Annotated in this window: 50 protein-coding genes, 1 tRNA gene and 4 pseudogenes (1 of these 55 only partly in view); 25 read left to right on the forward strand and 30 right to left on the reverse strand. The window is 64.1% G+C overall.

From position 1 onward, the window contains the following. The 3 genes and pseudogenes from DK847_RS19105 to DK847_RS19115 all read right to left on the reverse strand — a co-directional run. Positions 1 to 465 (reverse strand): annotated as a pseudogene (locus tag DK847_RS19105) (hypothetical protein); the annotation flags it as partial. Between the two features lie 15 nt (positions 466 to 480). Beyond that, positions 481 to 2,214, reverse strand: a complete 1,734-nt coding sequence (argS, locus tag DK847_RS19110) for an arginine--tRNA ligase (protein ID WP_111200152.1) — start codon at positions 2,212 to 2,214, stop codon at positions 481 to 483. Positions 2,215 to 2,253: 39 nt separating this feature from the next. Next, positions 2,254 to 3,426: a deoxyguanosinetriphosphate triphosphohydrolase gene (locus tag DK847_RS19115; RefSeq protein WP_111200153.1), complete on the reverse strand. Its 1,173-nt coding sequence runs from the start codon at positions 3,424 to 3,426 to the stop codon at positions 2,254 to 2,256. A gap of 46 nt (positions 3,427 to 3,472) precedes the next feature. On the opposite strand from DK847_RS19115, the gene erpA reads away from it, so the two are divergent. The 4 genes from erpA to DK847_RS20740 all read left to right on the forward strand — a co-directional run bounded on the left by erpA (position 3,473) and on the right by DK847_RS20740 (position 6,771). Further along, a complete protein-coding gene (erpA, locus tag DK847_RS19120) occupies positions 3,473 to 3,802 on the forward strand; it encodes an iron-sulfur cluster insertion protein ErpA (protein ID WP_111200154.1) in 330 nt (109 codons plus the stop codon). A gap of 37 nt (positions 3,803 to 3,839) precedes the next feature. Further along, complete coding sequence (xth, locus tag DK847_RS19125) at positions 3,840 to 4,625, forward strand: exodeoxyribonuclease III (RefSeq protein WP_111200201.1); 786 nt, start codon at positions 3,840 to 3,842, stop codon at positions 4,623 to 4,625. A gap of 128 nt (positions 4,626 to 4,753) precedes the next feature. Further along, entirely contained in the window at positions 4,754 to 6,532 is a 1,779-nt protein-coding gene (locus tag DK847_RS19130; protein WP_111200155.1) for a uracil-xanthine permease family protein, read from the forward strand. 80 nt (positions 6,533 to 6,612) lie between these two features. Then, positions 6,613 to 6,771, forward strand: a complete 159-nt coding sequence (locus tag DK847_RS20740) for a hypothetical protein (protein WP_161957386.1) — start codon at positions 6,613 to 6,615, stop codon at positions 6,769 to 6,771. Positions 6,772 to 6,852: 81 nt separating this feature from the next. On the opposite strand, the gene DK847_RS19135 is transcribed toward DK847_RS20740, so the two are convergent. Continuing rightward, on the reverse strand, positions 6,853 to 7,197 hold the full coding sequence (locus tag DK847_RS19135) for a phasin family protein (RefSeq protein ID WP_111200156.1): 345 nt from the start codon (positions 7,195 to 7,197) through the stop codon (positions 6,853 to 6,855). A gap of 308 nt (positions 7,198 to 7,505) precedes the next feature. Here DK847_RS19135 and DK847_RS19140 point away from each other — a divergent pair, with 308 nt between their 5' ends. Then, positions 7,506 to 8,972, forward strand: a complete 1,467-nt coding sequence (locus DK847_RS19140; protein WP_161957387.1) for a D-alanyl-D-alanine carboxypeptidase family protein — start codon at positions 7,506 to 7,508, stop codon at positions 8,970 to 8,972. Between the two features lie 3 nt (positions 8,973 to 8,975). On the opposite strand, the gene DK847_RS19145 is transcribed toward DK847_RS19140, so the two are convergent. From DK847_RS19145 to DK847_RS19155, 3 genes are read right to left on the reverse strand one after another with little or no spacing between them, the layout of a single operon-like run. After that, positions 8,976 to 9,674, reverse strand: coding sequence for a J domain-containing protein (locus DK847_RS19145; RefSeq protein WP_111200158.1), 699 nt, complete (start codon positions 9,672 to 9,674; stop codon positions 8,976 to 8,978). Positions 9,675 to 9,684: 10 nt separating this feature from the next. Beyond that, entirely contained in the window at positions 9,685 to 10,386 is a 702-nt protein-coding gene (locus DK847_RS19150; RefSeq protein WP_111200159.1) for a VWA domain-containing protein, read from the reverse strand. 5 nt (positions 10,387 to 10,391) lie between these two features. Continuing rightward, positions 10,392 to 11,201 (reverse strand): EipB family protein, encoded by an 810-nt coding sequence (locus tag DK847_RS19155; protein ID WP_161957388.1) that lies wholly within the window; start codon positions 11,199 to 11,201, stop codon positions 10,392 to 10,394. A gap of 79 nt (positions 11,202 to 11,280) precedes the next feature. On the opposite strand from DK847_RS19155, the gene DK847_RS19160 reads away from it, so the two are divergent. The 9 genes from DK847_RS19160 (at position 11,281) to DK847_RS19200 (ending at position 20,002) form a co-directional block, all read left to right on the forward strand. Then, positions 11,281 to 12,264, forward strand: coding sequence for a 2-hydroxyacid dehydrogenase (locus DK847_RS19160; protein ID WP_111200161.1), 984 nt, complete (start codon positions 11,281 to 11,283; stop codon positions 12,262 to 12,264). Between the two features lie 159 nt (positions 12,265 to 12,423). Then, positions 12,424 to 14,667: a sulfatase-like hydrolase/transferase gene (locus tag DK847_RS19165; protein ID WP_161957389.1), complete on the forward strand. Its 2,244-nt coding sequence runs from the start codon at positions 12,424 to 12,426 to the stop codon at positions 14,665 to 14,667. Between the two features lie 133 nt (positions 14,668 to 14,800). After that, positions 14,801 to 15,265, forward strand: coding sequence for a RidA family protein (locus DK847_RS19170; RefSeq protein WP_111200163.1), 465 nt, complete (start codon positions 14,801 to 14,803; stop codon positions 15,263 to 15,265). Positions 15,266 to 15,267: 2 nt separating this feature from the next. After that, the gene (locus DK847_RS19175) at positions 15,268 to 16,023 is read left to right on the forward strand and encodes a glycerophosphodiester phosphodiesterase family protein (RefSeq protein WP_111200164.1); all 756 of its coding nucleotides are present in this window, start codon (positions 15,268 to 15,270) and stop codon (positions 16,021 to 16,023) included. A 1-nt stretch (position 16,024) separates the two neighbouring features. Continuing rightward, positions 16,025 to 17,167: a GNAT family N-acetyltransferase gene (locus DK847_RS19180; protein ID WP_111200165.1), complete on the forward strand. Its 1,143-nt coding sequence runs from the start codon at positions 16,025 to 16,027 to the stop codon at positions 17,165 to 17,167. A gap of 13 nt (positions 17,168 to 17,180) precedes the next feature. Next, entirely contained in the window at positions 17,181 to 17,603 is a 423-nt protein-coding gene (locus DK847_RS19185) for an HIT family protein (protein ID WP_111200166.1), read from the forward strand. A 77-nt stretch (positions 17,604 to 17,680) separates the two neighbouring features. Then, the gene (locus DK847_RS19190) at positions 17,681 to 19,066 is read left to right on the forward strand and encodes an amidohydrolase family protein (protein WP_204508408.1); all 1,386 of its coding nucleotides are present in this window, start codon (positions 17,681 to 17,683) and stop codon (positions 19,064 to 19,066) included. Between the two features lie 78 nt (positions 19,067 to 19,144). Further along, on the forward strand, positions 19,145 to 19,411 hold the full coding sequence (locus DK847_RS19195) for a hypothetical protein (RefSeq protein ID WP_111200167.1): 267 nt from the start codon (positions 19,145 to 19,147) through the stop codon (positions 19,409 to 19,411). 150 nt (positions 19,412 to 19,561) lie between these two features. After that, entirely contained in the window at positions 19,562 to 20,002 is a 441-nt protein-coding gene (locus DK847_RS19200) for a hypothetical protein (protein WP_111200168.1), read from the forward strand. Positions 20,003 to 20,082: 80 nt separating this feature from the next. On the opposite strand, the gene fabZ is transcribed toward DK847_RS19200, so the two are convergent. The 7 genes from fabZ to pyrH form a co-directional block, all read right to left on the reverse strand. Further along, complete coding sequence (gene fabZ / locus DK847_RS19205) at positions 20,083 to 20,559, reverse strand: 3-hydroxyacyl-ACP dehydratase FabZ (RefSeq protein ID WP_111200169.1); 477 nt, start codon at positions 20,557 to 20,559, stop codon at positions 20,083 to 20,085. Between the two features lie 79 nt (positions 20,560 to 20,638). Continuing rightward, positions 20,639 to 22,984, reverse strand: coding sequence for an outer membrane protein assembly factor BamA (gene bamA, locus DK847_RS19210; RefSeq protein WP_161957390.1), 2,346 nt, complete (start codon positions 22,982 to 22,984; stop codon positions 20,639 to 20,641). A 133-nt stretch (positions 22,985 to 23,117) separates the two neighbouring features. Next, positions 23,118 to 24,266, reverse strand: a complete 1,149-nt coding sequence (gene rseP / locus DK847_RS19215; protein ID WP_111200171.1) for an RIP metalloprotease RseP — start codon at positions 24,264 to 24,266, stop codon at positions 23,118 to 23,120. A 107-nt stretch (positions 24,267 to 24,373) separates the two neighbouring features. Beyond that, complete coding sequence (locus tag DK847_RS19220; protein ID WP_111200172.1) at positions 24,374 to 25,222, reverse strand: phosphatidate cytidylyltransferase; 849 nt, start codon at positions 25,220 to 25,222, stop codon at positions 24,374 to 24,376. After that, positions 25,222 to 25,929: an isoprenyl transferase gene (locus DK847_RS19225; RefSeq protein WP_245414681.1), complete on the reverse strand. Its 708-nt coding sequence runs from the start codon at positions 25,927 to 25,929 to the stop codon at positions 25,222 to 25,224. The genes DK847_RS19220 and DK847_RS19225 overlap by 1 nt, the downstream gene beginning before the upstream one ends. Positions 25,930 to 25,972: 43 nt before the next feature. After that, on the reverse strand, positions 25,973 to 26,539 hold the full coding sequence (gene frr, locus DK847_RS19230; protein WP_111200174.1) for a ribosome recycling factor: 567 nt from the start codon (positions 26,537 to 26,539) through the stop codon (positions 25,973 to 25,975). Positions 26,540 to 26,543: 4 nt separating this feature from the next. Next, on the reverse strand, positions 26,544 to 27,263 hold the full coding sequence (pyrH, locus tag DK847_RS19235) for a UMP kinase (RefSeq protein WP_111200175.1): 720 nt from the start codon (positions 27,261 to 27,263) through the stop codon (positions 26,544 to 26,546). 241 nt (positions 27,264 to 27,504) lie between these two features. On the opposite strand from pyrH, the gene DK847_RS19240 reads away from it, so the two are divergent. Next, the gene (locus DK847_RS19240; RefSeq protein WP_161957391.1) at positions 27,505 to 28,533 is read left to right on the forward strand and encodes an AraC family transcriptional regulator; all 1,029 of its coding nucleotides are present in this window, start codon (positions 27,505 to 27,507) and stop codon (positions 28,531 to 28,533) included. Positions 28,534 to 28,698: 165 nt separating this feature from the next. After that, positions 28,699 to 29,190, forward strand: a complete 492-nt coding sequence (locus tag DK847_RS19245; RefSeq protein WP_111200177.1) for a hypothetical protein — start codon at positions 28,699 to 28,701, stop codon at positions 29,188 to 29,190. A gap of 46 nt (positions 29,191 to 29,236) precedes the next feature. Here DK847_RS19245 and DK847_RS19250 read toward each other — a convergent pair whose 3' ends face one another. The 5 genes and pseudogenes from DK847_RS19250 to DK847_RS19270 all read right to left on the reverse strand — a co-directional run bounded on the left by DK847_RS19250 (position 29,237) and on the right by DK847_RS19270 (position 35,795). Continuing rightward, positions 29,237 to 30,283 (reverse strand): linear amide C-N hydrolase, encoded by a 1,047-nt coding sequence (locus tag DK847_RS19250; RefSeq protein WP_111200178.1) that lies wholly within the window; start codon positions 30,281 to 30,283, stop codon positions 29,237 to 29,239. 149 nt (positions 30,284 to 30,432) lie between these two features. Continuing rightward, positions 30,433 to 31,353, reverse strand: a complete 921-nt coding sequence (gene tsf / locus DK847_RS19255; RefSeq protein WP_111200179.1) for a translation elongation factor Ts — start codon at positions 31,351 to 31,353, stop codon at positions 30,433 to 30,435. A 96-nt stretch (positions 31,354 to 31,449) separates the two neighbouring features. Continuing rightward, positions 31,450 to 32,199: pseudogene (gene rpsB / locus DK847_RS19260) on the reverse strand (30S ribosomal protein S2); the annotation flags it as partial. A 292-nt stretch (positions 32,200 to 32,491) separates the two neighbouring features. Beyond that, complete coding sequence (locus DK847_RS19265) at positions 32,492 to 33,151, reverse strand: class I SAM-dependent methyltransferase (protein WP_111200181.1); 660 nt, start codon at positions 33,149 to 33,151, stop codon at positions 32,492 to 32,494. Between the two features lie 4 nt (positions 33,152 to 33,155). After that, positions 33,156 to 35,795 carry a DUF2339 domain-containing protein gene (locus tag DK847_RS19270; RefSeq protein WP_111200182.1) on the reverse strand — a complete coding sequence of 880 codons (2,640 nt, stop codon included), beginning with the start codon at positions 35,793 to 35,795 and terminating at the stop codon, positions 33,156 to 33,158. Between the two features lie 66 nt (positions 35,796 to 35,861). Between DK847_RS19270 and lipB the strand changes: the two genes are divergently transcribed. Beyond that, the gene (gene lipB / locus DK847_RS19275) at positions 35,862 to 36,527 is read left to right on the forward strand and encodes a lipoyl(octanoyl) transferase LipB (protein ID WP_111200183.1); all 666 of its coding nucleotides are present in this window, start codon (positions 35,862 to 35,864) and stop codon (positions 36,525 to 36,527) included. Here the strand turns inward: lipB and DK847_RS19280 are convergent, their stop codons facing one another. Next, a complete protein-coding gene (locus DK847_RS19280; protein ID WP_111200184.1) occupies positions 36,528 to 36,974 on the reverse strand; it encodes a hypothetical protein in 447 nt (148 codons plus the stop codon). A gap of 125 nt (positions 36,975 to 37,099) precedes the next feature. On the opposite strand from DK847_RS19280, the gene gstA reads away from it, so the two are divergent. Next, positions 37,100 to 37,705: a glutathione transferase GstA gene (gene gstA / locus DK847_RS19285; protein ID WP_111200185.1), complete on the forward strand. Its 606-nt coding sequence runs from the start codon at positions 37,100 to 37,102 to the stop codon at positions 37,703 to 37,705. Between the two features lie 134 nt (positions 37,706 to 37,839). Here gstA and DK847_RS19290 read toward each other — a convergent pair whose 3' ends face one another. After that, positions 37,840 to 38,121 (reverse strand): acylphosphatase, encoded by a 282-nt coding sequence (locus DK847_RS19290; protein WP_111200186.1) that lies wholly within the window; start codon positions 38,119 to 38,121, stop codon positions 37,840 to 37,842. After that, complete coding sequence (locus DK847_RS19295) at positions 38,118 to 40,088, reverse strand: acetyl-CoA carboxylase biotin carboxylase subunit (protein WP_111200187.1); 1,971 nt, start codon at positions 40,086 to 40,088, stop codon at positions 38,118 to 38,120. Before DK847_RS19295 ends, DK847_RS19290 begins: the two co-directional genes overlap by 4 nt. A 130-nt stretch (positions 40,089 to 40,218) precedes the next feature. On the opposite strand from DK847_RS19295, the gene rlmB reads away from it, so the two are divergent. From rlmB to DK847_RS19310, 3 genes are all read left to right on the forward strand, one after another. Beyond that, positions 40,219 to 40,923: a 23S rRNA (guanosine(2251)-2'-O)-methyltransferase RlmB gene (gene rlmB, locus DK847_RS19300; protein ID WP_111200188.1), complete on the forward strand. Its 705-nt coding sequence runs from the start codon at positions 40,219 to 40,221 to the stop codon at positions 40,921 to 40,923. Between the two features lie 57 nt (positions 40,924 to 40,980). Then, positions 40,981 to 42,354 carry an APC family permease gene (locus DK847_RS19305; protein WP_161957392.1) on the forward strand — a complete coding sequence of 458 codons (1,374 nt, stop codon included), beginning with the start codon at positions 40,981 to 40,983 and terminating at the stop codon, positions 42,352 to 42,354. A 69-nt stretch (positions 42,355 to 42,423) separates the two neighbouring features. After that, a tRNA-Thr gene (locus DK847_RS19310) sits at positions 42,424 to 42,499 on the forward strand. Positions 42,500 to 42,682: 183 nt separating this feature from the next. Here DK847_RS19310 and DK847_RS19315 read toward each other — a convergent pair. The 8 genes and pseudogenes from DK847_RS19315 to DK847_RS19360 all read right to left on the reverse strand — a co-directional run. Then, positions 42,683 to 43,006: pseudogene (locus DK847_RS19315) on the reverse strand (transposase); the annotation flags it as partial. 126 nt (positions 43,007 to 43,132) lie between these two features. After that, positions 43,133 to 45,406: an NHL repeat-containing protein gene (locus DK847_RS20970; protein WP_245414682.1), complete on the reverse strand. Its 2,274-nt coding sequence runs from the start codon at positions 45,404 to 45,406 to the stop codon at positions 43,133 to 43,135. Positions 45,407 to 46,627: 1,221 nt separating this feature from the next. After that, positions 46,628 to 48,037: pseudogene (locus DK847_RS21165) on the reverse strand (Ig-like domain repeat protein); the annotation flags it as partial. Between the two features lie 402 nt (positions 48,038 to 48,439). After that, on the reverse strand, positions 48,440 to 49,051 hold the full coding sequence (locus DK847_RS19340) for a hypothetical protein (RefSeq protein ID WP_146256196.1): 612 nt from the start codon (positions 49,049 to 49,051) through the stop codon (positions 48,440 to 48,442). Between the two features lie 144 nt (positions 49,052 to 49,195). Next, on the reverse strand, positions 49,196 to 50,734 hold the full coding sequence (locus DK847_RS19345; protein WP_111200192.1) for a YfjI family protein: 1,539 nt from the start codon (positions 50,732 to 50,734) through the stop codon (positions 49,196 to 49,198). Further along, positions 50,731 to 51,342 carry a hypothetical protein gene (locus DK847_RS19350; RefSeq protein ID WP_111200193.1) on the reverse strand — a complete coding sequence of 204 codons (612 nt, stop codon included), beginning with the start codon at positions 51,340 to 51,342 and terminating at the stop codon, positions 50,731 to 50,733. The genes DK847_RS19345 and DK847_RS19350 overlap by 4 nt, the downstream gene beginning before the upstream one ends. Positions 51,343 to 51,507: 165 nt before the next feature. Next, positions 51,508 to 51,744 (reverse strand): helix-turn-helix domain-containing protein, encoded by a 237-nt coding sequence (locus DK847_RS19355; RefSeq protein ID WP_342634767.1) that lies wholly within the window; start codon positions 51,742 to 51,744, stop codon positions 51,508 to 51,510. A gap of 27 nt (positions 51,745 to 51,771) precedes the next feature. Beyond that, positions 51,772 to 52,047: a hypothetical protein gene (locus DK847_RS19360; RefSeq protein WP_146256197.1), complete on the reverse strand. Its 276-nt coding sequence runs from the start codon at positions 52,045 to 52,047 to the stop codon at positions 51,772 to 51,774. 284 nt (positions 52,048 to 52,331) lie between these two features. Between DK847_RS19360 and DK847_RS19365 the strand changes: the two genes are divergently transcribed. The 4 genes in view from DK847_RS19365 to DK847_RS19380 are tightly spaced (each overlapping or abutting the next) and all read left to right on the forward strand, a layout consistent with a single transcriptional unit that may run on beyond the window. Beyond that, entirely contained in the window at positions 52,332 to 53,522 is a 1,191-nt protein-coding gene (locus DK847_RS19365; protein WP_111200195.1) for a Coenzyme F420 hydrogenase/dehydrogenase, beta subunit C-terminal domain, read from the forward strand. Beyond that, the gene (locus DK847_RS19370; RefSeq protein ID WP_111200196.1) at positions 53,519 to 54,853 is read left to right on the forward strand and encodes an O-antigen ligase family protein; all 1,335 of its coding nucleotides are present in this window, start codon (positions 53,519 to 53,521) and stop codon (positions 54,851 to 54,853) included. Before DK847_RS19365 ends, DK847_RS19370 begins: the two co-directional genes overlap by 4 nt. Then, a complete protein-coding gene (locus DK847_RS19375; protein WP_111200197.1) occupies positions 54,840 to 55,799 on the forward strand; it encodes a glycosyltransferase family 2 protein in 960 nt (319 codons plus the stop codon). The genes DK847_RS19370 and DK847_RS19375 overlap by 14 nt, the downstream gene beginning before the upstream one ends. Further along, positions 55,778 to 56,901 carry the 5' portion of a glycosyltransferase family 4 protein gene (locus DK847_RS19380; RefSeq protein ID WP_111200198.1) on the forward strand. Its footprint extends 136 nt past the window's final position, so only the first 1,124 of its 1,260 coding nucleotides appear in the window; the start codon lies at positions 55,778 to 55,780; its stop codon lies off the right edge, out of view. The genes DK847_RS19375 and DK847_RS19380 overlap by 22 nt, the downstream gene beginning before the upstream one ends.

Raw genomic sequence — 56,901 nt, forward strand, 5'->3', positions numbered from 1 at the left:
CGCAGCGCGCGGTGGCGGGCTTGCCGGACGGGCGGGCGGCGGGGGCGGCGGCGGTTCGGGCTTCTTGGTCTCCGCCCTGTTGCGGGCGGCCTGCACCCGCTGCTCGGCCAGGCGTTCGGCCGCGGCGCGCTGGGCCCGCAGCTTTTCGGCCAGCGCGTCCTGCGCGGCATTGTCGGGAACCTTCGGTGTGGCGCGCGACAGGGCCGGCGGAACTGCCGGGGCAGCGGCAGGCGCTTCGGCGGCAGGCTGGGCAGGCCTGGGTGCGACCCGCGGCGCCATCGGCGCCGGCTTGGTCACGGGGGCGCGCGGCGCAGGCTTGGCCGTGCCGGCCGGCGGCGGAGCAATCTGCGGCTCGTCGCGGAACTCATCCGAAAGCTTCGGAAGCTCCTTCGCGCCAATGCCGAGACGCTCGCGCCAGTTCCGCTTGTCCGGCCCAGCGCCGCCGTTGCTCGAATCTTGATCCATATGACCCTTACGCCTCTACATCTCTTCGGCGGGTCTCACCCCGAGGATCCGAAGGCCATTTGCCAAAACATATCGAATCGCCATGAGGAAGGCGAGACGTGTTTGGGTGAGTTTCACATCTTCTTTCAAAATAAATCTTAAATGCGGCGAGTCTTTGCCCTTGTTCCAAAGAGCATGGAAATCGCCAGCGAGATCAAACAGATAAAAGGCGATGCGATGAGGCTCGTGAGCCTGTGCCGCAGCCTCGACGAGGCGTGGGAATTCGGCCATCCGGCGCACCAGTCCGAGCTCCGCTTCATCCGTGAGCAGATCGAATCTGGGTGTTTCTGCGGGGGCGAGCCCCTCCTCCGCCGCATTGCGCAGGACGGAACAGGTCCGGGCATGCGCGTACTGCACGTAGAATACCGGATTGTCCTTGGACTGCTCCGTCACCTTGGCGAAGTCGAAGTCGAGCGGCGCCTCGTTCTTGCGGAACAGCATCATGAAGCGGACCACGTCCGGGCCGACCTCGTCCACCACGTCGCGCAGCGTCACGAATTCGCCCGCCCGCTTCGACATGCGCACCGGCTCGCCGGCGCGATAGAGCTTGACCAGCTGGCACAACCTGACGATGACGTCGACGTTGCGGTTGCCCTGGAGCGCCGCGCCCAGCGCCTCGAGGCGCTTGACGTAGCCGCCATGGTCGGCGCCGAGGATGTAGATCAGCTCGTCGAAACCGCGCTGGATCTTGTTGCGGCTGTAGGCCACGTCGGAGGCGAAATAGGTGTAGGAGCCATCGGACTTGAGCAGCGGCCGGTCGATGTCATCGCCAAAGCCGGTGGTGCGGAACAGCGTCTGCTCGCGGTCCTCCCAGTCCTCCGGCACCTCGCCCTTGGGCGGCGGCAGGGTTCCCTGGTAGACGAGGCCCCGCTGCCGCAACTCGGCGATGGTCTCCTTCACCTGTCCGGACTCATGCAGTGCCTTCTCGGAGGCGAAGACCTCCTGCCGGATGTTGAGCGCGGCGAGGTCTTCGCGGATCAGGTCCATCATCATCGCGATGGCTCGGGCGCGCACGATGGGAAGCCATTCCGCCTCGTCCATGGCCTTGAGCGCCGGGCCATGCTCCTGCGCCAGCGCCTGCCCCACCGGCTTCAGGTAGTCGCCCGGATAAAGGCCTGCAGGGATCTCGCCGATCGTCTCGCCCAGCGCCTCGAGGTAGCGGAGGTAGGCGGAGCGGGCCAGCACGTCAACCTGGGCACCGGCGTCATTGATGTAGTATTCGCGGGTAACCTCGTAGCCCGAGGCCTTGAGGAGTTCGGCCAGCGCGTCGCCGAACACCGCACCCCGGACGTGGCCCACGTGGAGAGGCCCGGTCGGGTTGGCGGAGACGTATTCGACATTGGCCTTCTTGCCACTACCCAAGGTCGAATTGCCGTAACGCTCGCCTTCTGCGAGCACGGCTTCGAGGACGCGGGGCCACTCGGAAGCAACGAGCCTGACGTTGATGAAACCGGGACCTGCAATGTCGACGGCGGCAACGTTTTTGTGCTCCGACAGCAACGCGGAAAGCAACTGCGCCAAGGCTTTCGGCGGCATGCCGAAGGTCTTGTTGAGCACCATTGCGGCGTTGGTGGAGATGTCGCCGTGGGCGGGGTCGCGCGGCGGTTCGGCCGTGACCCGGGACAGGTCCGGCACGTCCTTGCCCTGCTGGGCCGCGACCGTGGAGACGGCCTCGGCGACCACCTGCAGAAACTCAGCAAACAGGTTCATGTCTACTTTTAAACTGTTGAATCAACGCCCTGCTGGCCCCTAGCGGAAAAGCGGATCGAGGTCAAACAGTCGCTTGTGCTGGTCGAGTGCGTAGCGGTCGGTCATGCCGGCGATGAAATCGCAGACCTGGCGGGGCTGGGCGTCCTGCCAGCCGGGCGGGAGGAGCTTCGGATCGTTCATGTAGGCGGTGAAGAGATCATGCACCACGCGGCGGGCGCGGGCCATGATTTCCTCAACCCTATCATGACGATACATGCGTTCGTTGAGAAACGACTGCAAGGCCCTGTTGCGTGCATCCATCGCCGTGCTGAAGGCCACGAAGGGCCGGCCAAGCCGACGCACGCCGGCAACGTTGCGGAAGTTGTTTTCGGCGTTGTTTTTGTTGCACTGGGTGATGATGTCGTTGACCATGGACGACATCACGCGGCGCACCGTTTCATGCACGATCCGGTCATGCTCAAGGTTGGGATAGAGCTTCAGGACCTGCGCCAGCGCCTCCCCCGCCAGCGGCACGTCACCGAGGTCGATGAGCCCGAACAGCCCGGCCCGCAGGCCGTCGTCAATGTCATGGGCGTTGTAGGCGATGTCGTCCGAGATCGCCGCCACCTGCGCCTCCGCCGAGGCATAGGAGGCGAGCTCGAGGTCGTGGCCGGCGGCATATTCGACGATCGCCTCCGGCAGGCCATGCTCGCGGTAGCGTCCGACCGGGTCGCCCTCGGCGTTCACCAGCGGGCCATTGTGCTTGACCAGCCCCTCCAGCGTCTCCCAGGTGAGGTTGAGCCCGTCGAAGCGGGCGTAGCGCTTCTCGAGCTTGGTGAGGATGCGCAGCGACTGGGCGTTGTGATCAAAGCCGCCCCAGGGCTTCATGAGCTTGTCCAGCTCGCGCTCGCCGGCATGGCCGAAGGGGGTGTGGCCGAGGTCGTGGCCCAGCGCCAGGGCCTCCGTCAGGTCCTCGTCGAGGCCCAGCGCACGGGCGATGGAACGAGCGACCTGGGCCACCTCGATGGTGTGGGTCAACCTGGTCCGGTAGTGGTCACCCTCGTGATAGACGAAGACCTGGGTCTTGTGCTTCAGCCGCCGGAAGGCCTGGGAGTGGATGATGCGGTCGCGGTCGCGGGCGAAGGCCGAGCGGAAATCCAGCCCCTCCTCCGGATGCACCCGTCCGCGGGTCTCCTCGGGAAGCGAGGAATAGGGCGCCGTGAACCGCTGCATGGGAGAATCCGTTGACAAGACTGGAACAGGACCCAACATACACGACATGACCGCAACGATCACCCTCACCGAGGCCGCAGCCTCGCGCATCCGAGACATCCTGGCCAGGGAGCCGGGCAAGGCGGCACTCCGCATCGCGGTGAATGGCGGGGGCTGCTCCGGCTTCCAGTATGACTTCCAGCTGGCCGACGCCGCGGCGGACGACGACCTCGTGATCGAGCGCGCCGGTGTCAAGGCGCTGGTCGACCCGGTGAGCCAGGAATTCCTCGACGGAGCGGAGATCGACTTCGTCGACGACCTGATGGGCCAGTCCTTCCGCATCAGGAACCCCAACGCCACGTCCTCCTGCGGCTGCGGCACGTCGTTCTCGATCTGACTTGCGGCGCACCAGCGCCCCCGCCATCATGGCGGACATGAAGATCGCCACCTGGAACGTCAACTCCATCAAGGCCCGCCTCGACAACGCGCTCGCGTGGCTGCGCCAGGCCAACCCGGACATCGTCTGCCTGCAGGAACTGAAATGCGAGGGCCACGCCTTCCCCGCACAGGCCTTCGAGGAACTGGGCTACAACGTGCTGGTCCACGGCCAGAAGACCTATAACGGCGTCGCCATCCTCTCGAAGTTCACGCCCGAGGACGTGACGCGCGGGCTTGCCGGCGAGGAGGACGACACCCAGGCGCGCTACCTCGAGGCCGTGTTCGCGCGCAAGTCGGGCGTGGTGCGCGTCGCCTCGATCTACCTTCCCAACGGGAATCCTCTGGGTACGGAGAAATTCGACTACAAGCTGCGCTGGATGGACCGCCTGCGCGCGCATGCCAAGGCGCTGCTGAAGCTCGAGGAGCCGCTGGTGCTGGCGGGCGACTACAACGTGATCCCCACCCCGCTCGACGCGAGGCACCCGGAGAACTGGGTGAACGATGCGCTGTTCCAGCCTCAGTCGCGCGCCAGGTTCCGCACCCTGCTCAACCTCGGCCTCACCGACGCGATCCGCCAGGTGCATGGCGACACGCCGGGGCTTTATACCTTCTGGGATTACCAGGCCGGCGCGTGGCAACGGAACAACGGCATTCGAATTGACCACCTGCTGTTGTCGCCGCAGGCGGCGGACCTGCTGACATCCGCGCAGATCGAGCGCGAGGTGCGCACGCAGGAAAAACCTTCCGACCATGTGCCGGTGGTGATTGAACTGAAGGCCTAGACTCTGCTACGCGCCCGGGGCGCCGGCGGGATGCCGGGGCAGGCCTGACTCACGCAAGGCAGGCCGGAATGGGAGAGTGCAGTCTTGACGTGTGACGCGAAGCCGGACGCCGGCATGGACCTGTTGCAATGAAGCGCCCGCGCAACCTCGTCTATGCGGTGAATGAACGGCCGCCCACGGCCTCCATGCTGGTGCTGGGCCTGCAGCATGCCGCCCTCTCCATCGTGTTCCTGGTCTATGCCGCGATGGTGGCGAAGGGTGCGGGGTTCACCCTCGCACAGCAGCAGGGCATGGTGGTGGGCACGCTTCTCGCCTGCGGCATCGGCGCCATCGTGCAGGGCGGCAGCCGGCGCTTCTCCTCGGGGCTGCTGCTCATTCCATTGTCCTCGCCGATGTTCGTGATCTTCGCCATTCCGGCCGGACAGGCCGCGGGGCCTGACGGCGTCGCGGCGCTGACGCTGGTGGGAGGCCTCGTGCAGATCATCGTGGGCCTCACCTTCCGGCGGCTGCGCGCCTTCTTCCCGCCGGAGGTTTGCGGCGTGGTGGTGCTGATGCTCGGCGTCTCCATGGTGCCGCATGCCTTCGAGCGCATCGTCGATGCACCGGACGCCGGATCGCTGTTTACCGTACCCGAGGCGATCTCGCTGGGGATTGCAATGGTGCCGCATGCCTTCGACAACATGGCGGCAGTGGCACCTGGCGGAATCTACTATCCCTCGGTCATCACCGGCCTCACCACGCTGGCGGTGATCATCGCCTCCACCATCTGGCTCAAAGGCAGCAAGCGCTTCTTCGCCATGCTCATCGGCTGTGCGGCGGGATATGCCACGGCCGCGCTGCAGGGCCAGCTTGGCAGCTTTTCGAGTGCCGTCGAGAATGCCTCGCTGGTGGCGCTGCCGCATCTCGGGTTGCCGAGCTTCTCGCTCGCCCCCGGGTTCCTGGCCGGCTACGCCGTGGTCGCCATGATCGCGGCGGTGGACAACATGGGCGTGATCATCAGCACCGACCGGCTGGACGATGCCGAATGGAGCAAGCCCGACGTGGGCCAGGTGTCGCGCGGGCTTTCCTCGCTGGGGGCCACCACAATCCTGTCCTCGCTCCTCGGCGGCACGCATCTCGGCCTGTCGTCCACCAACATAGGGCTCGCCTTCGCCACGGGCGTGACGGCGCGCGTGGTGGGCATCACGGCGGGGCTGATCATGGCGGGCATCGCCTTCTTCCCCGCCGCCCTTGCCGTGGTGATCGCCATGCCGGATGCCGTGCTGGGCGGCATCCTGGCTTTCGCGGCCAGCTATTTCATCGTGGCCGGCGCGCAGCTGTCGCTGTCGCGCATGATGTCGCCGCGGCGCATGCTGGTGGTGGGCCTGCCCATCGCCACCGGCATCGCGGTGCTCACCACCGAGCGGTTGGGCGTCGGGCTGACCGGGGTGGCGGCGATTCTCATCCATTCGCCGCTGATGTCAGCGTCGATCGTGGCGATCATCCTCAACGCCGTGATGCGCATCGGCATCGCGCAGAAGGCCTCCGTCACGCTGGTGACGGGCGCAGGACGCCATGACCAGGTGGAAGAGCTGCTGACCGAGTGGGGCGAGATGTGGGGCCTGAAGCCGGCGACGGCGCTGCAGGCCAGTTCGGCGGTGAACCAGCTTCTGGAGGCGGTGAGCGACCTCGCCGAGGGCGACATCCGGCTGGAGGCCCGCCATGACGACGTGCGGCTGGACATTTCAGTGGTCTATGCCGGGCAGCCAATGGTGTTCCCCGACCGGGCGCCGACGGCGGATGAGCTGCTGAACGACGATGACGCGATGGGCCGCATGGCCGGCTGGCTGGTGCGCAACCTCGCGGACCGCGCCTCGGTCTTCACCCGCGGCGACCTGCAGGGCGTGCTGCTGCGCTTCGAGGGGTGATACCGACTGCGCAGTTCTACGCACCGGCTGCGGGCCGATACGAGTAGGCGAATCACGGGCGGGCGATCCTTACTTGGCGGATGCTGAAAGCCATCATCGAAGTGGCCATGGGGATCTTCATCATCGTCGGAACGGTCGGCGTTCTGACCATCGCCTATGTCGGCGTCAACGGCGCGGTCTACGATCCGTCGGTGCCGCATGGCTGGCTCTGGCAGGCATTCTTCAGTCCCGACCGATAGTCTTTCCGAGCACCCTCAAGGCAAATGAAAACCCGCGCGCCTTGCGGCGCGCGGGCTTCAAAACCGAAACCGGCGAAGTGATTACTTCGGGGCCTTGACGCCGAAGGCGGCCATCGAGGCTTCGAAGGGCTTGTAAGCTTCCTTCGCGGTGGCGATGTACATCTCGTTCATCTTGGTCACCTGGGCGACCAGCGCCTCATAGTGCTCCTTGGCGAGGGCCTGCTGCACCTCGAGAGCCTTGTCGAGCGACTTGGAGGCCGACAGCTTCTCGAAAGCGGCGGTGCCCTTCTCGAAGGACTTGCGCGAATAATCGGCAGCTTCCTGGGCGATGGCCTGGAAGCCCTTGGTCAGGGCGTTGGAGGCCGCAACATAGGCCTCGAAACCGTCTTTGCCGAAGGACTGGAACTCTTCAAAGGACTTCATCATGGGGCGTCTCCGTTTGCCGTAGCGTGAATGTGCCTAATATGTGCACTGCAACATGAATGTCAACAGGCATTTTGCGCTGCAACAGAGATTTCTGTGTAGATTTACCGAGCCCATTGATTTACCTGCCGGTAACGACAATTGAACCAAAAGCGGCGAAACGCCCGACCGGGCGGGACGACCGGGCCGGCGGGGTGGCTGGAACGGTGCCGATGTGTTAAGGGACTGCCTTGGACCGGGCAGCCTGCTGAGGTGGAGTTGGCATGCGATTTCTTGGGCTCCGCAGCAATATGAGTGCGCTGCGGAATAAAATGGCTTTCCTGCGCGTTGTGAGTCTGGTGGTTGTGGCGGCCCTTGCGGCGGGCCTGCAGCCGATGATGGCGCATGCGGCGGAGAAATTCGCGGCGATGACCGTTGACGCGCGCAACGGCAAGGTTCTGTACGCCGAGAATGCGGACGCCATCCGCCACCCTGCCTCGCTGACCAAGATGATGACGCTCTACCTGGTGTTCCAGGACCTGGCAGCAGGCAAGATCACGCTCGATACGCCGATCAGGATGTCGGCGCGCGCCACCGGCATGGCGCCCTCGAAGCTGGGCGTGAAGGCCGGCAACAGCATCACCGTCGAGACCGCCATCCGGGCGCTGGTGGTGAAGTCTGCCAACGACGTTGCCGCCGCCGTTGCCGAAAACCTCGGCGGATCCGAATCGGCTTTCGCCCAGCGCATGACGCGCACGGCGCGCAACATCGGCATGTCGCGCACCACCTTCCTCAATGCCTCCGGCCTGCCCAACCCGGGCCAGGTGACCACGGCGCGCGACATGGCCACGCTGGGCCTGCGCCTGATGCGCGACTATCCGCAGTACTACCCCTATTTCCGCACCCGCAGCTTCGTGTTCCAGGGCAAGACCATCAAGGGCCATAACCGGCTTCTCGGCAGCTATGAGGGCACCGACGGCATCAAGACCGGCTATATCGCGGCCTCGGGCTTCAACCTCGTGTCCTCGGTGCGGCGTGGCGACAAGCGTCTCGTGGGCGTGGTGCTGGGCGGCAAGACCGGCGCCTCGCGCGATGCCTACATGAAGCAGATGCTGAGCAAGTATTTCGACGATGCCACGGGCGGCCGCACCATTGCCGCCTATGCCGGATCCGCCAAGGGCGCCAAGGCGACCGAGGAAACCGCGACCGCCGCCGCTGAAGAAGCCGCCCCCGCCGCCAAGCCCGCCCGCAAGGAAGCCGCCGCCAAGCGACTGCCGGCCAAGAAGACCAAGGCCAGCGAGGAACAGGTTGCCGCCGCCACGCCGGTTGAGCCCAGCGAACAGGGCGACACGGAAGACGGCGTCGACAGCATGGCAAGCCTTGCCGCACAGGCGGCGGCTCCGGCGACGACCGGCACCACCACCACTGCCACGACCACGACCGAACAGCCTGCCCAGCAGGTGGAAACCGTGCCGCAGCCGATGGCCGAGCAGGATGCCACCCAGCAGCCCGCCGACCAGGCGCAGATGGCCTCCATCGCCGCCGGGACCGATGCCGGCTGGACGATCAGCCTCGGCGACTACGCCACCAAGTCCGATGCCCAGGCGGTGCTGCAGATGACGCGCAAGCGCACGCCGGACGTGATCGCCGGCAAGACCGCGCAGACCGTGATGGTGGAGAAGAAGGGCCAGATCACCTATCGCGCCCGCTTCACCGGCTTCGACGAGAGCACCGCCGCGGTGGCCTGCAAGGCCATCAAGAAGAAGAAGACGCCCTGCCAGCCGCAGGGCCCGTCATAAGCCTCAGGCGCCCTGCAGCAGGAATTCCTTGGCTTCGTTGATCTTGGCCGCGAGGTAGTCCGACCCGCCGAGATCGGGATGCGCCGTCTTCATCAGGCGGCGGTGGGCGGCGCGGATGTCATCGCCCGAGGCCCCTTCCTTCAGACCCAGGATCGCCAGCGCTTCGGCGCGCGTCATCTTCGGTGACGCGGTGGCGGGCGTTCGCCCTGCCCCGCTGTTCCACTGCTGGCGCCATTCCGGGTGGGTGCGCTCGATCCAGGCCTCGAACAGGGCGCGGCTCTGGTCCGCCGTGGCGGCGCACTGGGCATGGAACGCCTGCGCCTCGGCCAGGGTGAGGCTCGACAGCTTGCGGCCCTTGAGCGGGCCTGCCAGCACGTCGCCCTCCATGCGGCCCGTGTCATGGTCAAGCTGCATCGCGATGAGACTGGTCGCAACCTTCGAGGCCTGGCCCGGCGTCTTGCGCTGCCACGGCATGCCATTGGGGAACATGGCCTGCTGGCCCATCAGTCCCAGGCCCAGCATGAACAGCGGAATGGCGATGTTGATCTCGCCGCGCAGCGTGAGCAGCCCGGCAAAGATGATGACTCCGATGCCGCCGAGCTTGCGGATCAATCCGCGCACCTGGGCCGGCTGGGCGTTGGCGAAGGCCCGGATGAGGTACCAGCCGCCCACCACGATGACGAGGCCGAGAATGAAATTCATGGGGTGTGCGTCACTTCATCTGGTTGAGCAGCAGCGTTGCAGCGCCGCCGCGCTGGGCGGAATGGTTTTCGAGCGCCGCGAAACCGCCCGCCGCGTAGACGGCGACGGCGGCCAGAAGCTCGCGCAGGATTCCTGCCGCATTGCTGCCGAAGCGGAAATAGGCGCCGCGGGTGAGCCGTGCGATTTCGCGGAAGCCCATCTCGGCCGTCTTGTCATGGCCTTCCTGGAACATGAAGACGGGAATGCCGAGAAGCCCGATCTCGCCCGCGACCTGCGCGAGGCCGTCGATCGGCTCCTCCAGCGCGTCGCCGATGTAGATGCAGGCGCTGACCTTGCCGCGCGCCGCCTCGGCCTTGAGGTGCTTCAGCACGCGGCCGATCTGGGTGCGGCCGCCCTGGCAGCGGATGCCGGACATCAGCCGCGCCAGCCCGTCGGTATCTGGTGTCCATTTCGAGGCGCGGCACTCGTCGAAACCGCGGAAATAGACGAGCTGCACATCGAGCCCGCCGACGCGGCCGGCCTCGGCGAACATGCTGCCCTGGATCGACAGGGCCATGTCCCAGCCGGGTTGGCGGCTCATCGTGGCATCCATCGCCAGCACCAGCCGGCCGCGGCCGCCGGACGCAGCGGGAGCAGGCATTTCACGGACGCGGGCGAGGAAGGCCTCGACGTCGCCTTCACCCGCGCCGTCATGGCGCTTGATGTTCGACATGGCTCTCAGGGGCAGCTCGGCTTGTCCAGCAGCTTCAGGTCGGTGAGCTTGCCGGACAGCGCGAAGTCGCCGTAGTCGAGCACCAGGCCGGTGGCAACGCCATTGTCATACATGTCGAAGCTCACCTGGTATTCGGGCGTCTCGCTGTCGCCGTCCAGCGCGTAGTAGCTCACCGTCATCGGCCAGGCGACATCGCCCTTGAGCGCCGCGGCGGCCGGGTTGGCGGCATCGCGCGCCACGCTGCCGGGCGGCTTCGGGCGGCCGACGAAGGAAATGGCGCGGAAGGCCTTGGCCCCGTCCGAGCCGTCGAACACGATGCTCGAATCGCGCCCGCCGCCGGCCTCGCCCAGCGCCATCAGCTTCAGCTGGTGCTGCATCGGCAGGGCCGCGCCGGCGGGCACCGTGAAGGTCTCGTCGGGCTTGCTCTTCATCTCGCCCGTGCCTTCGGCATCGGGCGTCTTGCGGTTGAAGCTGATGCGGTCGGTGTCGCGGACCTTGCCGTTGACGCTTTCCTTCAGCTGGTGGCGGAGTTCGGTGGCGCCGGCATTCTCGAAGGTGGTGGTGAGCGTGTCGATCAGCGCGGCGCTGCCGTCGTCCTGGCGGTACTTGGTGGCCATGCGGAAGTTGACGGTGAAGCCGTCGCAGCTCGATCCGTCGATCTCGAAGGCCAGCTTGCCCGAGGCCGACTGCAGCGAGGCGCCCTCATTGGCGCGCAGCAGGGTCAGGTCGTAGATCGCCCGGTGCGGCACGATGGTCGCGGCGCCAGCGCCGCTCGCCAGCGCCACGAGGAACAAGGCGGACAGGACGGTTTTCAATTGCTTCTCCTCCGGCGGGATGGTGCTATGCCGCCTCCCGCATCAGACCAAGATAATCATCGGACAACAAGAGGCAAAGATGGCGTCAGCAGGGCCGGACAAACCGCGCATTCTGGTCACCCGGAAGATGATGCCCGACGTCGAACGGCGGATCGCCGGGGCCTTCGCCGCCACCCTCAACCCCGATGACCGCAAGATGGGGCGGGACGAGATCCTCGACAAGGCCCGGCAGCATGACGGACTCCTCCTCACCTCCTTCGACAAGCTGGGGCCGGACTTCATCCCTGCCCTGCCCGCCTCGATCCGCATCATCGCCACCCATTCGGTGGGATACGACCACCTTTCCATCCCGCAGGCGGAGGCGAAGGGCATCGCCGTCACCAACACGCCCGGCGTGCTGACCGATGCCACGGCGGACGTCGCCCTCCTCCTCATGCTGGGGGCGGCGCGCGGCGCCTCCTGGGGCGACCGCATGGTGCGCGAAAACCGCTGGGGCGAGACGACGCTGATCTCGCCGATGGGGCATGACGTCAGCGGCCAGCGCCTGGGCATTCTCGGCATGGGGCGGATCGGCCAGGCGGTGGCGAGGCGGGCCCGCGGCTTCGGCATGGCGATCCACTATCACGCGCGGCGGCCAGTGCCGGCGGAGGAGGCGCTGGGCGCCACCTTCCACGCCCGCTTCGCGGACATGCTGCCGCACTGCGATGTCCTGTCGGTCAACTGCGCCTCGACGCCGGAAACCCGCGGCATGGTGAACGCCGCCGCGCTGGCGCTCCTGCCGCAAGGCGCCATCGTCGTCAACACGGCGCGGGGCGACATCGTGGACGACGATGCACTGATCGCCGCCCTGTCATCGGGCCGGCTGGCGGCGGCGGGGCTCGACGTGTTCAGGGGCGAACCCGACATCGACCCGCGCTACCGCGGCCTCGACAACGTGTTCCTGCTGCCTCACATCGGCAGCGCCACGCCCCGCACCCGCAGCGCCATGGGGCACAAGTGCATCGACAACCTCAACGCCTTCTTCGCCGGTGACCGCCCGCCCGACCTGCTGACCCGCCGCTGAGCCCCGCAATCTGCACGTGCCGCGCGTTAAGCACGTCTGCAAACTGGTAGAACCACCAATTTCAATTTTCACCCCCGCTTCATAAAACTGCTTTCATTATGCCATTGGCACGCGAGTCCCTCGCGTTGATTTGCAATGGTTTGCAGAAGGATGACGGCGATGACGCACCTGTGGAAGACGCTGGCGATGACCGCCCTGCTGGCAGGAGGCGCCGCGCTTGCCGCCGCACCTGCCCCGGCCCTGGCCGACGCCAATCCGGCGGCCGTGGCAGAGGCCAAGGGCGGCCCCAAGAAGCCGAAGAAGCCCAACGTGCTGCTGGTGCTCACCGACGACATCGGCATGGATCAGCAACGCCTCTATGGCTACAACAGCGTGCCGCCGGCACCGCAGATCCCCAATGTCGAGGCGCTGCAGAACGCCGGCCTCACCTTCCGCAATGCCTGGACGATGCCCGCCTGCTCGACGGCGCGCGGCGTGCTCTATACCGGGCGCTATCCCTTCCGCACCGAACTGGAAGCGGCCCTCGGACCGTCCGACCTCGCCAATTCGATGATTTCGCCCTACGAGAAGACCATTCCGAAGCTCCTCTCGAAGGCCGGCTACGCCACGGCGCTGTTCGGCAAGTTCCACGTCGGGCTGCAGGGCAACAACCCCTATGGCATCGGCATGGTGCAGGCGCTGGGCTGGGACTATTTCAACGGCTGGCTGGACGAGACGGGTGACCCCTCCTCGATCGACACCACGGCGGGCGGCGTCGGCGACACCGGCGATTATCCCAACGGCTATGTGCCGGGCTCCGCCAACGGCGGCTCGGACAGCGGCGCCTGCTACAATGCCACGGGCCTGTGCAAGTACCTGCAGACCGCGGCGGGGGCCAAGAACCCGGCCGGCCGCATGTGCCGCGACGATGGCGGCATCTTCGTGCCCGACGAGGCCTGCACCTCGCCCATGCCGGGCAACCTGAACTTCGAGACACTGTCGGCACACTACGTGTCGCCGCTGGTGATCAACGAGAACGGCCGCGCCTATTCGGTGCCGCCCACCGACAAGCGCTCGCGCACCTTCCGCAACGTGGAACAGACCGACGCGGCGATCGCCTGGATCAAGAAGCAGCAGTCGAAGGGCAAGCCGTGGTTTGCCACCGTCTCCACGGCCACGGTGCACACGCCGATGCAGGTGCCTCCCGTCGACACGCTGCCGCCCGACGCGCCGGACGGCAATGGCGTCGACCTCGAGACCACGGAAGGCAAGATCCTGGCCGCCAACCAGATGATCCAGGCCATGGACCATGAACTGGGCCGTCTGCTGCTCGCCACCGGGCTTGCGACCGAAGTGGGCAACCAGCTGGTGCTGACCGCCGCATCGTCGAACACGATGGTCATCTACGTCAACGACAACGGCTCGCTGGGCTCGCAGGTGCGCCTGCCCTTCGACCCGACCCGCGCCAAGGGCACCGCCTACCAGACCGGCGTGTGGACGCCGATGGTGATCGCCGGCGCCAGGGTCAACCCGCTGAACAGCGGCAAGAACGTCGAGGCGCTGGTGAACATCGCCGACCTCTATGAGCTGATCGGCAACGTGGCCGGCATCGACGTGCGCAAGAACAACCCGCGCATCGTCGACTCGGTGCCCATGCTGCCCTACCTCGCCAACAACGAGGCGCCGAGCCTGCGCAACTTCGACTTCAACCTGGTTGGTCCCAACATCCAGGCCAATGGCGGCATCAACGGCCCCTGCCAGTTCCCCGGCTCCAACCCGCCCTCCTGCTCGCAGATCCCCGTCACCAAGGGCGTGTGCGAGGACAATGGCGGAACCTGGTTCGGCCCCGGCGCCACCGGCAGCTATCCCACCGGCAACACCTCGACGCCGATCCCCAGCGAGGGCTTTACCTATTGCTGCCAGGTGCAGCAGTGGATTGCCCAGAACGGCGGCACGCCCGGCACCGTGATCCCCACCACCAGCCTCGCGGTGCGCGACAAGCTGGGCTACAAGCTGGTGCGCAACCAGTGGAACAACTACGATCCCAGCAGCGAGACCGGTTGCCAGCAGACCACCGAGGATGAGCTCTACATCGTGGGAGAGAAGAACCCGATCGACCCGGACGCCCCGTTGCTCGACACGGCCAACCGCCTGATCCCCACGCCCTACAACCAGCTGCAGCAGGCGAAGTACAACGAACTCTCGACCTACATGAACGACACGCTGGCCTCCGAGCCCGATTGCCTTGCCAAGGGTGACGGCAACGACGACGGCGTGGTCGACCGCGAGGACCTGCGCAACTACCGCAAGATGGTGCGCATGACGATCAAGTCGAGCTGGTATGACGTCAACACCGACGGCAAGACCAATTCGGAGGATGAGAAGATCATCATCCAGAACCTCGGGACGAGCTGCAAGAACTAGCCGCCTTCCCACCCGCATCCAAACTTCGCGCCCATGCCTCACCCGCATGGGCGCGCTTGATTCCGGCCGCCCGAGCGGCCAATCTCCCGGCCATTCGCGGGGGCACCCGCCATTTCAGTGACAGGAGACGACCATGGGACAGATCGACAAGCGGCTGGCGGAACTCGGCATCACGCTGCCGGTGGCGGCAAAGCCGGTGGCCAACTACGTGCCATGGGTACGCACCGGCAACCTGGTGTTCATCTCGGGCCAGGGCCCGGTTGAGGATGGCAAGGTGGTGTGGCCCGGCTGCCTCGGAGTCGACGTCTCGCTCGAAGACGGTGCCAAGTCCGCCCGGCTCTGCGGCATCAACGTGCTGGCGCAGCTGAAGGATGCCTGTGGCGGCGACCTCGACCGAGTGAAGCGCGTCGTCAAGCTCGTCGGCTTCGTCAATGCCGCGCCCTCCTTCAAGGACCACCCCAAGGTCATCAACGGCGCCTCCGACCTGATGGTCGAGGTGTTCGGCGACAAGGGCCGCCATGCGCGTTCCGCCGTTGCGTCTCCGTCACTTCCGATGGGCATCTCGACCGAGGTCGAGGCCATCATCGAAGTGGAGTGAGCATGAGCGGGACGGCGACACGCGCGGTGGACTTCCTCACCGCGCGCCCCATTGCACACCGCGGCCTGCACGATTTCGCCAAGGGCGTGGTGGAGAACACCGCCTCGGCCTTCGCGGCGGCCATCGCCCAGGGCTATGCCATCGAGTGCGACCTGCAGCTGACGCGTGACGGCGAGGCCGTGGTGTTCCACGACGACCACCTGGAGCGCCTCACCGAGGGCCGGGGCCTGGTCAAGGACCACAGCGCGGCGGAGATGCAGCAGGTGGCGATCCGCAACTCGACCGACAGGGTGCAGACGCTGAAGGAGCTGCTCGCCCAGGTGCGGGGCCAGGTGCCCCTCGTCATCGAGCTCAAATCGCACTGGGATGGCGACGAGCGGCTGGCCAAGCGCGCGGTGGAGGAACTCAAGGGCTATGCGGGTCCCTTCTGCCTGATGTCCTTCGACCCGGACGTGATCGCGGCGCTGCGGCGCATGGCGCCCCACATCATCCGCGGCATCGTGGCGGAGCGGGCGACCGATTCCTATTACAGCTCGCTGCCACTCGCGAAGCAGACGGAACTTCGCACCTTCTCGCATGTTTCACGCACGCGGCCGGATTTCGTGTCGTTCTATTGCGAGGAACTGCCCTGGGCGCCGATCACTGAACTCAGGGCCAAAGGCATGCCGATCATCACCTGGACAATCCGCTCGCCGCAGCAGGCCGTAATGGCATTGCGATGCTCGGATCAGATCACCTTCGAAGGCTTTTCCGCGTGACATGCTGAAGGCGGTCACCAGTGCCCTGGCGATCCCACGGGCGGACTGGGACCGGCTGGCCAATCCGGCCGGGGCCGAGTTCAACCCGCTCGTCGCCCACGACTTCTTCCGCTGCGTGGAGGACTCCGGCTGCGCGGCGGCAAAGACCGGCTGGGCGCCCCGCCACCTGATCATGGAAGACGACGCCGGCCAACTCACCGGCATCGTGCCGTGCTACCGGAAGCGCCACTCGCAGGGCGAATATGTGTTCGACTATGGCTGGGCCGATGCCTTTGAGCGGGCCGGCGGGCAGTATTACCCGAAGATGCAGGTGTCGGTGCCCTTTTCGCCCGTGACCGGGCCGCGGCTGATGGCGGAGACGGAAGCCGGGCGGCGCGAACTTGCCTCCGGCCTCATTGCGCTGTGCACGCAGGAAGAGGCCTCCTCCGTGCACATCACCTTCCTGCCGGAGCGCGACTGGGAGGCCCTCGGCGGCCGGATGTGGCTGCAGCGGACCGACATCCAGTTCCACTGGCTGAACGGCGGCTATGCGGGCTTCGAAGACTTCCTCGCGTCGCTGTCCTCGGCCAAGCGCAAGAACATCCGCAAGGAGCGGGCCTCGGTGGCGAAGGCCGGCATCACCATGCATGCGCTGACCGGCAAGGACATTGCCGAGCGGCACTGGGATGCCTTCTTCGATTTCTACATGGACACGGGTGCGCGCAAGTGGGGCCAGCCCTACCTGAACCGCCGCTTCTTCAGCATGATCGGCGAGGCGATGAGCGAACACATCCTGCTGGTGATGGCAGAGCGCGGCGGCAGGATGATCGCGGGGGCGCTGAACTTCATCGGCTCGCATGCGCTTTACGGGCGGAACTGGGGCGCCATCGAATATCACGACAACCTGCATTTCGAGACCTGCTACTATCAGGCCATCGACTTTGCGATTGCGCGCAGGTTGCCGCGCGTCGAGGCCGGTGCGCAAGGTGCGCACAAGCTGGCGCGCGGCTACCTGCCGCAGAAGACCTATTCGCTGCACTATCTCGCCCATTCCGGCCTGCAGCGCGCGGTGGCGAACTATCTCGAGGCCGAGCGCGCCGGCATCGACCAAGAGCAGCAGGCGCTTGCCGCCCATTCACCGTTCCGGCAGGAACAGGACTTCTAGAGGAACCAGACCGATGAGCTATGACACCAACAACATCTTCGCCAAGATCCTGCGCGGCGAGATCCCCTGCCACAAGGTCTACGAGGACGAGCACACGCTGGCCTTCATGGATGTGATGCCGCAGGCCGACGGCCACACGCTGGTGATCCCCAAGATGCCGTCCCGCAACCTGCTCGATGCCGACCCCAGGGCACTGGGCGCGCTGATGGCAGCGGTGCAGAAGGTGGCCAATGCGGCGAAGCAGGCCTTCGGGGCCGAAGGCGTGCTGATCCAGCAGTTCAACGAATCTGCCGCCGGCCAGACCGTCTTCCACCTCCACGTCCACATTCTGCCGCGGCATGGGGGCGTGGCGCTGCGGCCGCATACGGGCAAGATGGCGGACCACGCCATGCTCGCCGAACAGGCGGCGCGCATCCGGGCGGCGCTAGGCGGCTGAGGATGCCATCCGCCTAAAGTCGGCGCATCGCACATCCGGCATTTCATGCTACCTTTGCGTGAATGCGGAGGTGACCCATGTGCCTGGCCTGCGACCTGATCAAGCGGCGGAAGCTCGGCCTCACCCGGCGGGGCATGCTCGCCGGGGCGGCGGGCCTGAGCCTTGCCGCAGCCTTCCCCCGTCCGGCGAGGCCCGAAGCGACACCCCCTGCCGCGCAGCTGCCACCGCAGCTCATCACCGGCGCACAGCTATGGGACGGGGTTGCCGACCAGCCGCTGGGGCCGCGTGACATCCTCGTCATCGACGGCAGGATCGCCGACATCGGCGTGAACCTCAGCGCCCCAGAGGGAACGCAGCGCATTGCGCTGCCGGGGCACATGGTGACGCCCGGCTTCATCGACAGCCATGTGCATGTGACATTGCGGCCCGAGCTCGAGGACAAGATCTTCTCGCTTTCCTCCTCGGCCAAGGCGCTGCTGGGGGTGGAGGCGCTCGGCATCCTGCTCGATCATGGCTTCACCACGGTGCGTGACGTGGGCGACATGGACATCCATGGCTACACCACAATGGACCTGGCGCGTGCCGTCGCGGAGCGCCAGATCACCGGGCCGCGCCTCATTCCGGCGGGCCATCTCATCTCCACGCGCGGCGGCCATGGCGATGGCGAGCCGCTGCTCGGCGCCGACAGCGACCCATGGCAGAACAGCCTTGCGGACGGCATCGACGAGATCCGCAAGGTGGTCCGGCGCGAAATCAGCCGCGGCGCGCAATGGATCAAGTATGCGGGCTCCGGCGGCTTCTCGAGCCCGGCGGACGACCCCTCGCAGGTGCCCTACAGCCAGGACGAAATGAACGTGATGGTGGAGACAGCGCGCGACCTCGGCATTCCGGCGACACTCCACGTCTATGGCGACGAGGGCATCCGCCGCGCGCTTGCCGCCGGCGTGCGCTGCGTCGAGCATGGCAATCTCGCCTCGCCCGCGACGCTCGGCATCATCGAGGACAAGGGGGTCTTCCTGGTACCCACCCAGATTGCGGTGATCCGCCAGGCACGGCTGATCGACGACGACGCCTTCTGGACGGCCGCAGGCAAGCCTCCCTATGTGCGCGCCAAGTACCGCAGGTATGCGGCCCAGCTGATGGAGGCCGCGCATAACCTGGCGGCGAGCAAGGTGCAGATCGCCTTTGGCACCGACATCGGCACATTCTCCTTCGCCACCAACAATGCCGGCGAATTCGCCGAGATGACGGCCAATGGCATCTCGCCGCTGCGGGCGCTGAAGGCGGCCACCAGCGTGGCGGCGGACCTGCTGCAGCAGCCGGACATCGGCACGCTGGCCGCGGGCAAGGCTGCCGACATCATTGCCATGCCCGGCAATCCCTTCGACGACATCACGGTGACCGAGAGGGTCGATTTCGTGATGCGCGGCGGGGTGGTGCACCGGACGCCCGCACCGGCCTGAGTACGGCCGGGGTTGATCAAAATCAAAGCAGCGTCGGGCAGCGGCTGGCTAAGGTCTCAGCACAACGAGGAGACAGTCATGAATCACAAGCACCGCAAGGTATTGCACAGCCTGTTCAGCCACCCGCTGCCGTCGAACATCCAGCTTCACGAGGTGGAGCCGGTGTTCAAGGAACTGGGCGCGGAGCTGAGCCACTCCGGCCATGGCCGCCTGATGGTGAGCATGAACGGCCACACCGCCACCTTCCATGGCGCCGACCACGGCCTGTCCAAGGACGAGGTGCACAACATGAAGAAATTCATCGAAACCTGCGGCATCGAGCCGGCACGGGACTACCCGCTGTAAGGCAGCGGGTTTCGACCAGGCGGCAGGAAGGGGCTGGGCAACCGGCCCCTTTTTCATCGCGTGACGCCGCGCTGCTCGACCGACTCGCAGTCGGGTTGCAACCCCGCGCATCGCGTCTAAACTGCACCGCGCAGGCGACGGGAGCATCAGGTGACGCGGGAACTGGTGAAGCAGAAATTCGGTCAGGTCTGGCCGGCGCATGTGGCGAGCTTCGTGGACCTGCTGATCGAGGGGCGCCGGGCTGTCGGAGACCTCGACCTGCTTCTCGTGCTCTCCGTCATCGGCGACCGCAACATGAGCCAGCGCCGCACCGCCGGCGAGCGCACCCACCAGGAGCTGTTCGAGCGCTGGTCGGGGAGGCCCGAGCCCGAGGAGATCAACTCACAGTCCATCGCCCATTACACCGGCATCCCGCGGGAGAAGGTGCGGCGCAAGGTGAATGACCTCATCATGCGGGGCTGGCTGGAACGTCGCGATGGCACGCTGGTGGTGACCCGCAAGTGCGCCGAGGACCTCTCTCCCATGACCGACAAGGGGATCGACTACCTGAGCAACATGTTCAGGCTGCTGGACGCGATGCGGGCGGAGTGACCCTGCCTCGCAACGCTTTCGGACCTGCATAGCCCGTGGACTAAGGCCAACAGCGGAAACTGGCGTTTGCCTGCCAGGCGCTAGGCGCCGCGCTCGTTCATCAGCATGGCGCCGATTTCGGCCTCGGCCACCTTCTTGCCGTCCACCATGGCCTCGGCCCAGTATTTCCAGACCGGCGGGCGCTTGTTGGAGAGCTTGACGTGGAAATGCACCTGGTCGCCCGGCACCACCGGCTTGCGGAAGCGGGCCTTGTCGATGGACATGAAGAACACCAGCTTGCCGGCATGCTCGTCGCCCAGGTGGTTCAGCACGAGGGCACCGGCGGCCTGGGCCATGGCCTCAACGAGCAGCACGCCGGGCATGACGGGGCGCCCGGGGAAATGGCCCTGGAAGAAGGGCTCGTTCATGGTGACGTTCTTGAGGGCGACACCGCTGTCCTCGCCATTCATGTCATACATGCGGTCGATCAGCAGGAAGGGGTAGCGGTGCGGAAGCAGCTTCATGATCCGCGCGATGTCCGCCGTCTGCAATTCGGGGGCTGCCGTGGCCTCGGTCATAGTCGGGGGGTCTCCGGAAAAGTGACGGACGGCCCGAGGGGCCGTCCGCTGTTTCTTTAGGCTTCGCTGCGGCGCGCGTCTAGAACGCGGTGCCGACCGAGAAGCGGAAGTACTCCGTCTTGTCGTAGTCGGCCTTGAGCACCGGGTAGGCGGCCTCGAAGCGCAGCGGGCCGAAGGGCGAAGACCAGATCAGGCCGGCGCCGATCGACAGGCGGAAGGCGGCGGTGTCGTAGCTGGTACAGTCGCGCGCATCGGGGCCGAGCGGCACCTTGTTGTTGCCGTAGGAACACTGGCCTGTGCCGGCAGCCACCGTGTCGACGCCCGAGTTGAACACGGTGCCGAAGTCGGTGAACACCTCGCCGGTGATGCCCCATTGCTCGGGCAGGCCGACGGGGAAGGTCATTTCCAGCGTGCCGATGGCATAGGTCATGCCGCCGACGGCGTCGGTGTGGCCATCGTTGCCGCGCTGGCGCGGTCCGACGCCGGCCGTCTGGAAGCCGCGGAACGTATCGGCGCCACGGAAGAAGCGGTCTTGCAGGCGCACGTCGTCGCCGTTGAATGGCAGCAGCTGGCCGGCGTTGCCTTCGATCTTCAGCACCACGGCGTCCTCGTAGACGGGCATGAAGTACCAGGCATGCGCCTCGAGCTTGCCGTAGTGCACGTCGCCGCCGAGGCCGGCCACTTCACCTTCGAGCTGGGCGCGCAGGCCGTTGGTGGGGCGCAGCGGATTGTCGAGGTTGTCCCAGGTATAGGTTGCCATGACGGCGGACTTGGTCGACTCGCCCGCCGACTCGATGACGGCCGGCGAGGCGTCAGCCTTGCTGATGCCGTCGACGTCACGCCAGGTGAAGCCGTACTTGAAGCTGACGCCGCTGTTCTCGTCGAGGCGGAAGCCGGTGCGCAGCGCGAAGCCCAGCATCTGGCTGTTGTAGTTCGACTCGTTCTGGTTATCGACATTGGTGGCGAAGATGTCGAAGCCCGCGGCCACCGGAGAACCGAGGAAGTAGGGATCGGTGAAGCTGAAGGTGACGTTCTGGCGGTACCAGCTGCCGGAAGTATCGACCTTCACGTCATAGCCCTTGCCGAGGAAGTTGCGTTCCTGCAGCGAGATCGAGCCGACGATCTTGTCGGCGGTCGAATAGCCGATCGAGAAGTTGACCGAGCCCGTGGACTTTTCCTGCACCTGCACGACGAGCACCACGCGGTCCGGCGCCGAGCCCTCCTGCTCGAGGAAGTCGATCTTCTCGAAGAAGTCGAGCGAGGTGAGGCGCCGCCGGGCGCGCTCGATGACGACGCGGTTGAAGGCGTCACCCTCATAGAGGTTCAGCTCGCGGCGGATGACCTCGTCCTCGGTGCGGTAGTTGCCGACGATGTCGATGCGCTCGATGTAGGTGCGCGGCCCCTCGACGATGTTGTAGGTGATGTTGAGGCTCTTGTTGCCGGCATCGCGGGCGATGTCCGGATTGACGCGGGCGAAGACGAAGCCCTGGCGCGCCGCCTCAAGGGTGAGCTGCTCGACCGACTTGTCCACCTTGGTGGCGTCATACCAGTCGCCGACGCCGGTGCGCACCTTGGCGATGAGATCGGCCGATTCGAGCTGCGCTTCGCCGATGTTGACGGCCACGTCCGCCACCTTGTAGCGCGGGCCCTCGTCGATGGTGTAGGTGATGATGAAGCCGTCACCGGCCTCATTGAGCACGGCCTCGGCCGAGATCACCTGCACGTCGGCGAAGCCGTTCCTCAGGTAATAGCGGCGCAGCAGTTCCTTGTCGTACTCGAGGCGGTCGGCATCGTAATTGTCGTTGCGGTTGAAGAAGCGCCACCAGGAATACTGCTGGGTGCCGATGACGCCCTTGAGGTCGCCGGCGCTGAAGGCGTTGTTGCCGACAAAGTTGATCTGCTTGACCTTGGTCTCGTCACCCTCGTTGATCTCGAAGACGAGGTCGACGCGGTTTTCCGGCAGGCGGATGATCTTGGGCGACACCTTGACGGAGTAATAGCCGGCGCGGCGATAGACGGCGATGATGCGGTTGACGTCGCTCAGAACCTTGGCGCGCGTGAACATCATGCGCTCCTTCAGTTCCACTTCCTTCTGGAGGTCGGTGTCCTTGACCTCCTTGTTGCCTTCGAAGTTCACCTGATTGATCATCGGGTTTTCTTCGACCCTGACCACCAGCGTGCTGCCGCGGCGGGTGATCTGGACGTCGGCGAACAGCCCGGTCTGGAACAGCGCCTTCACCGAGGCGTCGATCTTCTCCGCCGTGGCGTTCTGGCCGGGCGAAACCTGGACGTAGGAGATGATGGTGTCGTTCTCGATGCGCTGGTTGCCCTCGACGACGATCGAGGAAACCACCTCGGCATAGGCCGACGTAACGGCAAGCCCGGGCGCGGCGACCGGTGCGAGAACACTCAGAACAAAGGCCAAAAAAGCAACTACTACAAACTTATAACGCATCAACTGGCCATTTCCGCTTGCGCGCCGCCCCATCAGAATCCGTGCCGTCGTCGAGGGTTTTACCCACCCTGCGGCGCATTGCAATTGAAACTTCCCCACGCACTCACCCACCAAACATCACCGTCGCCACCCGCACAAGGTCGTTCCAGGTGCCGACCAGCATGAGCATGATCACCAGCGAGAAACCGATCCGGAATCCCCATTCCTGGGCGGCCTCGCCAAGCGGTCTGCCACGCACCGCCTCGACGGCATAGTAAACCAAGTGTCCACCATCGAGCATAGGGATTGGAAAAAGGTTAAGGAGACCGATACTGACGGACAAAAACGCAATCACCGCAACATATTGCGAGAAGCCAACCGAGGCCGCGTCACCCGCCGCCTTGGCCATGGAGATGGGCCCGCCGAGCTGGTCGGCGCTTTCGCGGCCGGTGAACAGCTTGCCCAGATACTTGAAGGTCGAATGAACGATGAACCAGGTGCGCTCCACGCCCGTCTCGAAGGCATCAACGGGGCCCAGGCGCTCATAGCGGATGGGACCCATGGGGTCGCGCTTCACGCCCAGCAGGCCTTTCCGGAACTTGCCACCGAAATTGTCGGGTTCCTCGCTCAGCGCAGGCACCACTTTCAGGTTGATTCTTTCACCATTCCGGTCTAGCGCCACGGCGAGCGGTTCGCCAGCCCTTGTCATGACCGCCTGCTGCAGTTCGGTGAAATCATCGATGGCGGCGCCATCGATCGACACGATGACGTCGCCCTTGCGGATGCCCGCCTGCTCGGCGGCGCTACCCGGCAGCACCTCGTCGACCCGCGGTTCGACCACCGGGCGGCCAACCAGCATGAAGGCCAGCGTGAAGATGGCGATGGCGAGGATGAAATTGGCGATCGGCCCGGCGGCCACGACGGCGGCGCGCTGCCACACGGGCTTGCCATGGAAATTGCCCGGGTCCGCCTTGGCGCGCTCCATCGTTTCGGCATCGGGCAGGCTCGCGGCATTGGCATCGCCACGAAAGCGGACGTAGCCGCCGAGCGGAATCCACGCCACCTTCCAGCGCGTGCCCTTGCGGTCGTTCCAGCCGAAGATCTCGCGGCCGAAGCCGATGGAGAAGGCCTCGACATCGACCCCGCACCAGCGCGCCACGAGGAAATGCCCGAGTTCATGGATGAACACGATCACCGTGAGTGCCAGCAGAAACGGCAACGCGTAGAACACGCCCGTGCTCAATGGCAGGTGCAACACGTCAGTCAGGTTCATTCCACACTTCCCCGGCCCGCCGAGGGGCCGCTTTTGTCAACGGTCATGCCCCCGGGGCTAGCACCTAAACGACGCGAGCAATACGGCAAGATTTCGGCCAAATCAGGTCACCAGACCAGGATTCCGGCCCCTGCGTGTTCGATGCCGGCGCGCATTGCGCCAATGAGGGCCGCCGCGGTCGCCACCGCGACCAGGCCGTCGACCCGGTCGATGACGCCGCCATGGCCGGGGATGAGGCGGCCGGAGTCCTTGACGCCGTAGCGGCGCTTCATGGCGGACTTGAACAGGTCACCCCCCTGCTCCACCACCGCCAGCAGCGCGGCGACGACAAGCAGCATCCAGAGGCCCGGAACGCCAAGCGCCAGGCCGACACCCAGCGCGGCAATGGCGCTGCCCGCCATGGCGCCGCCCATGCCGGCCCAGGTCTTCTTCGGGCTGATGCGCGGCGCCAGCTTCGGCCCGCCGATGATGCGCCCGGCGAAATAGGCCAGCGTATCGGCCGCCCAGACCATGAGCATGACCAGCACGATGGCCGCGACACCGTAGGCGGGATCATCGCGCAGCACCACGAGGGCGATGGGCGGCAGCGACACGTAGGGAACGCCGAGATAGCGCCAGACGGGGCCTGCCGGCTCCTCGCGCCGCGCCGCCACGACGGACAGGACAGTCAGCACGGCGATGGCGGCAAGCCCGCCCGCCAGCCCGATGTCAAGCGGCAGCAGCGCGCCGCACATGGCGCCCGCCGCATGCAGCGCAAACTGCAGGGGATTGTCCTTGTGGACGATGTTCACCCACTCCTGCGCCATCAGGATGCCGATCAGCGCCACGAACAGATGGAACCAGATGCCGCCCGCCCAGACATCGGCGAGCACGGCGGGAATGAGCACGGCCGCCGAGAGGGCCCGGACGCCGAGATCACCCCATTTTGCAGAGCTTGAAGCCGGGTCGCCGCTCATCAGGCCGTCTGGGCCTTGAGGCCGCCGAAGCGCCGGTCACGGGCGCGGAAGGTATCGACGGCGCGGGCCAGGCTCTGGGCGTCGAATTCCGGCCAGTATTCGGGCAGGAACACGAATTCGGTGTAGGCGCACTGCCACAGCAGGTAATTCGATATCCTTTGCTCACCGCCGGTGCGTATCAGCAGATCGGGATCGGGCAGGCCCGCTGTATCGAGATGGCGGCCGATGAGGTCCGGCGTGATGTCGGCGGGCGACAGGCTGCCCTCCGCCACCTTGCCGGCCAGCGCCTTCACGGCGCGGGTGATTTCCTGACGGCTGCCATAGTTGAAGGCGATGACGAGGCGAAGCCCGGAATTGGCCCGCGTCAGCGCCTCCGCCTCCTCGAACATGGTGCGCAGGCTACGCTCGAGGCCGTCGCGATCGCCGATGATCATGATGCGCACGTTGGACTTGTGCAGGTCGGCCACGTCGGTGCGGATGAAGCGGCGCAGCAGTTCCAGGAGGAAGCGCACCTCGGCCTGCGGCCGCGACCAGTTCTCGGTCGAGAAGGAATAGAGGGTGAGGACGGAAATCCCCATGTCGGAGGCGGCGCGCACGGTGCGACGCAGCGCCTCGACGCCCTGGCGATGGCCCGCCGAGCGCGGCAGGCCGCGCTGCGTGGCCCAGCGGCCGTTGCCATCCATGATGATGGCGACGTGGGCTGGCATGCAATCGGGGCCGGGGCTCGCGGACATGGGAGGTGCCAGAGCCTCAGACCTGCATGATCTCTTGTTCCTTGTGCTTCAGCACCTGCTCGATGTCCTTGATGGTGTCATCGGTCATCTTCTGCACCTCGTCGGCCTTCTTCTTGTGGTCATCCTCGCTCATGAGGTGGGCCTTCTCGAGCTGCTTCAGGTGGTCCATGCCATCGCGCCGCACGTTGCGCACGGCCACCCGGGCCTTCTCGGCATAGGTGTGGGCGACCTTGACGAGTTCCTTGCGGCGCTCCTGGGTGAGGTCCGGCATGCGCAGCCTGATGACCTGGCCTTCAGTCTGGGGGTTGAGGCCCAGGTTCGAGGCGCGGATCGCCTTCTCGACGGCGATGACGAGGCCCCTGTCCCACACGTTGATCTGCAGCATGCGCGGCTCGGGCACCGAAACCGAGGCCACCTGGGCAAGCGGCATGTTGGCGCCATAGGCATCGACATGGATGGGTTCGAGCAGGCTCGACGACGCACGCCCGGTGCGCAGGCCCCCGAAATCGTGCTTCAGCGCATCGACGGCGCCATGCATGCGGCGCTTGATGTCCGCCGCGTCGAAAGGTTGGGGCTGGGCCATGGGGTCATTCCTTCGTCACTGTGGTAAACAGCCCGCCGCCGTTGACCACTTCGAGCACGGCGCCGGGCTTCCTGATGGAGAAGACAACTACCGGAATCCCATTGTCCCGCGCAAGGGCAATGGCGGCCGGATCCATGATGCGGAGGTCCTTGGACAGGATCTCTCCGAAGGTGATCCGGTCGAAGCGGCGGGCCGAGGGGTCGGTCTTGGGGTCGGCCGAGTAGACGCCGTCGACGCTGGTGCCCTTGAACAGCGCGTCACAGCCGAGTTCCGCCGCCCGCAGGGCCGCACCCGTGTCGGTGGTGAAGAAGGGCAGCCCGGTGCCCGCCGCGCAGATGATCACCCTGCCCGCCTCCAGGTGGTGGATGCCCTTGGCCCGGGAGTAGGTTTCGCAGACGGTGGGCATGGCGATCGCCGAGAGCACCCGCGCATCCATGCCCTTGCGGGTCAGGACCCCCTGCATGGCCAGCGCGTTCATGACCGTGGCCATGATGCCCATGTGGTCGGCCGAGACCCTGTCCATGCCCTTGGCCGCCCCGGCAAGGCCGCGGAAGATGTTGCCGCCGCCGATGACCAGGGCCAGCTGGACGCCGGTGGCGGCCACCGCCAGAACCTCGTCGGCGAGGCGGCCAACCGTATCGAGATCGATGCCGTAGGGCTGGTTGCCCATGAGGACTTCGCCGGACAGCTTGAGGAGGATGCGCTTGTAGGTGGGGGAAGCCATGGGGAACCGGTCCGCTGATGAGAAGATTTGCAGTCTAGAAGCCCGAAATCGATTCGTCACAGCACGCCCCCCGCTTTTACCATTCCCTCCTGGGTTGATGCTCGGGTGTGCCCGCAATATGAAGTTGATCTTTCAACATATTTTCGTGTGCGACAGGCCAGTCTGCCACCCCTGATTGCTTACCCTTCGGCGACAAGCGTTTAACTTTCGGAACCGCCTGTTTGACCCCAGGGAGCCGTCCTTGCCCTTCCCGACCAACCCCCAGACCGTGATCGCCGCCGCCGGGCGGCGGCTGGAGGAATTCGCGCGGCTGCAGGGGGTTGACCTCGCGCCTCTGGCACAGAGTGTGGGGATCGACGTGGCCGAACTCAGCCGGTCCGACCTCAGGATCAACCTCGACGCCTTCATGCGGCTGTTCCACCTCCTCGAGATCGTCAGCGGGGACGACTGCATCGGGCTGCGCTACGCCCTGCATTTCCGCCAGGGCGATTCCGGCGCCTTCGGCTTTGCCATCCTGCATGCGCCCACGCTGCGCGAGGGACTGCGCATCTACCAGACCTACCAGCGCATGGTGGCCGACAATGCGCATTTCGACATGGTGGAGGAGAAGGACGACGTTACCATCCGCTGGCGATACACCAGGCTGATCGACTATCCCGACCAGTATACCGACTTCCGCGCCGCGCTGCTGGTCAAGGTGATCCGCGGGTTTCTCGGGCCGGGCTGGCGGCCGCGGGCGGTTGCGCTGCTGCGGCCGCGGCCCCGCAGCACGGTGCTGCACCGCGACTACTTCGGCCCGGGCGTATCGTTCCAGACCGCGTCCCTGAACACGCTGTCGATCCCCGCATCGGCGCTCGACACACCATCCGGCAACGACGATCCGCGCCTGTTCGAGATGATGGAGGCAGCCTGCCGGGCGGCGCTCGACGCCATCGACCGCAGCCGCGACCTGCGCCTGCAGGTGACCGAGCAGATCCTCGCGCTGCTGCCGTGGGGCGAGGCGAACCTGCCGCGCGTCGCCGCATCGCTGGCGATGGGCGAGCGCAGCCTGCAGCGGCGGCTTGGTGAACTCGACACGAATTTCGAGACACTGGTGGAGGAAACCCGGCGTGACCTGTCCGACAGGCTGCTTGGCACTTCGACACCGCTGTCGGAAATCAGCTACCTGTGCGGCTATTCCAATGCCAGCGCCTATTCGCGGGCTGCCCGCGGCTGGTACGGCGTTTCGCCCCAGACCATGCGGCAGCGCCTGCGCGGTCATACCACTTAACATTTAGCGACAGGAGCAGCCCTCGTGCAATCGCGCGGCGATGGCATTCATGCAGGAAGCGGAATAGATCGAACGGGCTTCTCGTTCTTAGGCGGCGACAGGACAGGGGGAGCGCGCGGCGCGTGTTGAGCCGCGGTGTGAACACCCCATTCCAGGACGTGCCTGATGCCCAAGACCCAACCGGCCCGCAGCGCCCCCCTCTCCACGGCGCAGGGCGAGGCCTTGCCCATCCCCCAGATGGCGCCGCTGGCCTTCGACCAGGTGATCATCGCCGGCGGCGATGAGGACGTGACGGCACAGGAGCTTTTCGACTGGGTGGCGCCGCTGCTGGCCGGCATTCCCGGTGGCCGCTGGATGAGCTGCCAGATCGACATCGGCGAGGACGGCCGCGTCCTGGCGCATTACCGCCACGGCGGCAGCCCCATCGCGGTGAGCATCACCCTCGACGCCGGTGCCCCCATGGCTCGCGACCTGCTGCAGCAGCTGCCGCGGGCGGAGTCGGTGACGATGATCCTGCTCAGCGACTATGCCAGCCAGGCGGTCATGCTGCTCGACAGCGTGGCCCGCTGGCTGAACATCTATGACATCGACGAAGACAGCCTGTCGCCCGTGGTGCGGCTGCTGGGCGGGTTCCAGAGCATCCTGTCGAAAGCCTGAGTGCGTGTCCTCCCCCGCTTGCTGGGCGGGGGAGGCTCCTGCCGCCTCAGCCCTGCGGCGCCAGGAACTTGAAGGGTTCCGCCGGCTTGAACGACTTCGACACCTCGCCCGACAGGATCGGGTTGCCGGAGAGATCGAGCTTCAGCGTGGGGGCGCCGGCCTTGAGGTCGAGCTTGCCGAGGTCGACCCAGAACACCGATGGCGTATGGACGCTTTCATAGAAGTAACGCCCGGCATCGAGATCGGCCACCGTGCGCCAGCGCGTGGCGGCGATGTTGGGGTGCTGGGGGTCGCTCATGCCGAGCGGCACGGAGATGGCGCGGATCAGCGACATGACCTCGGCCACCGCGGCATCATCCTCGAGGCCGGGCGGCACGGCGTTGAGCATCCAGCTCATGCGCGCGAAGCGGTCGGCCGCGCGGTTGGTTCCGGGCAGGAAGTTGAGGCCGCCCACCGTGTCCCAGTAGGTGGAGATCGCCAGCTGCTGGTCATAGGGCGGTGAATTGGTCATCACCGTATACTGCTTGCCATGATGGATGGTGAGCTTGCCGCCGAGATATTCGAACACCGCCGAGTCGCCCGACTTGTCGGTGATGGCGAGGTGCCCGGTTGCCGCATGGCCGTCCGGCAGGACCGGCGCCACGATGGCGAAGGGCTGCTTTTCCAGTGCCGCCACCGCCTCGGCCACGGTGCCGTAATTGTCGAGCACATATTGCAGGTAGGCACCGACGGAGAGCAGCGGCTTGCCGGATGTCTTGTAATCGCCATAGTCGCTCTCGGCGAGATAGAGCACGTTGCCGGAGAGGCCCGCGTCATTGACACCGTCGACCGAGGCGATGTTGTAGAAGCCGGAGATCACCGAGCCGTATTTCGACGTCCATTCGATCGAGCCCTGCCCCACGCCGCCATCGCGCTTCATGCCGGCCGGGAAGGCCCAGAGGTCGGTGCCGGTCTCCTCCGCCCAGTCCATGGTGCGGCCGACGAGATGGTTGGTGCCGGCCCCCGAATAGACGATGCGGGTGCAGGCATCGGCCGCCGGCACGATGACGGCCGCAGTTGCGAGGGCGAGGATGGCGGTGAGGGTTCGGCGCATGGACCAGCTCCTTGTTTGGGTGACCGGAGCGTAAGCATGTCCTGGAGTGAAGTCCATTGAGGGAGGTCAAACTCTCCATCGATCGGCGCCAATCACACAAAAGAGGCCCCGTTTCCGGGGCCTCTCTCGTTGTCTCGATGGGATGCGGCTCAGTTGCCGGACATCTTGGCGACTTCCGCCGCGAAGTCGTCTTCCTTCTTCTCGATGCCTTCGCCCAGCTGCATGCGCACGAAGCCGGTAAGCTTGACGTCGGCGCCCGCGGCCTTCGCGGCATCCGCGATGGCCTGCGTCACGGTCTTGGCGCCGTCATGCACATAGGCCTGCTCGAGGAGGCAGTTTTCCTTGGCGAAGGTCTTGAGGCCCGAGGCCACGATCTTCTCCAGCACGTTGGCGGGCTTGCCGGCGTTCTTTTCCTCGAGGATCGCGGATTCACGCGCCAGCACGTCGGCGGGCACCTGCTCCAGCGTGAGGGCGACCGGGTTGGTGGCGGCGACATGCATGGCGAGCATGCGGCCGAACTCGGCGAGGGACGCCTTGTTGCCGGTCGACTCGAGCGCCACGATGACGCCGATCTTGCCCATGCCGGGGGCGATCTGGTTGTGGACGTAGGAACCGATGACGCCGTCCTTCACCGCGAGCAGCGCGGTGCGGCGCACCGTCATGTTCTCGCCGATGGCGGCAACCAGTTCGGCCACGTATTCGGCAACGGCGTGGGTGGAGCCCGGGACCTTCATGGTCTTCAGGATCTCGGTGTCGCCATTGGCCTTGAGCGCCAGCTTCGAGATCTCGGCGACCATGGCCTGGAACTTCTCGTTGCGGGCGACGAAGTCGGTTTCCGAGTTGACCTCGACGACGGCACCCGTCGTGCCATCGACGGCGACGGCCACGAGGCCCTCGGCGGCGACGCGCGTCGACTTCTTGGCGGCCTTGGCGAGGCCCTTGGCGCGCAGCCAGTCGACGGCGGCTTCCATGTCGCCATTCGTCGCTGCGAGAGCAGCCTTGCAATCCATCATGCCCACGCCGGTCTTCTCGCGCAGGTCCTTCACCATTGCAGCCGTGATATCGGCCATGATCTACCTCTTGTGATTTGAAAGAGCGTGAGGCCCGCCGTGTTCATGCGGCAGGCCCCGTGACATTCAAGTGACGGCCGGGGCCGATTACTCGGCGGCCGGAAGTTCTTCCGCGATCGGCTCCTCGGCGGCGCCGATGTCGACACCCGAACCCGACTGGGCGAGCGAGATGCCTTCGATGCAGGCGCGGCTGACGAGGTCGCAGTAGAGAGCGACCGCGCGGCCCGCGTCGTCATTGCCCGGGATCGGGTAGGTGACGCCGGCGGGGTCCGAGTTGGTGTCGATCACCGCGATCACCGGAATGCCGAGACGGTTGGCTTCCTTGATGGCGATCTGTTCCTTGTTGGTGTCGATCACGAACAGCAGGTCGGGAACGCCGCCCATGTCCTTGATGCCGCCAAGGGCCTTGTCGAGCTTCTCCTTGGTGCGGGTGAGCTCGAGCATTTCGCGCTTCGTCAGGCCCGAATGCTCCTTGCCGAGGACTTCGTCGGTGGTGCGCAGCGTCTTGATCGAGTGCGAGATGGTCTTCCAGTTGGTGAGCGTGCCGCCGAGCCAGCGGGAGTTCACGTAATACTGGGCCGAACGCTTTGCAGCGTCCGCGACGAGTTCCGAGGCCGAGCGCTTGGTGCCGACGAACAGCACGCGGCCGCCCTTGGCCACCGTGTCAGCCACGGCGACGAGCGCCTGGTGGAGCAGCGGGACGGTCTGGGAAAGATCGATGATATGGATGCCGTTGCGGCTGCCATAGATGTAGTTGCGCATCTTCGGGTTCCAGCGGTGGGTCTGGTGGCCGAAGTGAACGCCAGCTTCGAGCAGCTGACGCATGGTGAATTCAGGCAGTGCCATGCGGGTACGGTCCTTTTCCGGTTGATCCGCCGCGGAGAGAGTGACCGGGTTGCCCCGGCACCGGATGGATCTGGCACTATGTGGAGGCGAACCTCGTGTGCCGGAGCCTGACTCCGCGTGTGAGTTGCAGTTAACGGGGCGGGCTATAACGGAGTGGCGGAGGAAAGGCAAGTGGGCGGGGATGGCCAGCCCCAGACCCCAAAAGACCCGTCACCCCGGCGACAGCCGGAGCCCAGCTTCGGGCGTTTCCCCTGCGGAAAGCTGGGCCCCGGCTGTCGCCGGGGTGGCGGCATCAGGAAATCTTCCGCGCCATGGTCAACCCGTCGCAGATCGGCACCAGGCAGATCTCGACCCGGTCATCGGCCAGGATCTTGTCGTTGAGCGCCCGGATCGCCACGGTGTCGGCATCCTGCTTCATCGGGTCGGCCACGTCGCCGTCCCACAGCGTGTTGTCGACGAGGATAAGGCCGCCGGGGCGGAGGAGCAGGAGGGATCCCTCGTAATAGCCGTCATAGCCGGACTTGTCGGCGTCGATGAAGGCGAGGTCGTAGCTGCCGCCCTCCCCGGCCGCGAGGCAGCGGGCAATGACCGCATTGCCGCCATCGAGGTGGAGGTCGATACGCTCCGCCACGCCGGCCTTCTGCCAGTAGCGCCGGGCAATGTCGGTAAAATCCTTCGAGACGTCCGCGCAGGTGATGCGACCGGCGCCTGCGAGCGCCATGGCGAGGGAGGAATAGCCAGTGAAGGTGCCGAACTCGATGACCTTGCGCGCGCCCATCAACCGGACGAGGAGCGACATGAAGGCGCCCTGCTCCGGGCCGATCTGCATCTGCGCTTCGCCGCCGAGCCTTGCCGTCTCCCGGCGCAGCTCGGCGAGGATGGGCGCTTCGCGGCAGGCATGGGCCGCGTAGTAGGCTTCGAGCGCCCCGGTCAGGCCGATGGTCTTTCCCATTCTCTCACTCCGCAGGTTGGGGCACCGGAGACCCGCGCACGAAGCGCTGGTAGAGCCAGCCGATGCCGACGAGGCAGAAGCCGAGCCCGACGAAGCTGGCGATGCGCAGCAGCCCCCCGAGGTTCGACATGTCGCCGATGAAGACCTTGAGCACGACGAGTGCCAGCACGGCAAGGCCCGCGAGGCGCACCGGCTGGCGCGCCAGCCTTATGCCCGCCACGAACAGCGCCAGCGCAAACACCAGCCACACCGCCGAATAGGCATAGTTCTCCGCCAGCGACTGCGACCACGGCGTCATCATCATGCCCTGGAAGAGACGCTTGGTCTCGAGCGTCACATAGGCAAAGAGCAGCACCAGGGCCAGCACATGGGCCGCGGGCTTCAGTCTGCCCCAGCCAATGACGTCCAGGCGGCGGGCGATCAGCAAGACCAGCGGCACCGGCAGCAGGTAGGCGAGCAGCAGCGCATTGAAGATGCTGCCCCCCGGCACGGGCTCACCCGTGACCACCGGGTTGAGCGCCAGCAGGCTCAGGCCCACCGCACCCGCCGCCGCCATGGCCAGCAGGATGCGCGCGCCCCATGTCGCCACCAGCGAGGAAAACAGCCGCTGCCGGTGTATCAGACCATAGGCGGCCCCCGCCCAGGTGAGGATATGCGCCGCCATTTCGAGGAAGCGCGGATCCTCATAGGTGATGCCGCCCCCGATGAGCACGCGGATCTCGAGCGACAGCAGCGATATGACGAGGCCGAGGCTGATCCCCTCCAGCGCCACGGCGGATGGCTCTTGGCCATGGCGGCGCAAAGCCTTGCTGCCGGCATAAAGCGCCACGGCCGGAAGGCCGTAGCCGTAGAGCACCCAGTGCTCACCAAAGGGGAGGCTCGCGTCGTCACTCCACAGTTCACGCGACAGGAAGAGGCGCAGCGCCACAAGGCTTGCCAGCGCCGCGGTGACCGGGCCCATGAGGCGCGGCTTCAGCACGCCGCTCGCCAGCGCATAGACGAGTGCGAGTGCGGCAATGGCAAGGCTGAGCCAGACGCCATCGAGCAGCAGGTCGAGCGCCATGACCAGGAGCGCCGCCGCCCCAGCGGCGAGCAGGCCGGCGCCAAGCGCATCGGTCGTCGGCCGGCGGCTCCACCACAAGGTGACGAGCAGCAGCAGCATGGCCGTGCCTGCGGCCAGCGTTGCCCAGCCTGCGGCCGACATCATGAAATCCACCCGCGCCCAGGCAACCCACAGGAAGGCCAGCGCCGCTCCGCCCGCCAGGGCACCCCAGACCGGCGAGCCGCGCCGCCACAGCACGCCCGCCAGGCCAACCAGCGTGAAGGCGCCGCCTGCCCCCAGCATCCAGCGCAGGAAGCGCTGGGTGGCGAGACCGAAATAGCTGCTCCAGCTCCAGATGCCATGCTCGTCCAGCGTCCAGGCATGGAAGGCCGCCTCGCGCCAGCTGCCCAGCACGGCCAGCATCACCACGGCGGCGGCGGGAGCGAGCAGCACCAGCGCATGCTTGCGCCAGGCGAAGAACACCAGCAGCGCCAGCCCCGCGGAGAGGAGAGAAAGTGCCGCATCGCCGTGGCCACCGCGCAGCGCCAGCGCCACCAGAACCGCCACCGCCGCCGAAAGCCCGGTGCTGGCAATGGCCAGGGGCCCGCGCGATGCTTCGGCGAGATGATGCGGCCAGGATTCATCACGCAGCATTGCCGGACCTTCCAGCACCAGCATGGCAGCAAGGCCGGTGACCAGAGCGGAAAGACCGATGGGCCACACATCGCCTGGCTCGAAGGGACCGATGAGCCAGAGGCCGCTCCATGTGAGGGTTCCGAGAATGGCGGCATAGCCCAGCCACCACCAGGCACGTCCGCGCAACACCAGAAGCGCCGACACGAGGATGATCAGCAGATAGGGGAAGAACGTCCAGGCGGAGGGATCGGCGGACGGGATCAGCGCCGGGGTGACATAGGAGCCGAGAAGGCCGAGCGCGGCGATGAGGGGCCCCTGCCAGCGTGACAGGGCCAGCGCCCCGAGGCCGACCGCGGCAAGGCCGAGGAAGGCAGCCGCGGGATCGAGGATGCCGTAAAGCGCATAGGCGGCGTAGAGCGCGCCAAACAGAACGGCAAGGCCTGCCGCCGAGAGTGCTGCCGGCACGTAGTTCGGTGCCGGGCCCGCGGCGGGCGGCGTGCGCCGACGCACCCACTCGCCAGCACCGACCAGCGCGAAACCGGCAACCAGCCCGAGGATGACCTGCAGCACCGGCGAGATGAGGCCGTTGTCATAGGCGTATTTCACGAACAGCAGGCCGCCGATGGCGATGGCCACGCCGCCGATCCACACGAACCAGCGGCCCGCCAGCGCCTGTTCCACGTCACGCGGCGGCAAGGGCGCCGCGGAGGGGGGAGGCGCCATGTCCGGTTCGCTGGGTGTGTCCTCCAGCTTCGCAGCGGCGGTTTCGGGAGGGGGCGGTTCGGCCGCCGTTGTCATCGGTGGCTCAGGGAGTGAAGCGTCCTGCAGCGCAGGTCGCGCCGCCTTCAGTCTTTCAATCTCCTGCGAGAGCTTGAAATTGGCGGTCTGCAGCTTCGCCGTGCGGTTGAGGGCGACAAGCGCCATCACGAAGGTGACGACGGCGATCAGAAAGGCGAATCCGTCCATTCCACTCTCTCCCCGCGCACCAGACTACACGGTTGCGGGAGGAGTCCGAAACTGGGAAAAGCGGGCATGGCTGCGCGCGATGATATACGCCTGACGCTGAAATCGGCGGACGAGGTCGCCTGGGACGTGTCGGAGGGACTCGTGCCCTACCCTGACGCGATGGCGCGCATGGATGCGCATGTCGAGGCGATTGCCAGGGGAACGGAGCCCGAGCGCATCTGGCTGCTGGAGCATCCGCCGCTCTACACGGCCGGCACCTCCGCCCAAGAGGAGGATCTCGTCGAGCGTGATCGCTTCCCGGTGTTCAGGACGGGTCGCGGCGGACAATATACCTATCACGGCCCGGGCCAGCGCGTGGCCTATGTGATGCTCGACCTGAAGCGGCGGGGCGGCGACGTGCGCGCCTTCGTCGCCGCGCTCGAGCAATGGGTGATCGACACGCTCGACCAGTTCAACGTGAAGGGCGAGCGGCGCGAGGACCGCGTTGGCGTGTGGGTGCGGCGTGGCGCGCGCGAGGACAAGATCGCGGCGATCGGCATCCGCGTGCGGCACTGGGTGACGTTCCACGGCATCTCGATCAACGTGGAGCCGGAGCTTGCACATTTCTCCGGCATCGTACCCTGCGGCATCCGCGAGCATGGGGTGACGAGCCTCGTCGACCTCGGCCTTCCGGTGACCATGGCCGACCTCGACGTGGCGCTGCGAAAGACCTTCCGTCCGATCTTCGGGTGATTACTGCGGCTGGCCCTGATCGGGCTGCAGCTTCGACTCGGGCAGCGGGGCCGCCTTCATCGGCTTCAGGCCCAGTTCCTCGCGCGCCTTGTTGATGAAGGGGCTGCATACGCCACGCTCGAAATAGCCGTTGAAGGCCACGAAGGGCGTGACCACGCGGGCCTCCGGATGGTCGCGGTAGAAGACGTTTATGGCCTGCGCCACCATGGCACCCTTGAGCTGCAGGCCGACGCCGCAGGCCCTCAGGCCCATGGCGCGGGCGGCGGTGTACTTGTTGTCGGCAGTGACCACCGTCTGCACGTCGAAGATCGCCATGGCATAGGCCGCCTGCCCTTCCGGCCCGAGGCGCTGCCACTCGGCGGCGTTCTTGACGAAATCGGCTTGGGCCGGCGCGGCGAGCGAGAAGGCGGCGCAGAGGGTGGCTGCGGCAAGGGCGGGACGGCGCATTGGACACTCCATGAATCGCTGCCGTCATACGTCGCAACCGGAGCGCTTGTCCAACGTCGCGCTTGTAATTGTGACGAGAATTGTTACATTAGCTCCTCACCACACGCCCATCAGAAGGACTGCACATGAAGCTCTACTATTCCCCCGGCGCATGCTCGCTCGCCCCGCACATCGTGCTCAATGAGCTTGGCCAGCCCTATGACCTCGAGAAGGTCGACCTGCGCGCCAAGAAGACCGAGACGGGCGCCGACTTCACCGCCATCAACGCCAAAGGCCAGGTGCCGACGCTGGAACTGGCCAAGGGCGAGGTGCTGACCGAGGTTGCCACCATCCTGCAGTACCTCTCCGACAAGGCGAAGGAGTCGAACCTGCTCCCGGCCTTCGGCACGATGGACCGCTACCGCGCCATGGAGACGCTGAACTTCGTCGCGTCCGAACTGCACAAGGGCATCGGCGGCCTGTTCAACCCGGCGATGCCGGAGGATGGCAAGAAGGCCATCATCGCCCGCGTCGAGCGCAGCCTCGGCTGGCTCGACAAGCAGCTGGCCACGAAGCCCTACCTGCTGGGCGACACCTATTCGGTGGCCGACGCCTATGCCTTCGTGGTGCTGGGCTGGGCCAAGCATGTGAATGTCGACCTGTCGCCCTACGCCCACATCGTGGCCTATATCGACCGGGTCGGCGCGCGGCCCGCAGTCCAGGCTGCGCTGAAGAAGGAAGGGCTGGCGTAAGGGCACGCCTCTCCGTTTTCCTCTCTCCCATCATCGTCGGGCCTGTCCCGGCGATCCTTTTTGGTGGCCGCGAAAAAGGATGCCCGGGCCAAGCCCGGGCATGATGAAGTGAAGAGCATGCGCGACGCGCAGTCCTAAACCGTCGGCCACACCTCGAAGCCGCGCCAGTCGCCGGGCGGAAGCGGCGCGCTCGTCACGTTGCGGACCAGCGACATCCGCGGACCCCGGTGGCAGGCGACGATCATCGACTGCACGTCCTCTTCCTCACCCATGAACACTGCCTCGACGCGGCCATCGCTGCGGTTGCGCACCCAGCCCTTCAGGCCGCGCTGCTTCGCCTCGCGCTCGACATAGGCGCGGAAACCCACGCCCTGCACCCTGCCCTCCACGGTCACATGAAGGGCGGTGACGCTCATGCAAATTCCATGATGACGGCGTCGACCTGCAGGCTGTCGCCCTTCTTGGCATTGACCGCCTTGATGGTGACGTCACGCTCGGCGCGCAGGATGTTCTCCATCTTCATCGCCTCGACGATGGCGAGCGGCTCGCCCGCCTTCACCTCCTGGCCGACCACCGCCGGAATGGCGATGACGAGGCCGGGCATCGGGCAGAGCAGTTTCTTCGACGTATCGGCCGCCACCTTCTCCGGCATGAGCTTCGCAAGCTCCGCCTCGCGCCCGGTATAGACATGGGCTTCAAGCACCACGCCGCGATAGGACAGCTTGTAGCCGTTGAGGATGCGCTTCACCTGCACCGTCACTTTGCCATCGCCGAGATCGGCGGAGAACACCGGCTGGCCCGGAACCCAGCCGCAGATATCCGCCTGCCGGTCGGTCTCCTTCGAGACGGTGACGGGGATGAACTCCTTGCCGAGCTTCACGATGCGCGCGGTGGCGAGGTTCACGCCATTGCCGATCATCTGGCCGTTGATGAGGCGCTTGCGGCGGTTCTCCACATGGTCGAGCACGGTCGCCACCTTGGCCAGCGTCGACTTGATCTCCGGCGTGATCTCGTGGCCGGTGAAGCCGCCCGGGAATTCCTCGGCGATGAAGCCCGTGGACAGCGCACCCGACTGCCAGCGCGGATTTTCCATGATGGCCGAGAGGAAGGGAATGTTGTGCTGGATGCCGTCAATGTGGAAGGCGTCCAGCGCCTCCGCCATCTTGCCGATGGCAGCGGATCGCGTGGGCGCGTGGGTGCAGAGCTTGGCGATCATCGGATCGTAGTAGATCGAGATCTCGCCGCCCTCGTAGACGCCCGTGTCGTTCCGCACCGTGACACCATCCGCGATCTGCTCCGCAGGCGGACGATATTTCACGAGTCGGCCCGTCGAGGGAAGGAAGTTGCGGTAGGGATCCTCGGCATAGATGCGGCTCTCGACGGCCCAGCCCTTGAGCGTCACGTCCGACTGCCTGATCCTGAGCTCCTCGCCTGCGGCGACCCGGATCATCTGCTCGACGAGGTCGATCCCCGTGATGAGTTCGGTGACGGGATGCTCGACCTGGAGGCGCGTGTTCATCTCGAGGAAGAAGAACGAGCGGTCCTGGCCTGCGACGAATTCCACCGTGCCGGCCGAGTCGTAGTTCACGGCCTTGGCCAGCGCCACGGCCTGCTCGCCCATGGCATGCCGAGTCTTCTCGTCGAGGAGCGGCGACGGAGCTTCTTCGATCACCTTCTGGTTGCGGCGCTGGATCGAGCATTCGCGCTCACCCAGATAGATGACGTTGCCGTGCTTGTCGCCCAGAACCTGGATCTCGATGTGGCGCGGGTTGACGATGAACTTCTCGATGAAGACGCGGTCGTCGCCGAAGGACGACTTGGCCTCGGACTTGGCACGGGTGAAGCCTTCCTTCACCTCCGATTCCGAGTAGGCGATGCGCATGCCCTTGCCGCCGCCGCCGGCGGAGGCCTTGATCATGACGGGATAGCCGATCTCGCCGGCGATCTTCACCGCCTCGTCGGCATCCTCGATGATGCCCATGTAGCCGGGGACGGTGGAGACCTTTGCAGCCGCTGCCGCCTTCTTGGACTCGATCTTGTCGCCCATCGCATCGATGGCGCCGGGGTTGGGGCCGATGAAGGTGATGCCGGCGGCGGCCAGCGCCTTGGGGAAGGCGGAGCGTTCGGAAAGGAAGCCGTAACCGGGGTGCACGGCTTGCGAGCCCGTCTTCTGGCAGGCCTCGACGATCTTCTCGATCAACAGGTAGGACTGCGCGGCGGCGGGCGGGCCGATATGGACCTTCTCGTCCGCCATTTCGACATGCAGCGCCCGCGCATCCGCGTCCGAATAGACGGCCACGGTCTGGATGCCCATGCGGCGGGCGGTCTTGATGACGCGGCAGGCGATTTCGCCACGGTTGGCGATGAGGATCTTCTTGAACATGGCACCCCGGAAATGGCTTTTCGGGACAAGGTTCTAGACCGCCCCGGGAGCCCCGGCAATCACACCAAAGGCGAGCCCTCCCCCCGAATTTTCCCTGCCTTTTCCCGGGACCTGGGCTAGAAGCGCCTCCATGAGCGAACCAAATGACCTGATTTACGGGGTCCACCCCGTCGCCGAGGCGCTGAAGAACCCGAAGCGCAAGATCTACTCCCTGAAGGCCTCGAAGAACGCCGCCGACAGGCTGGCCGCCGAAATCGCCGCCCGGGGCCTGACACCCGAGATCGTCCACCCCAATGTGCTGGACCGGCGGCTGGGCGAGGACGCCGTGCACCAGGGCCTGCTGATCGAGGCGAAGCCGCTCGACCAGCCGCGCCTCGACCAGATCGAGAAGTCAGGGATCGTCGTGCTGCTCGACCAGGTGACGGACCCCCACAATGTGGGGGCCATCATCCGCACCTGCGCGGCCTTCAACGTGACCGCGCTCGTGGCCACCGCACGCCACAGCCCGGAGGCTTCGGCAGTACTGTTCAAGTCAGCCTCGGGCGCCTACGAACACGTGCCCTTCGTGAAGGTGACGAACCTGTCTCGCGCCATGGCGGAGTTGAAGGACTATGGCTTCCGCATCCTCGGGCTGGACAGCGACGCGCCGGAGGACATTGCTGCGGTCGACCGCACGCCGCCCGTCGCCATCGTGCTCGGTGCCGAAGGCAAGGGCCTGCGCCAGCTGACGCGCGAGAGCTGCGACCACCTGGTTCGGCTGGACATGAACGGCCCGATCCGCAGCCTCAACGTCTCCAACGCCTGCGCAGTGACGCTCTACGCGCTCACGCGCTAGACCTTTTCGCTCACAGCCCTATTTCGCACAATCTCCACATGTGACGCAGAGATGGCAATGGACAGCAAGCAAGGCGGCATCGGCCTGTTCGGCGCATTGTCGATCGGCGTCGGCGGCATCGTCGGCGGCGGCTTCTTCGCCACTTTCGGCATCGCGGCTGCAGGGGCGGCGGGTGGAACGCCCATCGCCTTCATGATCGGCGGTGCCATCGCGCTGCTCACCGCCTATTCCTATATCGGCCTCACCCTCAGCTTTCCGGGTCCGGGCGGCACGGTGTCCTTCATCACAAGATCCTTCGGCGACGGGTTGTTCTCCGCCACGGTCAACGTGCTGCTGATCCTCAGCTATGTCGCCATCATGGCGGTCTATGCCTATGCGCTGGCGGGCTACAGCCAGGGCTACCTGCCCAAGCCGCTGGCCTGGACGGGCACGCATCTCCTCTCCTCCGCCGCACTCGTCATCCTCGCCCTCGTCAATTTCGTGGGGCCCGGCCTCGTGCAGAAGTCCGAGAGCATCTTCAATGTCGGCAAGCTCGCGGTCCTCGGCATCTTCATTATCGGTGGCCTGGTGATGCCGGGGCTCGACTGGAGCAGGTTGGCCCCTTCCGCCTGGTCCGGCCCCATGGCCATCGTCTCCGCCGGCATGATCGGCTTTCTCGCCTATGAAGGCTTCGAGCTCATCGCCAATGCCTCCGACAGGATCGCGAACCCGCAGCGCGTGCTGCCCGTGGCCTTCCTAAGCTCGGTGCTGATCGCCATCGTGATCTATGGGCTGGCCTTCATCGTCGGGCTCGGACACCTGCCGCTGGCGCAGCTGCTGGCGGCCAAGGACTTCGCCATTTCGGAAGCAGCCGGAAGCTTTCTTGGGCCCTGGGGCTTCGGGCTCATGGCGCTGGGCGCGATGCTGGCCTCGGCGTCCGCCATCACGGCGGATTACTTCGGCGCCTCGCGCCTGCCGCCCCAGCTGTCGACCTTCAGCAAGCTGCCCTCCGCCTTCCACCGCAGCCTGAACCAGCGCCGCACGCGGAGCCTCGTCATCATCGGCGTCCTCGCGCTGCTGGGCGTCAACTTCATGTCGATCGAGGCCCTGTCTTCGGCCACCAGCGGCGGCTTCCTGATGGTCTTTGCGGCGCTGAACGTCGCGGCCTGGCGGCTGGCCCCGCAGACCGGCGCCAACCGCCTGCTCCCGGCCCTTGCCGCAGCGCTGTGCATCGTGGCGCTTGCCGTCACCCTGTGGCAGTTCCTGACCACACCGGGCAGCGCCATCCAGGCGGTGGCGATCGGCGGCATCGTGGTGGTGGCCCTGGCCATCGAAGGCCTCGCCCGCCTCATCGAGGCCCGCGTCGCAGCCCGCCACCCGATAGCCAGTCCGGCCAGTGATCGGCGGACCGACCAACCGCCCCGTAGGCAAGGCGGGTCTCGCACTCCGTAGAGGCCCGCAGGCCGGGGGCCTCTTCCCTGTTGCATGGAGGCCCCAAAGCGTTCTAACCACAGGACCGTCGCCGGCTTAGCTCAGTTGGTAGAGCACCTGATTTGTAATCAGGGGGTCGGGGGTTCGAGTCCCTTAGCCGGCACCAGTTCAATTTCAATTACTTAGCTTTATTTTTGGGAATGATCTTCCTTTGTCAGGTCATCTCGGGGCCACTCGCGGGGCCACGAGATGAACATCGGGGACGGTCTCAAGACTTACGATAGAAGCCAATACGGCGCCAAATAGGTGAGGCACCTCAAGGTAGATTGGTGAATAGGCAAGGTCGAAACTTGGCGATCCCCCTCTTTGCGCCCGATGCGTGCTGGTGGGCGCGGATGATGGTAGATCATCTGGACACTGCTTGGTGCCATGCCGGCGGCATTCAACGCCTCCAGCATTGCACCCCTAACCCCCACGACGGACCAGCGGCTGAACTGACGGTAGACGGAGCACCACTTCCCGAACTCCTCGGGTAAACCCCGCCAGGGCACGCCTGTGCTGGCAATCCAAACCAAGTCATCGAGAACTATGCGATGAACCCCGGAGGTCGTCCACGCTTCGGTCCCCTATCGATGACAAATGGCTCGAAGAACGCCCATTCCATGTCCGACATCAGCCCGCGAACCACCGCTGCTCTCCACAAAACACAGACTTAAATCAGAACTCACGTGACTTGTGTATCCACTTTGTCAATACGGCCTAGTCATCCAGACACCGTCCTGTCAGTTCCACATTCGACCTATGGCATGTTGCTGACCCTTGCTACACCGTTGCCTACTGTTAAATATACCGTCGCTCCCACCTTAATGAGTCCTGTTGGCATGTTGAGACCGGCTGGAGCCTCACCCGGAACAAACTTGCATAGACCCGAGGTCCCAACAGGCGAAGTAACAATGCCGGTAACCGTGATCTTCCTCAGCAAGCAATTAGCATAGTCGCTCACGTAAATATTGTTGGCCGCGTCCACTGTAACACCATAAGGGCTGGAAAATCTTGCGGAGGTACCAGCGCCATTGATTGCTCCACGCACGCCAGGCGCACCAGCGAACGTTGTGACCACACCGGTCGGAGCCACTTTGCGGATTGTGCTGTAATAATAGTCTGGCGCGTAGATATTCCCAGCACTGTCAACTCCCAAACCAAGAATAGTTCCGAGGCGTGCTGTCGCACCTGTGCCATCGGCAGTGCCTGGGATCCCTGCTGATCCAGCAATCGTTGTAACTTGACCGGACGATACGACAAGCTTGCGGAGTGTGTAGTTACCTGTGTCGGCTACATACAGAACACCGGTTGAAGTAGCAGCCACCGCAGCTGGCGACTTGAACCGAGCTGCTGCACCGATTCCGTCGAAGGAACCAGGAAGTCCCGTCCCTCCAGCCACATTTGTCACCACACCAACGCTCGTAACCTTCCGGATAACGTGGTTCCCGGTATCGGCAACATACAGGTTGCCCGCTCCATCGATTGTAAGTCCCTTGGGACTGTTAAACCTCGCGGCTGTCCCAGTCCCGTTGCTCGAACCTGGTACACCCCCCAATCCAGCAAAAGTCGACACCACTCCGGCTGGTGATACCTTACGGATAGTATGGTTCCCGGTATCAGCAATGAAAAGATTGCCTGAAACGTCAGTCACCACTCCGGTGGGATTTCGGAAACGCGCCAGACTGCCCACGTTATCATTGGTTCCAATGACTGCGGGGAAGCCTGCGAATGTCGTAACTGCACCTGCAGCCGAAATCTTACGAATTGTGTTAGCTGCAACATCGGTAACATAGAGATTATTACCGGAATCCCTAGCAATACCTGACGGGATCATGAACCGAGCGCCTCCGCCGGTGCCGTCCAGGGAACCTTGGACACCAGGCGTGCCGGCAAAGGTGGAGACAGCACCCAGCGAAGTCATCTTGCGTATCGTGCTGTTCCAAGAATCTGCAATGAAAATGTTGCCGAGGCTATCAACGACGGCACCAGATGGTGATCGAAAACGAGCAAGCGAACCCGTCGTACTGTCTGTGCTACCAGCTATGCCATAGCTACCAGCGGGGGTCGACACTACCGCTGTAGTAGTAATCTTACGAACGGTTTGCCCGGACCCATCCGTCACATACAACCTATTGTTAGCATCTCGTCCAATACCAATCGGCTTATTAAATCGAGCGGCAGATCCCGTTCCATTAGCCCCACCTACCAGACCTGCCGAACCGGCAAATGTAGTCACTGCACCGGCAGGAGTCATCTTGCGCACTGTGCTGTTGCCACTGTCCGCCAAGAAAACATTACCCTTGCTGTCGCTCACTAGCCCCTGAGGTGCATTGAACCGCGCCGCAGCACCTATTCCATTGGCTGCTCCTGGTGTGCCCGGACTGCCCGCAACAGTATTCGCTGTACCAGATGTCGTCAGGCTCCGCACGACGTGGTTACCAGTATCAGCAACATACAATGTCGAGCCCACAATCGTTATACCCATCGGGGATGTGAACTGAGCCGTACCTCCAGATCCATTGCCTATACCCGGGATCAGCGCCTTCCCTGCGAGTGTACTCACCACTCCAGTTGGCGTAATGCGCCGAACAAGATGGTTGCCGATCTCGGTAACGTACAAATTTCCTGATACGTCCACCGCAATAGCCGAAGGTCCATTAAAGCGGGCCGACGTTCCAACTCCATTAGCAAATCCCGGGCCGTCCGCAGCTCCAACAAACAAGGAGAGTGAAGGTGTTAATACCGTGAAGCTCCTCAACACCGAAGCAGCGGAAAAGTAATTTGAATCTCCCTGCTGTGAGGCTGTCAGCGTGCAGGTCCCCGACTTCACCAAATTCACCTTTGATCCTATCACTCCGCAGGTGGCAGCTGTACTTGTGGAATAGCTGACAGCTAAACCTGATGACGCCGTTGCTGATAGACTGACAGTGTCGCCGACATATCCTGACAAAGTCTGCCCCCAAATAATCGTCTGCGTGCCCTTGGCGACGGTTAACGTCCGGGTGATCGGAGAGGCAGAAGTGTAGTTCACATTTCCATTCTGGAATGCCGTAACTGAGCAGCTACCAACCGCGACTAGCTTGAGAACAGAGCCGGTTATAGTACAGACGCTAGTAGTACCAGATACATAACTCACGGGAAGACCGGACGATGACGTAGCCGTCAGCGTATCTGCACTGCCAACAGTGCTTGAGAGCACCTGCGTCCAACTTATGGTTTGCGATCCCTGTGTGACACCGAAATTCCTACTCACCGGCATCGCGGCAGAATAGTCTTTTGATCCAGCCTGAGCGGCAGTGATATTGCAGACTCCTACTGCAATAAGTCTCACCGTCGATCCACTAATTGTGCAGACGCTCGTTGAACCGGAACTATAAGTTACAGGAAGGCTCGAAGTTGCAGAAGCCATCAAACCCAGAGAACTTCCTGCCGAACCAGCCAGAACCTGGTTCCAGGTTATGAGCTGCGTACCCACAGTAACGCTGAAACTCTTGCTGACGGGACTTGCGGGTGCATAGTTAACGCTACCAGTCTGATAAGCAGTTACGACGCAACTCCCTACAGCAATCAACTTTAGTGTTGCTCCACTTACAGTACAAACCGAAAGCGAACTGGAGGCGAAGGTTATAGGAAGCCCAGACGACGCCGTTGCAGATGAGAGAACAATTGAGCTGCCGACTGCTCCTGACAGAGACTGCGTCCATGAAATGGATTGCACGCCGATCGTTACATTGAAACTCTTGGTGATTGGAACAGCGGCACCATAGTTTAAACTCCCATTCTGAGCGGCAATAACACTACAAGTACCAACCGCGATTAACTTAAGAGTTGAGCCATTAACCGTGCATACACTGGTAGTGGTCGACGAATAACTCACCAACAGACCCGAGGTGGCTGTCGCAGTGAGCGCTAAGGACTCTCCTACTGAGCCTGATATTGATTGCCCCCAAACAATTGTCTGAGAACCAGCAGTTACGGAGAAGCTTCTGTTGACCGAAATAGCCGCACTAAAGTTCGCATTGCCGGATTGCGATGCCGTTACCGAACAGATTCCAACTGCAATCAACGTGAGGGTTGAGCCGCCGACTGTACAGGTGGCTGGTGTGCTTGATGAGTAGCTAACCGTCAGACCAGCTGAACTAGTTCCGGTCAGACTAATAGATCCGCCAGCGGACCCCGACAGACCCTGACCCCATGATATAGTTTGCGAGGCGCGTTGAACCGCCTGGATCAGTTCCGCAGATATAGCAGAAGGATAGGAGCCAGTATACGTCGCCGTTAGAGTGTGAGTTCCTCCAGTGAGGGCTGAAGTAGTGATCGCAGCAGATCCATTAGCAAGAACTGCAGTCCCCAGTGAAGTCGCTCCGTCGCGGAACTCGACACTACCCCAAAGAGCAGATATTGCGTTGCCGGGTACCGTAGCAGTGTCCCCCCAGCACTTCATGGTCTTATCTGATAAGAGTGCGCAGAACTTTGAGTTGCCCAACAATAGTGCAACGCCAGACGATATCCCTGATACTTCTGCAGGGACTGCACTACTCCCGGATGTGCCGTTTCCTAGTCGACCTGCACCCCAACAGTTTAGCTTATTGTTTGATAGAACCACGCAAGTGTTGGCGCCCGCTGCTGAAGCGCGAACGGCTGTTGTAATACCTGCAACCTGCGAAGCGCTTGTAGCGAATACTCCTCCCCCGAACGTGCCTGTTCCCAATTGGCCGCTTTCATTCTCGCCCCAGCACTTCATTGACCCGTCTGCAAGCACTGCACAAGCGTGCCTGAACCCTCCGGCAAGGGCGACTGCATTGGCAACTCCTGGGACGACTGTGGGGGTACTTGACGGGAACATATTAGGTAGCCACGTAAAGCTACTGCCCCAACACTTAACCAATCCATCAGAGAAGAGAGCACAGGTGTAAGGAAATGCACCGTCACCAACAACTACTTGTGATACGGATGTTATACCCGCGATTTGGACGGGCACCAGACTGGTAACGGTGCTTCCATCGCTCCGGGGCGTTCGCCCCCAACATTTCAGTGTTTGATCAGTCAAGAGTGCGCAAGAATGAGTGTAGCCGGTCGAAACAGCTAGCGCAGTGCTAATGCCGTTTACCTCAACTGGCTCAGGACTGTTTATAGTAGTGCCATTCCCTAGTTGTCCAAGGTCGTTTATTCCCCAACACTTAACTTTGCCATCGGTCAAAACTGCGCAAGCAAACCCTCCTCCCGTTGCCGACACTTGCTTTGCCGTTGTGATGCCGCTTACCAGGACTGGGTCGATGCTATCTGTATAGGTGCCGTCACCGAGCTGGCCGCTCTCATTCAGCCCCCAACAGTGTACTCTTCCACCTTGAGCTACTGCACAGTTCCCGGAAGATCTGAGTTCGGGGGAGCTAGTCTCGTACCCAGCATCGAGATTGGCAACTGGAGCACTCAATATAACTGACTGTCCGTAAGCACTTGGATTTGGAGAGGACGTTAGACCAATGGTTGTCGCTGCGAATGCTGGACTACCTGAAGACAGCAGCAGAAACAGGACTAGAACTCCACCTGCCAACCGCGATGTCGGCGGCAGTCCGGCCTTGACACTCTTACGACCTTGGACAAATTCGCCCAACCGGGACGAGGCTCCGACCACCATCTCAAGGCTGATACATTCAGGCATGACTTCACTCGCTGATCCGCACTCGCTTTAAGTATTTTAAGCAGTTTTCCGAGCGGAAAATAGAGGCCAGATCGTCATGAGCTACGCCTAGAAGTTGACGCGTTTGCTTTCTCTGATGCCAACTGCAGCGATTGCGCCTCATCTCAACAAAGTCCGCAAGTTACCGAGCCGATTGAGTTCATCTTGAAACTTTGGAAGTCATTACCTCCCTTATAAGGCGGCTCAGTAGTCGACGCATTTCCTTCGACTCCTTTGTGTATAGCCCGTTTCGATAATTGCCGTTTCGCTCTCCTTTAGGAGCGCCACCTCCGGCACCGTGATGGCGGCAGACTTGCCAACCTTCCACAACCCTCGCCCGACATTGTTGGCCTGTACGCTTCGACTTGGCATGACAACGAATGCTCATGGGGTTGTATCTTCCATTTTTGAGGAACTCCCCCCAGTCGCGACATTTCCGACGATGGCCTGTCCACCATTGCCGACGCTAACGTGGGTTACCGTAATCCGCTGATCCGCAGTAGAGCGGTATTTTTTTAGCGCCTCAACCTGTGCCGTAAACGTGCGGGATAACCTGTTCAGCGCCCTCTCGGCAATCTCACGAGCCTCGGCGCCAGTGCAGTGCATGACGCGCCTCGCCTGGTCCATCGTCGCTAGATGAATGGCTGCCATCTGGCTCGCCAACATAGCTTCTACATGGTCTTGTGGATGCAAGCCTGTGATTGTCTGGATCAAGCCATTGAACTTCTTTTCGTCGACACCGGTAACGTTCAATAGTTGATTCAGCAGAGTGTCGAAGAAATCGAGATGCGCCGTTCCAAATGCTGCCGCGTCAGCCGCCAGGGCTACTTGCTCGTCTTGATGGCGCCCGGTAACGGTTACCACGCCCCCCTCTCCTAGTTGCACCGAATAGCGGGGCGCGGGGTGTTCTCGCAGTTCTCGCTTTCGTCTTTCGAGCGCCGTCTCTTCAAATGGTGTAGGTTGATAGGAGGATTTAGTTACTGGTTCGCTTGTCATGGGCTTTCTTTGTTGTTTCAGTAGGGTGAGAACTTCGCATCAGACGGGACGAGCAACGACAGAAGTTACAATAGCTGCAGAAGGCTCAATCCATCTTTCCAATAACGCAGACTTCTGTAGCTATTGTAGCGACCCTCCCCATTCTCAAATCACATCGGCGGCTAAAGGCGACAGCCGAAGGCGCTTAGTTGGCCTGCCGCCGGTCTGGACTTCGACGACTACGCAGAGACCATGTTCTTGCAGGGTGCGTACCGCCTGTGCCACATCAGCCTTATGTCGGAGGCTCGACGGCCCGTGGACCTGGATATCCCGTAGGCTGATCTCGTTGTACTGTCGCTGAATCAACCAATTGACGAGTTTTTCAGCTCGCCGAATATCTGGCTTGATGGCGCTGGCTTCATAGAGGCGCTGCGCTTCGCTGAGAAAATAACCCGCCAACGTGATACCGCGCTCAAGCGTCGCCGTTCCGATCGTAGTTTCGTTACCAATACAGGCGAATACCCCTGCAATGCGTAGAGCCATCTCCGCCGACTTGTTCCGCAGTCCGCGAACGGGGGAGGAGACGCCTTCCTTTCCGAGTTCTAATTCCATCTCGTCAGCGAAGCAGCGCCATTTGGCTGCAGCCCCCTCCGAAAGCGAGAGCGGGTCCGGATCTAGCCCGCCATCAACCAAAGTTCGTGGGCTCCTATCGAGAAGATCACCAATGACCTTGGTGTAAAGGTCGACAGCCTGCCGGGCCCATGGTTGGACGTCTCGCTGGAAGCGCTTTCCCTGCATTGACGTTGGAGCACAGACCAGCAGACGCGAAAGGAAGCCCTGCCCGCTGGCCATCTCGTCAGATAGAAGCAGAGGTGCCACGTTGGGCTGAACCATCAAATGGAGGCACAACCTGCGCCCTCTCAAGTGCACGGCACCGTCTGCTGCTCTGGTGCGCCGCAGTGCTGAGCCGTCCCACAACTCAGAGAGGCCAGTCAGCACTCGCAGGCGGCTCTCGTCGCGCATGGCATGCCCCCCGAGGAAGCCACCCCCTTCGGCAGAGAACAATCCCATGGAGGGCTGTCCTTCAGCCAGGAGGCGGGCGAGCCCCTCAAATGTGGGCTCTGAGACCAGAAGATGGGGCTTAAGCGGAGCCTTCGGCTCGTCCCCGCATGCCTGCAGTTGCTGATGGAGCGTCTGCCAGTCACCCTTCGACTTTCGCTTAATAGCGGCCCTGGCGGCTTCCCAAGCCTCTTGCTGGTCACGCCACTGGGCGAAGGCAAGCTTGTAGTTCCTGACGGCATCTTCCTCAGATTTCCGAACAGCTGTGAGGGCTTCATGGTCAGCAGCCGACTTTCGTTCGCCACTCTCCGCCACAGTCATCAAGAAGAGGCTGGTGGGAAATCGGCGTGACGTAGCGGGGTGAACTACGTCAACATGGGCTTGGGAAGCGAGACTCGCAGCTCCCAGGATCGAACATGCAGCAATCGCCACCGGGCACTGGACGATGTCACTGATGCCAAGCGCAGCGTTCCCAAGAACGGGCCCCAGCGCCTCTACAGGAAACGCCAGGGGAGCCGGTACTGGCCGAATCAGCGGAATCGGTTCAGGCCAGCTAGGTGGAGTTGAACACGCCGCATTCTCTTGCAGGTGAACAATATCGGCCTCGATCTCCTCGAGCGTTACGTATTGAAGTTCTTCGCTCATGCGGCTCGCCTCCCGTTGAAAGGAAGAAGTATGCAGTGGCAGACTGCGGAAACACCAAGATAGTCGCGAAGCCAGCGGGCTTCGTCGAGACACCCGACTAAGAATGGCCCGCCGGCCCTATTGAGCCAGAAGCGACCTCCTATCTCGGTGAGCGGAACACAGCCGTTACATCCAGCCTGCAGCCACTCCAACGGTGTGCGGTAGACGCGCAACGGCCTGCCCTTACGCATAACCATGTGTTCAACGCCAAGCACGTCTGCGCCAGCGTGTGGGCCGAGTGCAGTAGCGAAGTTATCCGGATCATGAAGCGGCCATGCTACAAGGTCAGCTACCTGCTGTTCCAGTTCGTCATCGTATAGCAGCGCCTCGATCACGGCGGTCGGCTGGCCGTCGATGTCGATCTCAAAAATGGCATCGCCGTCGCTCACTTTAGTGAAACTGGCGAGCGTAACGCTGTATATGCCTGCGTATGCCTGAACTGTCTCCTGATCAAGGCGGTAGCTACGCAACGACGAGAACAGTTCGGGACACGGACCAGCCGACGCATAAATCTGCTGCCGCATGGACTTGAGACGATAATCAGCAATCCTGTTGAAGAAGTTGTTCATCGCCCCACCTCCAACCATTCGACACACAGCCAACGATTCACCCGCCAAGTTCTGGAGACGTGTTGCAGCGAAGGCCCGATCGTGGTAGTCAGTTGCTTTCTGCCAAGGACATTTTCCCCGGCTCGGCGGCTCAAATGAGCGCCGGGCCGTTTAAATACTGTCATGTTACTTTCCCTCAACGATTTTGGTAGCGAGCCAGCTGCGCAGGTCTTCGATAGCGATAAGAGTCCTGCTTCCGATCTTCCGGATGCGGAGGTTTCCTTTGGCAATTTCGCTGTAGAGAGTGCTGCGACCGCAGCCAGTGAGGCGAGCGGCTTCGGGTATGGGAACTGCAAGAGGCTCAAACATCAGATCGTCCTTTCTGCCGTGGTCGGACCAAGTTGACCAACGGTGGACGAGCATTTATCGCCGACGTAATGTCGGATCGAACTAACTCAAAGGCTTTTTGGGGGGGCCAGTTAGTCCGGCAGTATTCAAGGTTTGCTTTATGTCTCTGAACGAGACGTCAACTTCAGGGTCGTCGAGCACCGTCGTGGCGGTAATTGCCATCGCTTTCATCAACGGCGATGTAAATTCAACCCCATTTTCGACTAGAATCGCCCCAAACCCACGAATGAATTCTGTCTTCTTGTTCTGTTGCCTGTTGATTCCAAATCCAATGGCTCCGTCCTCCTCTGCAACGAAGCCGTCTAGAGCGGTAGCCATGGTAGTTAGGCAGTCAGGAACCGAGGGGGCTGTCCGATGCCAAATGTAGAAACTCCCGTCGTCCTTCCCGTCGTCACCCTCTAGCACATGACGGCGCATTGTTCGCCAGAGTGGATCTGCTCCATCGGTTCGGCTCAACAGTGCGTGTATGGAGTACAACTCTACTGGCCATCTATTGTAGAGAGTTCCTGCATTCTCCAATAGATGAATGAGTCGGTGCAATAGAGTCTTGAGTTCGTACCGGCTGCGGCGCCTGCGCCGGGCTCGCACCGACGCTGTTCCGCATGGCTGACCAGCCAAATGCCGGGCTGCGCCCGGTGCGCATTGCGGGCGCCGTCGATGCGGCGCGCGAGGCTCACGCACTGATGGCCTGCCCCGGCGCTGGTTCGGGGCCACGCCCCACCCCGGCATCTCCCCCGCCGGAGGGCGCCCCGAGCAGCGCCGAATGGGGCAACGTGCTCGAGATCTGGGAAGGACACGCCACCGACCCCGAGATGCGCTGGCGCGGATCGAGCGGTGGCGTGGTGACCGCGCTCGCTGCCTTTGCCATCGACACCGGAGCGGCCGAGGGTGCAGTTCACATCCGCCAGAGCGAGCGCAATGCGCTGCTGAATGAATCCGTCATCAGCCGCGCGCGGGACGGTTTGATCGCGGCGGCTGGCTCACGCTATGCGCCGGCCAGCCCGTGTGAACGGCTGGCTGAAGTGGCAACGGCGGATCGACCGATCGTGTTCATCGGCAAGCCCTGCGACGTGCAGGCGACCGCCGCCGCCACGCACCAGGACCCGCGCCTTTCCCGCAACATCGGACTGACGATTTCCATCTTCTGTGCAGGTACTCCCTCGACCGCAGGAACCCGCGCGCTGACCGAGGCGCTGGGTGTACCCTCGGGGGCAACCGTCACATCGCTCCGCTATCGCGGCGATGGCTGGCCGGGTCGCATGGCAGCCACCTACCTCACGGCAGATGGCACGGCCCACACAAGCGGCACATTGAGCTATGAGGAAGGCTGGGGCGGCATCCTCCAGAGGCACCGCCAGTGGCGATGCCATCTCTGCGCCGACCATACCGGCGAGTTCGCCGACCTGTCTGTCGGTGATCCCTGGGACAAGCCGCGCGGCGGCGGCGATGCACAAGGCTCATCGCTCATCGTGGTGCGAACCGAACGCGGCCGCGCGATGCTGCGCCAGGCCATGGCTGCGGGCGCCATCTCTGCGACTCGCCGTGAATTCGGCGCACTGGCCGCAGCCCAACCCAACCTCGCTCGCACCCGCCGCATCATGTTCGGACGCCTTGCTGGGCTTCGCATACTCGGGCTCGGCGCACCGCGTTATGACGGCTGGGCGCTCGCCGGCCTGTGGTTGGCCCGGGCCAGCTTGCGCGACAAGGCGGGCTCGCTGTTCGGCACCATGCGCCGCGCCATCAGGCGCAAGTTGTGGCGCGCCGAGACGGCTTCTGCGGGACCGCGCAGATGAACAGCGCGACGTGGGATGAGAGCTTCGATGCGGAACCGCGCGTTCCGCAGGCGGCGGTGCGGCTTGCGACACCGGTGCTGCTGCTCATCATCGCTCTCGTCATGCCGCCCGAAACGTCCGTCGCGCTCGGGCCGCTGCGCCTGTCGCCCTACCGTGTCCTGCTGCTCATCCTGTTCATCCCGAACATTTCCTATATCCTGTCCGGCAAGGCAGGCCCGCTGAACGGCATCGACCTGGCCATCATCCTGCATAGCATCTGGTGCGTCATCGCGTTTGCCGCCTATGGCGGTGGCGAGCAGGCGCTCGAGTCCGGCGGTATCTATTTCGTCGAGTGCTTCGGAGCCTATGCCATGGGCCGCCGCTACATCCGCAGCGCAAAGGACTATCAGGCGATGTCGCTCGCTGTGGCGCTGGTGGTGTGCGGTCTCCTCGCCGTGGCACTGCCGGAGTCCGTCACTCACGTCCATTTCCTGCGCGAGGCCTTCCGGGGTGCCGTAGGCGGTCCCGCCCTTCCCATCATCGAGCCGCGGCTTGGTCTCGCGCGGGCCTTCGGCTCCTTCGAGCATCCGATCCTGTTCGGCGTGTTCTGTTCCATGGCCTTCGCCAATGCCTGGTTTGCGGCCCGTGCGGGCCTGTCGCGCTTCCACGGCTGGCTGCTGGTGGGAAGCATCGTGCTCGCATCCTTCGTCTCGCTCTCTGCCGGCGCCTGGCTGATGCTGGGCCTGCAGATTGCGCTTGCCGTATGGGACCGGGTCACCCGTGGCCTTCCCGGGCGCTGGGCGGTGCTGGGCGCGGCCTTCATTGGGGTTCTGGTGGTCGTCAGCATGCTGTCCAACCGCTCCCCCATCAAGGTGTTCATCAGCTATGCGTCGTTCTCGGCGCAAAGCTCCTACAACCGCATCCTCATCTGGGACTACGGCACTGCGGAAGTGGGGCGCCATCCGTTGCTCGGCATCGGCCTCGGCGAATGGATCCGTGCGCCCTGGATGAGCTCCAGCATGGACAATTTCTGGCTCGTCGTGGCGGTACGCTACGGCATGCCGGCGCTGATCTTTCTTGCCGCCGCGATCCTGCTGATCGTGTTCCGTGCCGCCAGCCAGCGAAACCGGCCCGAGGCATGGACGAACTGCCGATTGGGATGGATATCGACCATCGCGGCGACGTCGGTCGCCGCCTGCACGGTACATCTCTGGAACAACACCTTCTGCTTTTTCATGTTCATGATCGGATGCGGCGCCTGGCTCATCGACAAACCGCGCCATGCCGCCCCCGAGGACGATTACGATTATGACGAAACCCCATATGACGGAGATTACCATGGCGCACGCTGACCCGCGCGAACCTCGCCCCGACCTGTCGATCATCATCGTCAGCTGGAACACCCAGCAGTTGCTCCGCGACTGCCTCGCCAGTCTGTTCGACTCAGGCGCCGAAGCACGCCTCGAGGTGTTCGTCGTCGACAACGACTCGCGTGACGGCTCGCCCGACATGGTCGCGGCCGACTTTCCCGCAGTGAAACTCATTCGCAACTCCCGCAATGCCGGCTTCGCAGCGGCAAACAACCAGGCGATCCGCATGGCTGCCGGGCGACACGTCCTCCTTCTCAACTCCGACACGCTGGTGCATCCCGGTGTCATCGATGCCTCGATCGACTACATGGACGCCAATCCCCAAGTCGGCGCCATGGGCTGCCGCGTTCTGAACGGTGATGGCACAGTGCAGACCACCTGCAGCCAGTTCCCCACGCTCGGCAACCTTGTGCTGCTGACATCGGGCCTGTTTCGTGTTCCCGGCCTCGGTTTCGCCAAGCGCTATCGCATGGATGACTGGCAGCGTGACGAAGAGCGCGATGTCGAGGTAGTGTCGGGCTGCTACATGATGGTCCGGGGCGATGCGCTGGCCATGGTGGGCCTGCTCGATGAAGATTTCTTCTTCTTCGGAGAAGAGACGGACTGGTGCCGGCGCTTCCTTGCCCACGGCTATGCAGTTCGGTTCGCCCCTGTCGGCACCATCACGCATTTTGGCGGAGGCAGCAGCAAGTCGCTCAATTCACGACGCGACCTGATGCTGAGCGAGGCCACCGTTCGCCTGCACCGCAAGCACGGCGGCATCATTCCCGCCGCTGCGGCCTGGGCCATCCTGCTCGTCTTCAACACCAGCCGCTACGCCTTCTGGTCGTTGCGCGGTCTTGTGCGCAGGAGCGGTGACAGCCGGCGCGCCCACTTCCGTGGCGTCGTGGCGGGCTTCAACACCGCATGGCCGAGGGCGCGGCAGTGACCTCGCGTCGCCTCGATATCCTGCTGATCGCGCCAAACTGCGATGAGACCGACGTGGGCGAGGCCTTCTGGGCCCAGCGCTGGACGAAGCACCTGAGCGAGGTGGCCAATGTCACGCTGCTCACCCAGTTGAGGAACGGCCGCCTTCCTGCTTCCCGGCAGCTGCCCTGCACACGCGTCATCGAATGGCCCGAGCCCCTTCTGCCGCGCCGCCTCGAGCGGCTGGGAGCGATGCTGAAGCCATCCTTCCCCGTATTCGCCGCCCGCGCCCGCCGCTGGATCGCCGAGCAGTTGGGAAGCGGGACGCACTTCGACATCATCCACCAGCTGACGCCGCTGGCGCTGCGCTACGCATCGCCCGCCGCGTCGTTTGGCATTCCCTATGTGCTGGGCCCGCATGGCGGCAGCCTTCCTACGCCGGACGCCTTCGCCGCAGAATGCCGCTCCGCCCCGATGTTCACGAGGCTTCGCGAGATCGATCGGCTTCGCCTCTCGGCGGACCCGTGGCTGCGCCGCTCCTTCAGCGGGGCCGCCTGTGTTCTCGGTGTCGCGCCCTATGTCCGCGACTTGCTCGGCAGCATTCCACTCAAGCGCTTCGAGGTCATGAGCGAACTCGGCATTGATGACCCTGCTCCGCCGCGTCGGACAAAGGCTCCCGGCGAGGGGTTGCGCCTGCTGCATGTGGCTCGCAGCGTCCGCACCAAAGGCTTGCGTGACTGTGTTCGCGCCATGGCGCGGCTCGGCGACCTGCCGCAGGTTCATCTCACCCAGGCAGGCAATGGCGAGGAACTGGACCTCTGCCGTCGTGAAGCTGTTCGGCTCGGGGTTGCAGACCGTATTGACTTCCGCGGCCGCATCCCGCGCGACGAGGTGGAGGCTCTTTACGGCACCGCCGACGTCTTCCTGTTTCCGAGTTTCCGCGAGGCGAGCGGCGGCGTGGTGTTCGAGGCCATGCGGCACGGGCTTCCCGTCATTGCCGCGGATCGTGGGGGCCCCGGCCATGTGGTGAATGGAGACTGCGGGATCACCGTCCCCGTGGAGAACCCGGAGCAACTCGCAGAGGCGTTGGCAAATGCAATACGCAAGCTCGCCACAAACCCTGC

This window comes from Aestuariivirga litoralis, assembly GCF_003234965.1.
Taxonomy (GTDB): domain Bacteria; phylum Pseudomonadota; class Alphaproteobacteria; order Rhizobiales; family Aestuariivirgaceae; genus Aestuariivirga; species Aestuariivirga litoralis.

Excerpts from the sequence above, each read along its gene's own strand:
- argS (WP_111200152.1), bottom strand. The coding sequence starts at position 2,214 with ATGAACCTGTTTGCTGAGTTTCTGCAGGTGGTCGCCGAGGCCGTCTCC.
- DK847_RS19115 (WP_111200153.1), bottom strand. The coding sequence starts at position 3,426 with ATGCAGCGGTTCACGGCGCCCTATTCCTCGCTTCCCGAGGAGACCCGC.
- erpA (WP_111200154.1), top strand. The coding sequence starts at position 3,473 with ATGACCGCAACGATCACCCTCACCGAGGCCGCAGCCTCGCGCATCCGA.
- xth (WP_111200201.1), top strand. The coding sequence starts at position 3,840 with ATGAAGATCGCCACCTGGAACGTCAACTCCATCAAGGCCCGCCTCGAC.
- DK847_RS19130 (WP_111200155.1), top strand. The coding sequence starts at position 4,754 with ATGAAGCGCCCGCGCAACCTCGTCTATGCGGTGAATGAACGGCCGCCC.
- DK847_RS20740 (WP_161957386.1), top strand. The coding sequence starts at position 6,613 with ATGCTGAAAGCCATCATCGAAGTGGCCATGGGGATCTTCATCATCGTC.
- DK847_RS19135 (WP_111200156.1), bottom strand. The coding sequence starts at position 7,197 with ATGATGAAGTCCTTTGAAGAGTTCCAGTCCTTCGGCAAAGACGGTTTC.
- DK847_RS19140 (WP_161957387.1), top strand. The coding sequence starts at position 7,506 with ATGGCTTTCCTGCGCGTTGTGAGTCTGGTGGTTGTGGCGGCCCTTGCG.
- DK847_RS19145 (WP_111200158.1), bottom strand. The coding sequence starts at position 9,674 with ATGAATTTCATTCTCGGCCTCGTCATCGTGGTGGGCGGCTGGTACCTC.
- DK847_RS19150 (WP_111200159.1), bottom strand. The coding sequence starts at position 10,386 with ATGTCGAACATCAAGCGCCATGACGGCGCGGGTGAAGGCGACGTCGAG.
- DK847_RS19160 (WP_111200161.1), top strand. The coding sequence starts at position 11,281 with ATGGCGTCAGCAGGGCCGGACAAACCGCGCATTCTGGTCACCCGGAAG.
- DK847_RS19165 (WP_161957389.1), top strand. The coding sequence starts at position 12,424 with ATGACGCACCTGTGGAAGACGCTGGCGATGACCGCCCTGCTGGCAGGA.
- DK847_RS19170 (WP_111200163.1), top strand. The coding sequence starts at position 14,801 with ATGGGACAGATCGACAAGCGGCTGGCGGAACTCGGCATCACGCTGCCG.
- DK847_RS19175 (WP_111200164.1), top strand. The coding sequence starts at position 15,268 with ATGAGCGGGACGGCGACACGCGCGGTGGACTTCCTCACCGCGCGCCCC.
- DK847_RS19180 (WP_111200165.1), top strand. The coding sequence starts at position 16,025 with ATGCTGAAGGCGGTCACCAGTGCCCTGGCGATCCCACGGGCGGACTGG.
- DK847_RS19185 (WP_111200166.1), top strand. The coding sequence starts at position 17,181 with ATGAGCTATGACACCAACAACATCTTCGCCAAGATCCTGCGCGGCGAG.
- DK847_RS19190 (WP_204508408.1), top strand. The coding sequence starts at position 17,681 with ATGTGCCTGGCCTGCGACCTGATCAAGCGGCGGAAGCTCGGCCTCACC.
- DK847_RS19195 (WP_111200167.1), top strand. The coding sequence starts at position 19,145 with ATGAATCACAAGCACCGCAAGGTATTGCACAGCCTGTTCAGCCACCCG.
- fabZ (WP_111200169.1), bottom strand. The coding sequence starts at position 20,559 with ATGACCGAGGCCACGGCAGCCCCCGAATTGCAGACGGCGGACATCGCG.
- rseP (WP_111200171.1), bottom strand. The coding sequence starts at position 24,266 with ATGAACCTGACTGACGTGTTGCACCTGCCATTGAGCACGGGCGTGTTC.
- DK847_RS19220 (WP_111200172.1), bottom strand. The coding sequence starts at position 25,222 with ATGAGCGGCGACCCGGCTTCAAGCTCTGCAAAATGGGGTGATCTCGGC.
- DK847_RS19225 (WP_245414681.1), bottom strand. The coding sequence starts at position 25,929 with ATGCCAGCCCACGTCGCCATCATCATGGATGGCAACGGCCGCTGGGCC.
- frr (WP_111200174.1), bottom strand. The coding sequence starts at position 26,539 with ATGGCCCAGCCCCAACCTTTCGACGCGGCGGACATCAAGCGCCGCATG.
- pyrH (WP_111200175.1), bottom strand. The coding sequence starts at position 27,263 with ATGGCTTCCCCCACCTACAAGCGCATCCTCCTCAAGCTGTCCGGCGAA.
- DK847_RS19245 (WP_111200177.1), top strand. The coding sequence starts at position 28,699 with ATGCCCAAGACCCAACCGGCCCGCAGCGCCCCCCTCTCCACGGCGCAG.
- DK847_RS19250 (WP_111200178.1), bottom strand. The coding sequence starts at position 30,283 with ATGCGCCGAACCCTCACCGCCATCCTCGCCCTCGCAACTGCGGCCGTC.
- tsf (WP_111200179.1), bottom strand. The coding sequence starts at position 31,353 with ATGGCCGATATCACGGCTGCAATGGTGAAGGACCTGCGCGAGAAGACC.
- DK847_RS19265 (WP_111200181.1), bottom strand. The coding sequence starts at position 33,151 with ATGGGAAAGACCATCGGCCTGACCGGGGCGCTCGAAGCCTACTACGCG.
- DK847_RS19270 (WP_111200182.1), bottom strand. The coding sequence starts at position 35,795 with ATGGACGGATTCGCCTTTCTGATCGCCGTCGTCACCTTCGTGATGGCG.
- lipB (WP_111200183.1), top strand. The coding sequence starts at position 35,862 with ATGGCTGCGCGCGATGATATACGCCTGACGCTGAAATCGGCGGACGAG.
- DK847_RS19280 (WP_111200184.1), bottom strand. The coding sequence starts at position 36,974 with ATGCGCCGTCCCGCCCTTGCCGCAGCCACCCTCTGCGCCGCCTTCTCG.
- gstA (WP_111200185.1), top strand. The coding sequence starts at position 37,100 with ATGAAGCTCTACTATTCCCCCGGCGCATGCTCGCTCGCCCCGCACATC.
- DK847_RS19290 (WP_111200186.1), bottom strand. The coding sequence starts at position 38,121 with ATGAGCGTCACCGCCCTTCATGTGACCGTGGAGGGCAGGGTGCAGGGC.
- DK847_RS19295 (WP_111200187.1), bottom strand. The coding sequence starts at position 40,088 with ATGTTCAAGAAGATCCTCATCGCCAACCGTGGCGAAATCGCCTGCCGC.
- rlmB (WP_111200188.1), top strand. The coding sequence starts at position 40,219 with ATGAGCGAACCAAATGACCTGATTTACGGGGTCCACCCCGTCGCCGAG.
- DK847_RS19305 (WP_161957392.1), top strand. The coding sequence starts at position 40,981 with ATGGACAGCAAGCAAGGCGGCATCGGCCTGTTCGGCGCATTGTCGATC.
- DK847_RS19340 (WP_146256196.1), bottom strand. The coding sequence starts at position 49,051 with ATGACAAGCGAACCAGTAACTAAATCCTCCTATCAACCTACACCATTT.
- DK847_RS19345 (WP_111200192.1), bottom strand. The coding sequence starts at position 50,734 with ATGAGCGAAGAACTTCAATACGTAACGCTCGAGGAGATCGAGGCCGAT.
- DK847_RS19350 (WP_111200193.1), bottom strand. The coding sequence starts at position 51,342 with ATGAACAACTTCTTCAACAGGATTGCTGATTATCGTCTCAAGTCCATG.
- DK847_RS19355 (WP_342634767.1), bottom strand. The coding sequence starts at position 51,744 with ATGCTCGTCCACCGTTGGTCAACTTGGTCCGACCACGGCAGAAAGGAC.
- DK847_RS19360 (WP_146256197.1), bottom strand. The coding sequence starts at position 52,047 with ATGGCTACCGCTCTAGACGGCTTCGTTGCAGAGGAGGACGGAGCCATT.
- DK847_RS19365 (WP_111200195.1), top strand. The coding sequence starts at position 52,332 with ATGGCTGACCAGCCAAATGCCGGGCTGCGCCCGGTGCGCATTGCGGGC.
- DK847_RS19370 (WP_111200196.1), top strand. The coding sequence starts at position 53,519 with ATGAACAGCGCGACGTGGGATGAGAGCTTCGATGCGGAACCGCGCGTT.
- DK847_RS19375 (WP_111200197.1), top strand. The coding sequence starts at position 54,840 with ATGGCGCACGCTGACCCGCGCGAACCTCGCCCCGACCTGTCGATCATC.